We start from the raw sequence: 46885 nt of genomic DNA on the forward strand, positions 1-46885 counted from the left end.
TGGTAGGCCGCCAGCGCATAGGCCTGATCGGCCGGCGCCGGCAGCGCATTCCGATCGAGCTTGCCGTTCACCGTGAGCGGAAGCGCCGCCAGCTGCACGAACGCACTCGGCACCATGTAGTCCGGCAGTCGCGCACTTAAGTGCGCCCGCAAGGTGCCCGCAACCCCGCCTCCATCGCCCTCGTCCGCGCCGGCCTCGGGCGCGCAGACCACATAGGCGATCAGATGCTTGTCGCCGGCGCCGTTCTGGCGCGCCACCACCACCGCCTCGCGCACCCAGGCGTGCTCGCAAAGCCGCGCGACGATCTCGCCCGGCTCGATGCGATAACCGCGGATCTTCACCTGATCGTCGTTGCGGCCCAGGAACTCAAGATTGCCGTCCGGCAGATAACGTGCAAGGTCGCCGGTCCGGTACAGCCGATCGCCCTCGACAAAGGGACTGGCGATGAACCGCTCGGCGGTCAGCTCAGGGCGGTTGAGGTAGCCCCGTGCCACCCCCGCCCCGCCAATGTAAAGCTCGCCGACCGCGCCGAACGGCACGGGCGCGCCATGGCCATCCAGCAAGTACGCCCGCGTGTTGGCGATTGGACGCCCGATCGGGACCACCGACCCATTGAAATCAGCCGGGCAAGTCCAGATCGTCGCGAAGGTCGTCGTCTCGGTGGGCCCGTAGCAGTTAATGAGACGTACGGGGCCCTTTTCCTTCAACAATCTCAAAAACGAGGCAAGATCACCGCGCTCACCCCCACAGAGGAGGTGCTTCAGTTGCGCCAACGTCGGAGCAATCGTTGATGTATATTGGTTGAATAGTGCTGTTGTTAGAAACAGTGACGTCACCCGGTGCTGTTCAAGCGCCCGGGCAAAACTAGGCGTATCCCTGACGGTGGCGGCATGCATGGCAACAATGCAACCACCGTTAAGCAGCGGTGCCCATACTTCGAATGTGCTTGCGTCGAAGGCGGGATTGCCAGCCCATGCCACCCGATCTCCCGCATCGATCTTCACATACCCACTGTTGATCACGAGCCGGTTGACGGCACGATGAGGAACAACAACTCCTTTGGGAAGGCCAGTTGAGCCGGAGGTGTACATGACGTAAGCGGCAGTTTCAGCGCTCAACGCCAGCCCAGGATCGGAACTACATCCCGTTCCAGCTATGAGCGGCTCAATAGCCAGAACAGGTATCGTCGCCTCAACCAGATCATCCCCGGAAAGCACCAAGCGTGCAGCACAATCGGCCATCAGCCATTTTTGTCGCGACGACGGGAGGGCGCGATCGACCGGTACATAAACGCCGCCGGCCTTCACAATCGCCAGCTGCGCCACCACAAGAGCGACGGAGCGGTCCAGCACTGTGGCAATGCGATCCCCAGGCTTGATCCCGAGGGCGATCAGGTGATGCGCCAGGCGGTTGGCCTGCGCATTGAGCTCGGCATAGCTCAGCCGCTCATCTTCGCAGACCACCGCCACCGCATCCGGCGCCTTGTTCACCTGCGCTTCGAACAGCTCGTGGATGCACCGCTCCGCAGGATACGGCGCCGCCGTCCGGTTCAGCTCCTCCAGCAGATACGTGCGCTCGGCAGTCGAGAGCAGCTCGATCCGCCCGACCGCTTGCTGCGCATCGGCAGCCATCGCCCGCAGCAGCGCCAGCAGATAACCACGCTGCCGCTCGATCGTCGCCTGATCAAACAGCGCCGTGGCATAACCCAGCGTTCCGGCGATCGCCTCGCCCTGCTCGCCAAGGCTCAGCTCCAGATCGAACTCGACCTGATCAATCTCCTCCCCGGCAGCTTCGACACTCAGCCCCGGCAGGTCCAATGACCCAACCGCATTGTTCTCCCAGGCCAGCATCACCTGCAACAACGGCGTGTGATCAAGAGCCCGGGGCGGCTGCACGATCTCCACCACCTGCTCGAACGGCAGGTCCTGATGCTCCTGCGCAGCCAGCACCGTGCGCCGCGTCCGCTCCAGAAGCTCCGACACGCGCGGCTTGCCCGACAGGTCCAGCCGAAGCGCCAGGGTGTTGACGAAGAAGCCGATCAGCTCTTCGATCTCGCGGTGCCCCCGATTGGCGCTCGGCACGCCAATCACAAGATCGTCCTGCCCGGACAGACGCGACAGCACCGCCGCCCAGGCCGCCAGCACCGTCATGAACAACGTCGTGCCATGCTGCAGGCTCAGCCGCTTCAGCTCCCGGGTCAAATCCGCATCGATGACGATCGGGACCGTGGCCGCGGCAAACGACTGCTGGGCAGGCCGCGCACGGTCCGTCGGCAAGACAAGACGGGCTGTGCCTGCCAGGGCGCTGCGCCAATACTGCGCCTGCTTCTGCAACCGTTCCCCCGAGAGCCATTGGCGTTGCCAGGCGGCGTAATCCGGATACTGGATCGCAAGCGGCGGCAGAGGATCGTCCTGCCCAGCCTGGAATGCCCGGTAGAGCTGGCTAAGTTCACGCAGCAGCACGCCCATCGACCAACCGTCCGAGACGATGTGATGCTGGGTCAGCAGGAAGACGTGTTCCTCGTCGGCGGTGCGGATCAGCCGACCGCGGATGAGCGGACCGCGCGCAAGATCGAATGGCGTGCGCCCCTCTTCATGGCACAGATCCAAAAATGCCGCTTCCGCATCCGATCTCTCCCGCAGATCATGCTCAACTATCGGCAGACCCGCATCCGGCGGCAAAATCTCAACCCGGGGCTTGCCCTGGGTCGCGACAAACACACTGCGCAGCGCCTCATGACGCGCAAACAGACGGTCAAGGCTGCGCCGCCAGGCGCTGCGGTCGAGCATCCCGCGCAGTCGCAAGGCCAGCGGAATGTGATAGTTGGTGCTGCCTTCGTTCAGCTGCGCCAGAAACCATAGCCGCTGCTGCGCAAACGACAGCACAAGCGGCTCATGCCGCGACACGGCTGCAATCGACGGCAGCTCTTGTGGACCGGAGCTGCTCAACAGCTCGACGATGCTTGCCGCCAGGTCAGCCAGCACTGGCCTTGCGAACAGCGCCGACAGCGGCAGTTCGACCCCGACAGCCTGTGACAGCCGGCTCGACATCTGCACGGCCAAGAGCGAGTGGCCGCCCAGTTCGAAGAAGTGGTCGTTGCGCCCGATGCGCTCGACACCAAGGAGCTCGGCCCAGATCTGCGCCAGCGCCGTCTCGACCGCACCTTGCGGCGACTGGTAGGCCGCCAGCGCATAGGCCTGATCGGTCGGCGCCGGCAGCGCGTTCCGATCGAGCTTGCCGTTCACCGTGAGCGGAAGCGCCGCCAGCTGCACGAACGCACTCGGCACCATGTAGTCCGGCAGCCGCGCACTTAAGTGCGCCCGCAAGGCGCCCGCAAGCCCGCCTCCATCGCCCTCGTCCGCGCCGGCTTCGGGCGCGCAAACCACATAGGCGATCAGATGCTTGTCGCCGGCGCCGTTCTGGCGCGTCACCACCACCGCCTCGCGCACCCAGGCGTGCTCGCAAAGCCGCGCGACGATCTCGCCCGGCTCGATGCGATAGCCGCGGATCTTCACCTGATCGTCGTTGCGGCCCAGGAACTCAAGATTGCCGTCCGGTAGATAACGTGCAAGGTCGCCGGTCCGGTACAGCCGATCGCCCTCGACAAAGGGACTGGCGATGAACCGCTCGGCTGTCAGTTCAGGGCGGTTGAGGTAGCCCCGCGCCACCCCCGCCCCGCCAATGTAAAGCTCGCCGACCGCGCCGAACGGCACGGGCGCGCCATAGCCATCCAGCAAGTACACCCGAGTGTTGGCGATTGGGCGCCCGACGTGAGGCATCTGGGGCCAACATGACGGATCAGCTGCAAGGTGGTGCTCGGAAATGACGCTGATTTCCGTGGACCCATATTGATTGATCAATCTCGCGTTCGGATGTGCTTCGAAGAACGCCCTAAGCAGTGGAGTGGCCTGCAATCGCTCGCCGGCAGTATAAAGCTCTCTTAAGGAGGGCAGCTGCACGCGCTGCGTGCTCCAGACTTCCGCAAAATGATTCAATGCCACGAACGGGAGGAAAAGCCGCTCGATCGCCTCCCGTTCTACAAATTCCAGCAGGTCGGAGAAGCGCCTCCGGGTCTCTTCCCGCACGAGCACAAGCACTCCGCCGTCCTTCCAACAGATGAACAATTCCTGGCAGGACACATCGAAGTTCAGGGTCGCGAATTGAAGTGTGCGCAGTTTTGACGTGCCAATCCCCGCAAGCGAATTTTCAAGCGCGCCGTGGGACATTTCCACGCCCTTTGGGATTCCGGTTGAGCCGGAGGTATAGATGACATAGGCGAGATGGCGTGATGTGAGGCCAAGCGTGCTCGGGTCCGGGTTCGAAGCCGGCCGCTCGGCCCAGGCCGGGGTCGCCGTCTCCAGATCCACCACAGTCACACCGGCCACGGCCTCCGCACCCAATGCCGTCAGACCGCCGGCATCGCAAAGCAGCAGTTTCGGGTCTGCATCGCCAACAATCTGCCGCAGCCGCGCCGACGGATAAGCCGGATCTAGCGGCAGATACGCGCCACCCGCTTTCAGGATCGCCAAGAGACCAACCACCATCGCCAGGCTGCGTTCGAGGCAGATCGCCACCGGCTGGTCCGGCCTGACCCCGAGGGCGATCAGATGATGCGCCAGCCGGTTGGCCCGCGCATTGAGCTCGCCATAGCTCAGTCTCTCTTTCTCATAGACCACCGCCACCGCTTCCGGTGCCTTTTGCACCTGCGCCTCGAACAGCTCATGGATACATCGCTCAAACGGATAAGGCGCCTCCGTCCGATTCAAATCCTCAAGTAGATACGCGCGTTCGTCGGCGGCCAGAATGTCTATTCGGCCGACAGGCTGCCCAGCATCGGCCATCACGCCGCGTAACAACGTTTGCAAATGCTGCGTCATGCGGTCGATCTGCTTGGGCGCTAATCGAGCGGCGTCAAAATGCCAGCGGAAGCTCCCATCCAGAGCGCCAACCTCAAAGGTCAGCAAATCGCCGCATAAGGGTTGGCCAGCCTTGTGGCTCGTCGTCAGATCGTCAGCGACGGGACAGCTCTCTGTCGTGATTGCAATACCAATCGGCCAAGGCTGGCACGCCCGTAGCGCCTCCACTCCTCGCAATGTCGGGCAACGCGCGATAAGATCTCGGGTAAAGCTAGCGTGCGCCCTCAGCTGAGCGACTTCGGCCGCTACGGTTTTGCGCACTTCTTCAAAATCGAGAGCAAGCTCAATGCAAACATCCATCGGCACGACGGAGGCCATTAAGAGTTTGGAGCCAGTTTGCAATCGGTCCCATGCGGGCTTCCATCCCAGTTGAAGCTCTTTTTGCCCCGTGATCCGAGCGAGATAGATCAGCCAAGCCGCTACCAAATATTCCGAGCGATCTTGCGGGGAAAGCTTAGCCAAACCGCCTGGGCTAAACCATGAACTCGACTGCCATCCGGAAGGCGCCGCAGCCACGGACGATGAGACGAAAGGAGGATGCAATCTGCTAAACTGCTCGAGCCGCCGTCGCCAAAACTCCTCCCCACGCGCCAGCCGTTCATGCGCGGCAGATATGCTCTGCACCTGTTCATCGCTCAAGATCGGAAGGCGACTTTCTTGATTCACGCAAATCGCTCACATCGGTTCGGATCTGTTATCGGGCCTTGGCTGGTCCGCATTGATGTGACGAAACCCTTCGCCGAAGCAGATCACTCAATCTTCCTGCCAACCTTCCGCATCACCAAATAATATGGTGTCAGCAGTACGCCGCAGCCACTCAACCGCGTCAGAGTTTCTGGCAAGCGTCCTCATCGAACGATTTCTCCTCTATGGCGCCCTTTAGACGATTACGCATGTATCGTGCCAAAGGTGAAATCGAGTGCAATCAGTGCGATAGCCACAGCACTGCTGTGTCAGCTGTCCAACAGCGTCGCCAGACATCGTACAACTGAGCGCGGTATCAATCGGCACAAGCCCCGCCCGCCGGTATTCCGGACAAGGGAAAATGGACCTGGAATGCCAAAGTACTTTGTCAGCCTAACCGCATCGCGTGCGCCTTTCGTAAAAGGTCCGCGCGTGGGGTACGAGGCAGTGCTGGATCGCTCGAGTAAACGTTTCTCGCAATTAGCGGCAGTTCATATTGGATTGGCGCTTCTTCGCATCGCTCAATATGTGGAGCCTGCCGGGTCGCCCAGCTTGTGGCGCTCGGTCCCGGTGAGGGGCGGGTTGAAGATGCTCACGAGGATCATGTCGTTGTCCCGTCCCCCGCGCAGGAAATGCTTGTCATGCTTGTCAAGCACATACATGTCACCCTTGCGAATGGGAAAGACATTGCCGTCCATGTCCTCGACCTCGCCCTCGCCGCCGATGCAATAGCAGGCTTCGAGATGATTCCGGTATTGCAGAAGCGAAACGGTGTTAGCGCGCACCACGGTGTGGCAGATGCTAAAACCCATGCCGTCCTTATCCGTCAGAAGGCGGTGGCTAGTACCATTGCCCCAATCGACGAAGTGATCGGATGCTTCGACGTCGCGCAGGCTACGCACAATCATATCGATTGCCCGGTGCAGGTTGAAGTGATCGATCTAAAAGCTGGCCATTGTTCTTGCCCGGAACTGCGACCTCCCTGTCGCGCGGCCGACTGCGGTCTGTCGAAACAACCAACCGTCGGTCGCGGAGAGCCCGTGCAGCAGTCGCATGGGATCGGCTACACGCAAAAGGCCTGCCATTTGTCCGACGGCGACGAGTGAAAATATCGGCGCGAGGGTATTTCGCCGCCGAGCCCGATCGGTGCGTACCAACTTGATGCTTCACCTTTCGCGTGGTGCCGCCGCTTACATTTGTATTCCCCAGAATGCTGCTGGAGATATTGCCGGTGACGTAAACTGTCTCCAATCGCAGATTTGGCAAGTCGTTTCCTTCCTTGCTGTGCCTCTCGCCGCGAATAGGGTTCCGCAGCGTCTCAGCCAGCAGAGCAAATCTCATGCCGTGGTCGCAGGCCGATGAAAGATGAAGTTGTGGCTGTCTCAGCTGGCTACGAGTGAGAACGATTTGGCTGGGCGTGTAACCAATCTAACAAACTGCCGAGATATGGCCGAATACAAACAGGTCCAGAGCGAGAATCGGTCGAACAGTGCTGCTTTCTAATCCGCTATGGGCAAATGATTGAGCACCAGATACCCGAGCCGAATGAACTCACGTGCAGGTCAGCAGATCAGGTCCTGGGGCTAGGACGACAGCGGGCGGATATCATCGATTAGTTGCCGGGTCGCGAGCTCATGATGATGCCGCCGGCGAGAAATCGCGTCGTTCCGGATGCGCGCGTCGTTCGCGGCTCCGCACCTAGCTTGCCCACATGTCTACCCCCTTCGGAAGGCTAAACGCGAGCGGGACGGTCTCGGCCGAAACAGACTCGAGGGCGGGTCTGCTCTTCGGTGAGGCGTCTTTCAATGAACTGACGTTCGACATCCGACAGGTTCGACTTCAGCAGGCGAGGATAGCGGTGGATGTTGTTACGGTGAGCCCGATGCGAGCCAAATATCATCGAGCATCCTGGACGCTCCTGAGGTCGTCGCAATCTCTACGAAGAGATATTCAGGCGAGCATGTCGTTGATCAACGCGCCGCCTGCCATCGCATCTCGGATACCGTTCGGCAGGCGGAGACCATACTGGTATCATTCCTTCCCCCAGCCAGCATTTCCATCGCGACGATCCGCAGCGTTTTTGGCTCGCCATACACTGTCTTTCTGCTCGGCTAGTCGCTCAAACAGAGCTGGACGCTTGTAATGCGCAAGGAATAAGCGGTCACGCCCCCGGCGCCGCACGCTTGTCGCTAACAAGCTCGCCCGTCAGTATTCTCTCCCGACGAGCTGAACATCGTTTGGCGATGTGCTATACGCACCTTGCGTTGAAAACAGCTTTGCTTGAGAGTTTCGATGTCTCTTTCGATTGAATTGATTGTCGACGGCTATGTGAAACTAAACAACCGCAGCGCGCTGGAGAACCTTCTGGCGCATCGTCGGGAGCTACTGCAGCAGTTGAACTCCGTTACCGGAGTTGATTCGAAACCAGCGATCGCTCAGGTCAGTCAAGACATCACAGTGATTGAAAGGGCACTTGCGGCGCTCGCAGAGGAGTAAACAGCAATGGCGCACCGGCTCGATGGCGCTCCGGCGTCGAACACTGAGTTCGCCCTTACTTCCGGATAAAGGCTACTAGCGCGACGCCTCACCGGCATCGTGACGCGCGAGGGTGCGTGCGCCAAGGCTTGGATGCGCTGCCTGTTGAGCGAGCTCTCTCGTTTCAACGATCGGCCTCGCAGCGCACAACGCGCCAACCGACTCACATCGGAAAATGCCGCGCCTTTGGAGACGTTAGGCCGCCATCGATTTGCGACCACGATACACCTCTGCGAGCTAGCCGGATCACTATGCCGCAGGCGACGCGACGCGCGCGAACCTGGATAGCAGGCCAGGATCTTCAGTACTGTGACTTGGAAATTCACCTCAATGACAAGCCATGTCCTAGATCTATCGCCACATCGTTGGTGCTCTGGAAAGAGCTTCCTGACCGATCTGTTTAAGCAGATCGGGGCGCGTCTCACCTCTGGTGGCGGCCTCCAGGATTGTGGAGGCAACGTAGGTGCGGACGCCAGCGTCGTCATACGGTGAGACGCTTTCGCAAACCTCATCCAGGATCTTGCGCAGAAGCGCGGTCGTGACACCGTCCAGCATTGGGAGATCTCCCTCATGCCATCGAGGAAGATAGTGAGCATTTGCTAGACCGCAACTCGATCGCTGATCCATTGCGGCAGCTCGCTTGATCGGCCTGCTTTTGTCTTCTCGTCGGCCGCCTCAGCTTAACAGACAAGCTTGCTAGAGCTCAGAGGCCAATGTGAGCGCCCTGCGATCATGCTCTGCGATTATGTACGGCATGCTCGGCGATCTATTGCGCGCCGGACTGACTGGGCGGCTGCGGCAGGCCAATGCTCTGCCCTGCTCCGATGTCGTTTCATGAGACGGCACCTATCGTCTCCAAACCTGAGCGCGTGGCATCCTGGACCGTGGAAGGATTTCGCGATCAATTGTTGCGGTGAAGCATATCTTTTGGCCAAAAAACAGCGCCCGCCCCACGTCCGGCGACGAAATCGGGCTAGGATCCGGCGCCGGCGCTCAGTGCCCCCTTGAGTCGCCTCTGGCCGCTCTTCAGGGAACTTCGGCTTTATGCAGCTTGACGAGATCGTCTGCGCGATCGCGAAGTAATTTCATGGTCATGGGCGTGTGGATTTTGATCCATAATCGCACGTATTGGCAGCACACGATCTTGAGCGACTCTCCTATGACAATTGCCCGCTTGCAGGCGGATGATCTCGGAGCGACTTGCCTTTCGGATATATAAGCCCGGTGTAGCTGAAGGACCCCAGCACGGATACACGAACGTCGCGTGAAAATTCATCGGGGGCGCTGCCGTAATGCAGGATTCGAGCGCGAGAGCGCGGCTCGTTGCATTAATCTTTATTGCCATTTTGTTACAGTCTCCACCCAGAGCAAATCACATGCAGCCGGAGGCGGCATACTCCGCGGCCACATTGTTGGCGGCCATTACTGCAACTGAGCATAGCGGCGAGCGAGATGGCGTCGCTGAAAGGCGCCGTCGCATGCGCGAGCTGGGCGCAAGCCCTTTGCGGGGAGTAAGCCGCAACCAGCCTACGGCGGGCTGCGTGTGAAACGCTCCGATCTGACGCCGAGGTGCCTCGTTTAGGGAAGAGAAGCGACTGGGCTGTTCAGATTATCTGCTGTGTTTGTCGAATCGGAAAGGGAGCTACATGAATCATCTCGGCAACAGCTGTCGTCGCACACCATCTGTGATGGCAGACGAACAGCACGAGCTGGAGCGCTGCAAGCAGGAGATTGCGCGCCTCAAACAGCTGGTTGTACGACTTTCTGAAATTGCCTTGCGCGACGTCGTAATACGCGCGGAAAGCGGTCCGATCGTCCCGGAGTGTCTGAGCGAGCCGCCGAAGTCATAATACAGAAAGCGAACTCGCACTTGGCTGCTCTCGGCAGCGTGGGAGCAGCCCCGCCTCGCTCCACCCGTCAGCGGCAGGGCCAATCTCCAACCGACATCATGAGCTCGAGCGGTGGGGTAGTTGTTCAGCACGCAAAGGGCAGTTGCGGATCGCCTTCGAGAGTTCTTCCAGGATGTTGAGGATTTCAGCGTCGAGGCATCCGGTTCGACTGTTTCTGAGCGAAATCACTTCCGGATCTGGTTGCGATGGCGATCAGGACAGGACTACATTGTCGATCAACCGAGTGGAGCCGACGTACGCTGCGACACAGAGGACCGCCGGATAGCGCAGAGGGCTCTCGGCAATCCTTAGGGTCCCAGTGTCGACAAGCTCTAGGTACTGCAGTCGATCGACTCTTTCCAAATGCCTTCTTGCAAGCGCAATCAGCGTTGCCGCATCGCGCTCCCCTGAGGCAAAGCCATGCGCTGCGGCGAACAATCCACGGCTGATCGCAAGGCTCCGACCACGTTCTTCCGGGCTGAGATAACGGTTGCGACTGCTCATTGCCAGCCCATCTGGCTCCCGCACAGTTGGCACAGTCACAATTTCGATCGGAAGATTCAGATCAACCGTCACGCGGCGTATCACAGCGCATTGCTGAAAATCCTTCTGTCCAAAGTACGCGACGTCCGGCTGCACCATGTTGAATAGCTTGCAGACGACAGTCGCTACACCACGAAAATGTCCGGGCCTGAAAGCTCCGCAGAGCGGCTTTGCGAGTTCGCCCGGCTCGACAAAGCTCTCAAATTGGGCCGGATAGATCTCCTCTGCACTTGGCGCGAAGACGATGGACACCCCGGCGCTGCGGCACAACGCTTCATCACGCGCGAAGTCGCGAGGGTACCTGCTGAGATCCTCATTTGGGCCGAACTGAGTGGGGTTGACGAAGATGCTAACGACAGTGACGTCGCAGTGTCCCCGGCTAGCCGAGATCAGGGCCAGGTGGCCGTCGTGCAAGTATCCCATCGTCGGAACGAATCCGATGCGCTTATCGGCATTGCGAACGTCTGCAAGGGCGCGACGCAGCTCAGCGACCTTCGTAATGACTTGCATTTCTTACCCCGAGGTTGAACTGGAGGGCACCCAGTTCGCGACGGCATCCCGAAGCTGATCAGGAAGCCGATAGCACTCCTCTGAGCCCGGGAATGCACCTTTGCGGATATCTGCAGCCCAGCGCGACAGCGCCTCCTGGAACAGCTGGAATCCATTTGTATAGGCACGAACGAATTTGGGGCGATGGCCTTCGGTTAGCCCCAAGACATCATGGAGCACGAGCACTTGGCCCGAGCAATCGGGTCCTGCTCCGATCCCGATGGTGGGTATCGTGAGAAATTCGGTCGCTCGCGCCGCGAGCTCGGCAGGAATGCCCTCCAGGACCAGCGCGAAGCAGCCGGCTTCCTGCAGACGGTACGCGTCATCGAGCAGCCGCAAGGCGGTATCCGTTGTCCTTCCCTGCACCTTGAATCCACCCATGACGTTGACGCTCTGCGGGGTCAGACCGAGATGTCCCATCACAGGAATCTCGCAATCGACCAAGGCGCGTACCATCTCGATGCGTTTCGCACCACCCTCGAGTTTCACAGCGTCGGCGCCACGCTGCAGAAAACCTCCTGCATTGCGAATCGTATCCTCAGAACCGACATGAAAGCTCAGAAAGGGCATGTCAGCCACAAGCAGGGCATGAGGCCTCGTGCGCGCAACAGCCTCCAGGTGATGATTCATCATGGCCACGCTGACGGGCAGCGTGTTGTCAAATCCCAGGCAGACGTTTCCAACGCTATCGCCGACCAGGATGATATCGACAATGGGATCCGCGATGCGCGCCGCAACCGCATCGTAGGCGGTGGTCATCACGACACGCCGTCCTTTATCCTTCCACTGCTGCAGTGCCGGAATCGTGACACGCTCTAGAGGCTGCTCTGAACTGTGGCTCATATTGAATCCGCTCTCCACACACCGTCGGCGCTTCCTAGAGAACGCGGGAGAAACCTGTCAATGGCATGAAGGATGGAGATCCCAGTTCCCTAGAGCTCGAGAACAGCGCAAAAACGGTCCAATGGGCGCGCAACCATGAGCCAAGACCTTCCTCATCGCGATTTCACCCCCCGATGTCTCGCCTTCCCGTGCAGTTTCAGCGGCTATGCCAGCCGCGGCCTCAATCGAGGAGCGGCGCTCGCGACGAACGACCATCTGCACGCATTTCCGGGCTGATTGCAGTCTCTCCAAACGGTGACGGCTCGACCGGACCGAGCTGCAGATGCACGCAGTGGGGACTTCGTCTTTAGGTCACATCTCCGTGTCTGCCCCCTTAGGGGTACTCGTGAGACTCCTGCTTCGGCGCTGGCGCACCGAGCAAAGCAAACGGATGGCAGGCCAGGAAGGTCCAAAGGTGACAGGCCGCCGTAAGCGCAGCGAGAGTCGCGGTCGAGTAGATGTCCTCGCGAAGGCGCTCAGACCGAGCCAGCCTGCTGGCCCTGTAGGCGCTGAAGTCGATTATTTTTGCCGATGTTTCTGTCACTTGATTTCCACGTGCTCTAGAGGGCCACTCAAATTCTCTGACCAGGGCCATACCGGCACAACTCAGTCCATTCCTAAGCCGCTTGAAGCCCTCGAAGCCATCTCTGATCGGCCTCCCGCCGCGCCTTGAAGCGGTTGACGCATTTCTTGGAGCAAAGAGCCGTTCGCCAGCAGTAATGGCGGATCAGCCCAAACTTTCCGCCGCATATCGCGCAGCATGTGGCTGAATGGTCGAGGGAATTACGGAAGCCAATGTGCATTCTCGCCTCCTTCAAACATTTACTTGGGAAGCCCGCTGCCCTCTGACCCCAGCACCACGCGCACACCAAAGGTGCGGCGCCCGGCGGGCCGTCTCCCTGGTTCTTGCAACCATCAAGAGCCTTGACTCTGATGTGCGGCTGTCTCGCGAAGCAGTGCTTTCCGCAGAAAGCCTCGCCGAGAATTTTCTCAAGATAATGGATTCCTCTGTCGTGATTAACGCAATTCACTCGACATTTTGGTCAAATGCTGCACCTTTCATGGCCAGCCCGCAGAATTGCTGCGGCAGTTGGATCGGAAGCGCTTAAGTGCTTAAGTGCTTAAGTGCTTAAAGCACGATCAGCCTGGGGGCCCTGGGGGCTGCATCCTCGTTGCACTATCAAAGGCCGCAATAGGGACACTTTCGCCTTCCAAGATCCTGTCACTGCAAATGATCGCACAGTCTCGTGCATCTCACATCAGCAAGTCAGCAGCGTCGCGGATGGCAGTATAGATTTCATCAAGGTCGGCCGCCGTAACGCAGTAAGGCGGCATGACGTAGATCGTGTTACCGAGTGGGCGTAACAGCAGATTCCGCGCTTGGAAGAAAGCCAAAAGCCTCGGACCGATGTCCGCCAGATAGCCGACATCGCTCGTGTTGAGTTCAACCGCTGTGACTGTTCCTGTGCGCCGGACGTTTGCGAACCGTGAATCGGCGCGGAACGGCGCGAGAGCCTGTTCTTGCATCCTCGCCAAGGATGCCAGCCGGCAGCGATATTCCTGATCCTGCCATAGGTCCAGATTAGCCTTGGCGGCGGCACAGGCCACTGGATTGGCCGTATACGAGCTCGAATGAAAAAACGTGCGCGTGCGATCTTCAGAATAATGCGCATCGAAAATATCGGCTCGACAGAGTGTGACGGCGAGCGGCAGCGCCCCAGCCGTGAGGCCTTTCGAATAGCAGGCAATATCGGGCGTGACATCGGCCTGCTCACATGCAAACAAGGTACCCGTCCGGCCCCAGCCTGTCATGACCTCGTCCGCAATGAACAGGACGTCGAAGGCTTCGCAAACCCGCTTCATCTCTCTTAGCACCGAGGGAGAATACATTAGCATTCCACCGGCACCCAATATCAGGGGCTCCACGATAAAGGCTGCGGGATGTTCGTTTCGACACGCGTTTTCAAGCGCATCGAGCGCTCTTTGCTCACAATCTCTTGCCGGGAACGGAATCGATGTCACCTCGAACATCAGCGCCCCGTAGGCCGCATTGAAGATGCCTCGGCTACCTACCGACATCGCCCCGATCGTGTCGCCATGGTACGAGTGCTGCATCACCACAATTTTGGTTCGCTCTCTTCCGGTATTGCGCCAGTAGCCGAGCGCCATTTTCAGCGCGACCTCGACGCTGGTTGACCCGCTATCGGAGAAGAACACATGTTCGAGCGCGGGGGAGGTGACCTTCAATAGTTCCGTCGCAACCTGCTCAGCCGGGTCGTGAGTGTATCCGGCGAAGATGACCTGGTTGAGCTTGCCTGCCTGTTCTCGGATCGCGTTCACGATGCATGGATGGCAATGGCCGTGGGTCACGACCCACCAGGAGGAGATTGCATCGATAAGGCGTCGGCCATCTTCGGTGTAGAGATAAGCCCCCTCTCCCCGCAGCACCTTCGTCATGTCCGGCTGTAGAGCATGCTGCGTGAACGGGTGCCAGATCGGCGACCTTTTGGCTGCCTTCATAGGTTCAGGAAATCGCTGACAACAAAGGAGTCTTTGAAAGCGGCCTGCAGCCTATCGTCCGTGAGGGGAACAAGCCACGGGAGCCGTCCCAACCAGCGCACTCTCCCGATCTCGCAAATCGCGCTTTCAGTTTCGGCGTTTCTTTCGCCAATGAACGCAACTCCGAGGATTCGGATCTGACGCTTGCGCAGAGCCTCTATCGAGAGCAGGGAGTGATTGATTGTGCCCAGTCCCGTCCTTGCGCAAAGCACGACGGGAAGCTGCCAGCGCTCGAAGATGTCGATGTAAAGAGTGCGCGCTGTCAGCGGCACCATGAGTCCGCCGGCTCCCTCGATCACGAGTTGCCGCTCGCCGCTATCCGGCAGTCGAAGCGTGTCGGTATCTATGCGAACGCCGTCGATCTCCGCGGAGTAATGGGGCGAGGCAGGCGTCCGAAGTCGATAGAGCTCCGGGACGATCCGATCGGACGAGAGGCCACCGAGGCGGCGGATGCACTCGGAGTCGATCTCTTGTTCGAGTCCAGCCTGGACCGGCTTCCAGTAATTCGCGCCGAGAAGCCCGGCGAGCCCTGCGGAGAATACCGTTTTACCGACCCCGGTGTCCGTACCAGTCACGACGATCCGCTTATTCATCAAAACGAGCCCCTCGTCACCTCAACCAGCGCATCGAGCATTGCGCGCACGTCCGCTTCCCCAACATTGAGTGTCAACGAAATTCGCAAGCGGGCGGTTCCTGCAGGGACGGTTGGCGGCCGAATTCCGCGGACATCGAAGCCGCGCGCCTGCAGAGCAGAGGCAAGTCGCATTGCATGAGCATTGTCACCTACGAGGTACGGTACGATCTGAGAGGTCGATGATGTGCGTAGACCAAGCGAGGTGATCTGCCGATGCGCGAACGCAACGAGTTTGGCCAGCCGTTGCTGCCGCTCCGGCTCTTTCTGCAGGGTGAGGAGTGCCTCTCGAACGGCAACGGCCATCAATGGTGATGGGGCGGTTGCAAAAATAAACGGACGGCAGCGGTTGACCATGAAATCGCGCAAGATGCCGGAGGCCGTAACAAGTGCACCCGCCGCACCGAGCGCTTTGCCGCAGGTATGAACGACGATGAGATTTTCGCGCCTGTCATAAGGGGCCGTGAGCCCTCGTCCCTGATGCCCGTAAACGCCTGTGGCATGAGCCTCATCCACGATCAGAAACGCGTCTTGGCGATCGGCGATTGCCACCAGCTCTTCGAGTGGAGCGAAGTCGCCATCCATACTGTAGAGACTTTCGGCCACAATCCAGACCCGGCCCGCTCCACCTTTGTTTCGCCAGTCGCGAATCGCGTCTTCGACTGACTGGGGGTCATTGTGCGCGTGAATTCGACACTCTGCGCGACCGGCCCGCGCCCCCTCGTGAATACTGGCGTGCACGAGCGCATCGAGAAGGAGCAGATCGCCGCGCTGCGGCAGCGTTGTCAGGAGGGCAAAATTTGCGATGTAGCCGCCTCCAAAGAAAAGCGCAGCCTCCGCGCCAAAGAACTGAGCCGCTTCCGTTTCGAGCCGTTCATGCTCCTCGCAATTGCCGCGCAGAAGCCGCGACCCGCCGGCTCCAACCGGAGTGCCCGCCTCGAGTGCGGCGACCATCGCCTTTTTGATGCACGAGGCGTTCCCGAGCGCCAGATAGTCGTTCGATGCGAAATCGATCCCCACACGTGGCTTGAGGCAGCGCAGCCGTTTATCTTCGTCCAAGGCATTCAACGCTGAGACGTAGGGACTAAGTCTAGCTGTTTGGATCGACCGCATTCATCACTCCGAGGATCGCATCAAATCACGCAGAAGATGCGTTGGCCGTTTAGGAAGGAAGGATGTCCCGTTGGATTCAACTTGCCAGGATGCGATTGTCTCGGTCCACGCGCACAATGCGTGGCTTGAACATCTTTGCTTCGGCCTCGTCGAATGAGGCATATGCAACGATAATGATCTTGTCTCCGGGCATCGCCAGTCGGGCGGCCGCACCGTTCAGGCTTATTGTGCCAGACATCGGCGGCGCCTCGATCACGTAGGTGGCAAAGCGCGCGCCTGTTTCGACATTGTAGATTTCGACGCGCTCGTTGATCACCATTCCTGCTGCCTCCAGGAGCGTACGATCTATCGAGATCGAGCCTTCATAGTGCAGATCAGCTTCGGTCACTGAGGCGCGATGGATTTTGCCCTTCATCAAAGTTATCTGCATTTCTCACCTAGGCTGGATATAGGGGCAATTGCGCGCACTGCTTCCGTCAGGCGAGCCCGGACGTGATGCCGAGCCGGGCCAGCAGATCCGCGTCGCGATCAACTTTAGGGTTTTTGGTGGTCAAGAGCACGTCGCCGACGAAAATTGAATTTGTGCCAGCCAAGAAGCAAAGCGCCTGCAATTCATCGGTCATGTATTGCCGCCCGGCGGACAAGCGAACCACACTCCTCGGCATCATGATCCGCGCGGTCGCCAGCAGCCGGACCAGCGCGATCGGATCGGGAGGCTCCGCGGTGTCTTCCACCGGCACGCCCTCGATCTTGCTCCACAAGTTGATCGGCACGCTTTCGGGATGGTTGGGAAGATTAGCGAGCAGAACGAGCATACCTAGGCGGTCCTCGACGCGCTCGCCCATACCGATAATCCCGCCGCAGCAGATCCTGATGCCGGCATCGCGCACATGCGCCAGCGTATCGATGCGGTCCTGCAGGCTGCGGGTGGTGATGATCTTGCTGTAAAACTCGGGCGATGTGTCGACGTTGTGATTGTAGAAGTCAAGGCCGGCCTCGGCGAGGCGCGCGGCCTGCTTCGGTGTCAGCATGCCGAGCGTGACGCACGTTTCCATGCCGAGTCCCTTGACCGCCTTGACCATGTCGCAGACGGAATCAAGATCGCGATCTTTTGGCGTGCGCCAGGCCGCGGCCATGCAGAAGCGCGTGGCGCCGGCATCCTTCGCGCGCTGCGCGGCCGCAACCACATCGGCGCAACGCATCAGACGGGTCGCTTTCAGGCCGGTCTCGTAATGCGCGCTTTGCGAGCAGTAGCCGCAGTCCTCCGGACAGCCGCCGGTCTTGATGCTGAGCAGGCTCGCAGTTTCGACGTGGTTTGGATCGAAGTTCTTGCGATGAGCGCGCTGCGCCTGAAGCATCAGGTCGGCGAAAGGAAGGTCGTAGAGCGCCTTAGCCTCTTCGACGTTCCAATGATTGCGAACCCGCGCCCCGTTGCTTGCTTCCTTCCGTTGGACTTGCGCAGCAGCATCCATAACCCAATCCCGCTAAATTGTAGATAATCGTGTGAATTATCTATAGTCATCGCTCTCAAAGAGATGCTAATCGAGCTGCCTCGCAAATGCACCGGTTATTGCGGTAGATAATCTATGATCACTGCTGACAACAAGACGACGGTCGCGCGCATCGCGGACTCAATCGCTGAGCGCATTATCAGCGGTGCCTTGGAGCCAGGCGCGCCACTGCGTCAGGATCACGTTGCACGAGAATTCAATTCCAGCCACGTCCCCGTGCGCGAGGCCTTTCGGCAGCTGCAGGCACAACATCTTGTTGTCGCTGTGCCGCGTCGCGGTGTTCGGGTTGCCCCGCTCGATACCCGTTCAGTGAAGGAGATCGCCGAAATGCGCGCCGCGCTCGAGGTGGTGGCATTGCGCCATTCGGGGCCAAGGCTCACAACAGCTCATTTGGCTCAGATCGAGCTGGCCTTGATCGAAGGAGACAATGCAAAGACGATCGAGGAGTTTGAGATGGCCAACCGCGCCTTTCACCACGCCTTGGTCGCGCCGTGCGGAATGCCGCGTCTGCTCGCGAGCCTCGATGGATTGCAGCTTGCCAATTCTCGATTGGTGTTCGCGATGGCGCGATCGGTGGGCTGGCGACCGCGCTCCAATCAAGATCACCGCCTGATTCTGCAAGCCTTGCGAACGCGCAACGTCGATCAAGCCTGTAACCTGCTCACGCGGCACATTCAAACCATTGAGCGCCTTGCCCTTCCGGCGTCCTGAGCAAATCTGGCAAGCTTCACTAGGGATCGCGACGATCGCAAGCGACGGTCATGCGGCAGGCGACTAGCCTCGTTGCAACGGGCTCTATTCCCAGATAGTCATGGCCCCCCTAGCGGCATCTCCACGGACGGCCATGATTCGTCACATCGTCTTCTTCAGCGCCAAGGACGAGGCGCATATCGTCCAGATCATCGAAGGTCTTTCGCTTCTCACCACGATACCACATGCGCGCCGGCTTGAGGTTGCCCGCAACCGCAAGACCGATCAGCTCGGCAACGATATCGACATCGTGGTCTATGGTGAGTTCGACAGCGAGACGGAGCTCGCAGCGTACAAAGCGCACGATCTCTACCAGGAGTCGATTAAACGGGTCCGACCGCTCCGCGAGCTGAGGTTCGCGGCCGACTACGATGTATCAACAGATACCCCTTTCGCCTCCAGGACAGGATGATCCAGGTGCTGTCGCAGCAAAACGTCCACCGCCAGGTAAACTCGGCAAAGGGTCTCATGTTTCGGCCCATCGCAGACAAGCGTTATTCTCGTCGGGTGAGGCAACAGATGGAACGGCACTTTCACGACGTCAGCCGCCTGTGACCGATAGCCCGATGTACGTTCGCGAGTTGCAGTGGGTTGAACCTGTCACAGCGATGCGACGTCTCGGGCATCGATCGCATCTCACGTTTCTCGATAGCTCAGCAAGGCACGAGCTGCTTGGGCGCTACTCATATCTAACGTGCGACCCGTTCAGCACCTACAGGGTCGCGAACGGCCAAGCCAGTTGGAACGGACTGACTCTCGAGGCCGATCCATGGAAGGTCCTTCGCACGCTACTCGCGAAGTACCCGCAAGAGCATCGCCCCGATCTCCCGCCATTCCAGGGAGGAGCGGCAGGCTACCTTGGCTACGACATGAACAGGACATTGGAGCGCTTGTCTGCGCCGGCAACTGCCGGTCTGGCTTTGCCCCAATCCATCCTGCATTTCTATGACGTGGTCATCAGCTTCGACCACCGGGATAACAAATGCTGGATCGTCTCGACCGGATGGCCGGAGCAGGATCGCGCGCGACGCAGCGAACGAGCGCGTCGTCGAGCCGACGAGTTTGCAGCATTGCTTGCCGGTCCAAAGGCGCCACAGAAGGGTTGTCCCAGCAAAGCGGGCGCATGGCGCTCGAACTTCAGCCGCGACGGCTACATTGCGGCCGTACAACGTGTGATCGACTTGATTCTGGCGGGTGACGTGTTCCAGACCAATATTGCGCAGCGTTTCAGCACCCGCCTGTCGACCTCTTTTGATCCGCTCGCCTTCTATTGCCAGCTACGATCATTCAATCCGGCGCCCTTTGCGGCCCTGCTGCGATGGGGAAAGCTGACCGTCGCATCAAGTTCGCCGGAACGATTCCTAAAGCTTGACGGGCGACAAGTCGAGACACGTCCCATCAAGGGCACGATCGCCCGTTCGCCTGATCCCAAGGAAGACCACCGCCGTGCGGCTGCTCTCCTCGCTTCCGAAAAGGATCATGCCGAGAACACGATGATTGTCGACCTTTTGCGTAACGATCTGTCACGCGTTTGCACTGCGCATTCGGTCCAGGTTCCGGCCCTATGCAATCTCGAGTCCTATGCCTCGGTGCACCATCTCGTGTCGATCGTTAGGGGGACACTTGCCGGAGACGAAGACGCCGTTAGCGTGCTCCGTGCTTGCTTTCCCGGCGGCTCCATTACGGGAGCGCCAAAGCTGCGGTCGATGGAAATTATTACAGAAATCGAGCGCATAGCGCGAGAGGTCTATTGTGGGGCGATCGGCTTCATCGGCTTCAACGGGCACATGGACACGAGTATTGCGATCCGCACTGTCACGATCGACGGCGACCTGGCTGTTTTTCATGCGGGCAGCGGCATAACGGCCTTGTCGGAGCCCGAGGCCGAATACGAGGAAACGCTCGCCAAGGCAGAGCGAATCTTTGATGCATTTGGTTCTGAACCAGCTGGTGCATTTTGATTGTCATCATCGATAATTACGATTCCTTCGTGTTCAACATTGCCCGCTATTTTCACATGCTCAGTGAAGCAACGGAAGTGATCCGAAACGACGCTATCAGCATCAGCGAGCTCGTTAGTCTCAACCCGCGCGCGGTGGTCATATCGCCCGGCCCCTGCACCCCAACTGAGGCAGGAATATCGACAGCAGTGGTTCGCGAACTTTCAGGACGCGTACCAATTCTCGGTATCTGCCTTGGACATCAGTGTATTGCGAGCGCTTTCGGAGGACGGGTGGCGCGTGCGCGTCGGCCCATGCACGGTCGGCGCTCATACGTTGCGCATGACGGCCGAGGGTTATTCAAGGGGCTGCCAACCCCGCTTGACGTCGGACGCTACCATTCTCTTATCGTCGAGCTTGATGAGTCATGTGCGCAGAACCTCATAGTGACAGCGCGTTCGGAGGAAGGCGAGATCATGGCCCTCACGCACGGCTATTATCCCACCTATGGGGTCCAGTTCCATCCCGAGTCGATACTTACCTCACAGGGGCACGTCCTGCTTATGAACTTCTTGCGACTCACAGAGGATTTCCGAAACCACGCGGCGCAATGAGAGGCTCGGCCCGCCGATCAAGATGGTGGACCGTTGGTTTCCGACGGGGTTGGAAGGCGCGGCCCAATTCGGCAGGCATTTGCGGTAATCAGCGCTGTTCCGTGCTCGGCTCCGCAGTCAGCGGCGCGCCTCCGACAGAAACCGGACCTTGCGGTTTCGAGGGCCGGACGTCTCTCTTGGCCGGCTTGGATGTGGTGCGCACGGCCGGCGAAGAAGCAGCAGGAGCAGGAGAAGCAACAGGCGCCGGACGATTCTTTGGGTCAGGCTGCGATCTGATCCGAGATCCGCTTTAGCTCGGTTTGCTGCGCATCGACGTTGCGATTGAGCTCGGCAATTTCATCGGCTGTCTTCTGATGCCCTGATTGGATCCATAAAAGAGCGTCCCTATCCTCAGGTGACAAGCCAAGCGAGGGAGGCACGACTTCGTGCGCCGGCGGCGCCTCGGCAAACGTTTCGATATTCGTCAAAAATAGGCTCCTCCGGCGCAAAGAACGAGCAATACGACTCAGAAGAGCAAAGATCCGCCGAAAGCCTTTCGACGGTCTCTGCAGGACCGGCGGCAACTCCGATGCTTGGAATTGATCCGTCAAAGCCACACCCCGCTCCCATCATCTCAATCTGCTTTGGTTGTTCTCGTTGCGGCGATAGCTGAAGATGGTCAAGAGCAGCCGCGAGCCGCCCCCCCCCGCTGCATCGTTCTCAGCAATGTTGTCCCCAAAGCCTCTTCTTGATCGGATCAGGGCTTTTACGAGCTACGCATTGCGCTGCAGATGGCGAGGTAAATAATGAAGGCCGGTAGAGGGCTTACCCGTGAAGCACATTCATACTTGCTTGCTCTTGAGAGGGCCGCCTCACCAAAGGCTGTGCGGTAGGGGATTTGCTGGGTGACGCTTCCAGCGCTCCTGCGCCTGCTCGTTCGGCGATCGACAGTTGTAGCGCCGAAGTTGACTTGGCGCAAAAGCTGCGCAACCCACGCAAAAAACGCGTGATGGGACCATAAGACTAACTATATCGTTCATGGAGGGGGACCGACGTTGTTAGTGGCAACTGCACGAAGGCCAACCAGGAGATCAGGTCGGCCGTTCAGAACGACGGGCACTACATGCGGAAGCGATCGAGGAAGCGGATCCCTACGGATGCCTGAGCAGATCATCTGCAACCGCCGGGCCTCCATACGTGGAAAACCATACCAGCGCCCCCCTGTCCGGGCTGCGTACCGTCTTGCGTGAGATCTCGCAGGATCCTAGCGCGCCAAAGGTCAACCGCGGGATCCAAATGAAGGAAAATGCGAGCAGGCTGGAGCAAAGCGGTGCAAGCCCAGCGGCGGTCAGCGCCAACAGGCTGCCGGACACAATGTCATGATTGCGCACCAAACTACCAGCTAGTCTATCGAATTGATTGCGCGCCTATTTTTGCGAAGAGGCCCGCAACTGTGGACGTGGATGGGGGACTGTAAGCCGTGATTGTTTGTGATCATCATGTTCAGTCACGTAGAGGTATTCCAACTCCAAACGCGGCACACGTGGTCACGCCTGCTCGCGCCTGACGAAACTCTCTGGATCCATGAGTTCTCATGCAGCACCAGTTCGCCGCGCTTGTCACAAAGCGGTGCCAACCGAACGCTGGGCACTTGAGAACGTATGTCGCTTTGTCGCGTTGACGTTTACGGCGGGAAACGGCACGCCTTGATCATCCGTATGGAGCGATACCGGATACGGTTGATGACGAAGACTAAAGGCATGTCTAAAGCATGGACGTGTACGCGTCGTACGATGCTGTTAGGCAGTAGCTTCTTGGGTAGCGCGTTTTTCGGGGGCGTTACGGTGCCTACACCCAGTCGGCCGCAGCGCAAGGTTGCCATGGTGTTGAAGGCGGCCGACTCTCCCTTCGTCGTTGGGTGCACACAAGACGGCATTACCTCCTTGCGTTATCGTAACGATGCGTATGACACGGATTATGTTCTGCCTGGAGCCGCGCTGGGGACGGCTCACGCTAGAGTTCGGCGTGCCGGATCCGAGTGGCATACGCTTCGAACCGGCGTTGATGCAACGAAGCCTATGCATAGCGCGGCCCTTGAACTAGCAGCCCGCGATGCCGGCGTCCTTCTCACGACCCGCCTCGCAGTCGACGAGGCTGGATTGACTTGGGAGATCATGCTGCGGAACGACGGCATGGCGAGCGTGGAGGTTGGCGACCTCTATTTGCCCATGCCGATGAACACCGAATTTCCGGCAGGGCAACCGGTATCGGTGGCTGTTTTGAAGCACAGCTTCGTCTCGGGGCATGGATCGCACATCTTCTGGATTCGCGGCAACAGCACCGGCCCCTTCCTCATGCTCTTACCGGAAGCGGACACGTCACTGGAATATTGGGATGTCCACAAGGATTCGGCCGAAGCCAGTGGGACGTGGTGCGCCTACATCTTGAGCGGGGCGGCCGCCGGCGAGGCAGTGGCGGGCGGGACTCGCTGGCGACAGCCGACCCATTCCCTGTCCCTGTCGCCGGCCGAGCAACGGCGTTACCGTCTCCGCTTCCAGTGGGTTGCCGATTACGAGGCGGCGCGCAGGGCTATCGCGGACGCCGGTCTGGTGGACGTGGAAGTAATGCCGGGCATGACGGTTCCCAATGATCTGCATGTCGACATCGCGCTCGCGTCCTCCATTCCGGTGGAGCGAATCGAAGCTGAATTTACCGGCGACACGGTGGTGCAACGGTTGCCGGATCGGGCTGGCAGGCGCCTGTGGCGGGTTCGCTTTTCGCGATTGGGCGAGAACCGGCTGACCCTACACCAGCCGGGTGCGCGCCAGACCTTTCTTGAATTCTTCGCTACCGAGCCCGTCGAGACGATGATGAAGAAGCGCGCAACCTTCATCGTGAAGCGGCAGCATCGTGACCCGTCCAAATGGTACGACGGTTTGTTTGGCGAGTGGAATATGGAGACCCAGGTCCTGCTTGGCCCGGACAATTACGACCGGATCAAGGGCTGGCGCATCTACGAGGTGACGTGCGACGATCCCGGGCTGAGCAAGCCCGCTTACCTCGCGACCAAGAATGCCGAGCATCCTGATGTGGCGGAAGTGGCGGCGCTGGATCGGTATATAGATACGTTCGTCTGGGGCGGGCTGCAACGTACCACACAGGAGGCATACGCCTACGGCCTCTACGGCATACCCGATTGGAAGCAGAACAGGGAAAGCAGCGATCCCGGCCCAAAGGGCCGCCTGCATATCTGGCGGCCTTATGACTATCCGCACATCTTCGCGATGTATTTGGCCATGCACCGCATCGCGCGTGACCATCCCGCGATACCCACCCGCCAGAGCGCACGAGATTATTTGGTACGCGCCTACGGTACGGCGCTGGCCATGTTCACGGTGCCGATGCGCGTGGTAATGTGGTCTGCCTACCGCACCGGCTTCTACAACGAATGTGTGATCCCCGAACTGGTCTCGGCGCTCACGACGGCGGGCTTGACGCGCGAGGCGGCGACGTTGGAGGCGCATTGGGCGCATAAGGTGCGCGCCTTCGTCGATCCGAAGGTGGACCTGTTCGAGTCTGAATATCCGTTCGATTCCACCGCCTTCGAATCAACGCAGGCACTGGCGCGTTCGGCCCTTGACGACCCTGTCGCCATGGGGGTTTCGAAGGCGGCAGCGCGTGCCTTCGCGGAGCGTCAGATCGCTGCAAATCTGTTCTGCCGTGGCTGGCTGGAACCTGCTTATTACTACCTGGGCAGCGATTATCGCCGCACTGCGGGCGACGCCTATACGCTGACTTACATGGCGCAGATGGGTGGCTGGGCGCTGCTTGATCATGCGCTGAACGATGCAGATAACCCGCATCCGCTCCTTCGTCTCGGCTATGCGTCACAACTCAGCGCGTGGGCTTTGCTGAACAGCGGCCCTGCGTCGGCGGGTCATGGCTATTGGTATCCGGGCGAGGAGAATGACGGCGCGGCCGGTGGCGGCTTCGAGCCGGCGCCGAGCGGGATCACATGGCTCGGTCAGCCGCATCACCGTGGAACGTGGTATTACTCGTGCGAGATCGACCTGGGATTTTGTGGGGCGGTCCGCGCTGCTGCGACGATCGTTGCCGACGATCCCCTCTTTGGGCGGGTTTGTCACGGTGGCATCATGGAGACGTTCGCTCACATCCTGCGTATCTGGCCACGTGATGGCGTGCGGCGACGGCTCAACGTGCGGCTCCAGTCTCTCCGATTGGATTTGGTGCTGCTCGACGCCCGATTCCGGGCCGATCAACCGATCATTCTGAATTTGGGGGAGGGGTGGATCAGCCTTACGCCTGAGCCCTTTGCCCCATCTGCATCGGGAGTGTCGTTCGAATTGCGGTACGATGACGGGAGAAAGCGCAAGGAAGTCGTCGACATCACGGACGGCCAGCTCGTCGTCCGCTTGCCTGGGGCGCGCTTACCGCGGGTTCAGGTTCGCTAGACTCTAGTGTTGCCGATTGTGGGGTGCGATCGGGCACTTATGGCCTGCTGTTCCACGCCTATCACGGCGATCCGCGCCGCACGGGCATAGTGCGCTAACTCCGCGTTGTTGTCGATCATTTCGTCGAGCAGCGCCTTCATGTCGCTTTGGTCTGACGCCGATTTAAGCGGCCCCGGCAGCCGCTCGATCGCCAACACGGCAATGGCGAGCGCCTGCCGATGCTGCAGGCTACGACGCACGGCTCCCGCCAGCGGGCGCCACCCCGCGTCTATCAGCGCTGATCCTTGGTCGGACCGAGAGCCTGACGCCATCAATCCGCAGGGGGGGCGGCTTACGCGTGCGCGTGCCGCCGCCCCGTCTTCGTCTGCGCGGTGATTGCGGCCCTCAGCCCGACACGTCGGGCGCCTGTCGCGCGGGGATGGTCCCCGCCTCAACACAGGAGCCGGATCAATGTCTCAAGTCCTCGCATTTGCCAACGGCTAGAACCTCGCCACTACCCTCATGGTCTGCGTCGTCGTCTTTCATTCGGGCACAGCCGCCTACGGCGTCATGCCGTCCGGTGAGTACGATGGCGATCCGCCGCCAACATTCACGAATTCGCCCCCTTTCAACCATGAAGGGTACATCGCTCCGCGAGTTGGACTGCGGAAAGCCAGCGGGATTTTCATTCGCGCTGGCGCCTGCGTACAGCTGCAGTTATACTCATTCCCGCGCCGTGGTGGTGGAAGGCGCGACCGTCAGACCTTTATCTCACGGAGACCACCACCATGATCATCTTTGGACCACTGCTCGTCCTCGTTGGCATCAGTTTCGTCTGCTGGCTATTATTCACACTCGCTGTCTTCGCACTGCCCTTCTTCGTTGCCCTGACGATCGGCACCGGACCTTCCACACTGGCGCCGGAGTGCTCGGTGGCGCAGCAGCAGGGCTCGTGGCGGGCGGTGCCACCATTTGCATTGGCCAACTCGCGCTCGCCTTCCTCCCATGGACTTGGCTTAGACTCCTGATCATCCTCCTCTATGTCGCGCCCGCCACCGTCGCCGGTTACAGCGCCACGCATGGAATCGCCCAGATGGCGATGCCTTCGCCCGTGTGGCAGACGCTTTCTCGGCCGGTACCACGCCTTGGTTCGCTTCGCCGAAATGGCCGCAGACGGACCAGCAAGACAGCGCTTGGCGCGGGGCTGACATCAGTACCGGGGGCGGGCTCGGCAGGACCTAGTCAGGCCGGATATCACGACGGCTTCTAAGCACTACCTGCGATCGATGCGGACGCAGACACAATCAGCATCATGGGACGCTCCAGTTCTTCGGCCAATTGCGGCACCTGCTAGATCTGCTCGCTTGTCGGGGCAAACTCCTCGACTCGCCGAATTTGAAAGCCCGCGCGGGTCAGCGTATTCAGGGTATTGCCAAGCGTCCTGTGGTAGTTCAGACCGCCCTTAGCGAACCAGTCCGTCCGACGTTCACCCTCGACGAATATCGATTGACCGGCCAAGTTTTGCCGCCCTCCTCATTGGAAATCCAGTGCGCATGCGCCGCATGCCTTGAGGATCGGATGCTCAATCGTAAAGACAAAATGGCCGTCAGGAACCGGTGCTTTGCGGATCACATGCACGAGGCGGCCAAATTCCTGAATATAGTGAAAGGTCAGCGCGCTATAGGCGAGGTCGAAAGCCGTCTCAGGTAGGTCCAGCGTGTCGAGATCGGCGAAGCGATACTCGATGGCCGTATCCGCTGTGTCTCTCCTGGCACGCTCGATCATGCTTTGCGACAGACCCAGAACCGAGGCCGCGCCCTGCTCGCGCATCCAGCGCGAGGCCCGGCCGAAGCCACATCCCAGATCGACGACACGTTTCCCGCCCAGATCGGGCAGCATAGCCCGGATCGCGGGCCGTTCAGGGGCGCCGTCCAGCCCATGCACCTGTCGGGGCAACTGGCTCTAGCCAGCGAAGAAATCGGGATCGTCGTAAATATTCTGCGCCATGTCTGCCTGCTACTCGGCTTTCGCTCTGCCCCGGACGGTTCCTGCAGATCAAACAGAATTGTCGCGGTGGGCTGCGAGGCGTCATGATCCTACTCAAATCAAGCTACACAAAAGACATCTTGAATCGGCCGGACTTCTCGCGCCGAAAACGAAAAACCCCGGCATGAAAGCCGGGGCTCCCGTGGTGCCGCGGCGTACATCCGGCCGCGACAACCAAGCGACAGTTAGCACGCGGTTTTCGAACAAAATGTGACCTTCGCGTCGCCGTTCTTGAATATCGGCCGATTTCAAGGTGCTTGTACTTCGCACGACGATAACGCCGGGCATTGTATTTCTGTCCAAGACCCACGACCAGGCGAGACAACGTTCCTTGCCACTTCGCGCAGAGACTTGCCGAAGGGTTCGTTGATTGATTTGGACCGATACTTTGTGGAGTGACCCAGAACGTGTAATCGCCGGAGTGACCTGTGAGAGCCTCGTCCCCAACCCGCAGGAGCAAGGATATCGTCTGAAGACTAGAGCGGCGTCAAATGAAGAGTGCTCTCGATGAGACCGCTCGGGAGCACAGATCGATCTCAAATATCTTCGAAGCGACACAGCCCGTTCCAGCACTGTCTTTCCATCTGTTGAGGCAGCAAGGCTTCTGGTAGCCAAAGTGAGACCGGCGCATCGTGCGCTTCGGCCCATGACACCGCGTTAGCCAAGTATTGCTGGGCAGTGGCCGCGCGGCTGTCGGTATTGAGACAATGTCAGAAACTTGGCGATACACGCCGAGACGAAGTGCCTGCAAAGCCTGCGAATTCAATTCGGCACGCGACTTGCTCTCTTTGCGGCATCATCACCAACCACAGTGCGATGGTCTTCGGGACGGATTCGGCGCGTGTCGCTGTTAGCGTCTGCTCCGACCCGACGGTTTGCTGCGGCGATAGCTTATGGATGCTCGGTTATGGACCGAGAAAATGCAGGGGACGTGTTGAATGCGATCTGGAGCTCTTCTTTTGGGGGCCACGACAATTGCGCTCGTCGCAAGTGGTGCCGGCAATGCGGCAGACTTTGAGCCGGAGGTGAAACTGCCCGCGGCGGTGTGGAATTGGTCCGGAGGCTATATTGGTGGACACGTCGGCGGCGGGTACGGCCGAACCTCCTTCAGCAATCCCTACGGTCCGTCAATCTATGGCGGCATCGTCGATACGCCGACGTTCCTCGCAGGTGGCCAGATCGGCTACAATTGGCAGAAGAACGGCTGGGTGTTTGGCGTCGAACTCGATGCCAGCGGTGCTGTCTCAGACGGCACAAATACCTGCCTCGCGTCGTCCGGCTTTGTCGTGAGTGCAAACTGCAAGGCAGGTACGAACGTCTTTGCCACCGCGACCGGTCGTGTCGGTTACACGTTTGGCGCGTCGGGTGGCACGCTGGCCTATCTCAAGGGAGGTGCAGCTTGGCAAAACAATCAGGGCGACGTCATCAATAACTATGAAGGCGGACTCGTGCCACAGGAGAAAACCCATTTCGACTACGGTCGCATCGGTAGCATCATCGGGTTGGGCGTCGAGCAGGCGCTTACGCCCGCATGGTCGGTCACAGCTGAGTATGACTATCTGAATTTCCGCGGCCCGAGTGTCGCGACACCTCCGACGGTGCAGGGTCCGCCGTTCGCAATTGTTCCGGCGAACACAACGAGCCCGTCCAGCAACTATCACATCGGAAAGATTGGATTGAATTACCATTTTGGCGCCGACCCGTGGACGGCGCATTGGTCCTATGTGCCGCAGTACGCGAAGGCTCCAGTCGGCGCGCCGCCGATTGCTTATTCGGATGGTTGGTCGTTCGAAGGCGGATCGCGGCTCTGGCTCAGCCGCGGACGATTCCAATGGGACCACAGTGTAGCGCCCTACTTGCCTCTAGACCCCAGCGTCCTTGTATCGAGGCTCACCTATCATGGCCTTGACGGACTTTCGGGAGAGCTATTTGGCCGTGTCGACAGCCCATGGGGAGTGTTCCTGAAGGGCAACATTGGCCTTGGGCGCTTCGATAGAGGAAACATAAACAATGAAGATTGGCTCGCCGATCGGAAACTCTCCTATATCAACAACGCATCACGGCAACGAAACGGACGGTTCACCTATTTTACCGCAGACTCAGGTTACGATTTCCTGCGCGGCGCCAACTACAAGGTCGGCGGATTTATCGGCTGGACCTACTACGAACAGAGTTCCGACTCCATCGGTTGCACGCAGATTGCCCACCCCCGCTACACTTGTCCGGCGAACCCGGACACTATCATCGGCAGCCAGAATACTCAGTGGAACGCACCTCGTGTCGGCCTAAGCGCCGAAACCATGTTCACTCAGCGCTGGCGCTTAAACACCGATGTCGCCTACCTGCCCTGGACCGATTTCAAAGGGCGTGACCACCATCTCTTGCGCGACAAGACCACCTTCGATGAACAGCGGGGCAATGGTGGCGGCGGCGTCCAGGTTGAAGGCGTGCTGTCCTACTTCTTCACCAAGAACTTCAGCGTCGGCGTCGGCGGGCGCTACTGGGCCATGTGGACCAAAAGGCTGGGCGACTCTTTGTGCAGCAGCAGCGGCTGCATCGGTGATCCGGCCATATTCGCGAAGTACAGCATGGAGCGCTGGGGTACGTTCTTTCAGGCCTCCTATAAGTTTGATTGAAAAGATGACACCTCAAGCCAAGCGCCAGGCGTCTTCAACGCTAAGAAATGGCGCGCATCGAGCTAGGATCATTAGCCATGTCCTTGCCGGTCGCGGGCCTTATGCAGTCCGAGCATTTCGATCTTGAGCGCATGGTTTCGGTAAAACGAGACCATGCACGCTGTGCGGTTCGGTCCATGACATCGCACCCGCAACGTAGCGCTGCGACATGGCGATAGTACGCGCGCCACTGTGTCAGGTAGACGTTTCGACGGCGTCCGGCTGCATACAGAGCCGGCTTCGGATTTGGACAGGGCGATAAGAGGAGTTTCTGCCTGACGGCCGGCAAGATTGTCCCGCGAATCAGGAGGGACGATGAGCAGACGAACCCGCCAGTACCACCGCGCCGGCATTCAAAGCCAAGGTAGTGCTGGCCGCGATCAAGGGCGAGATGACGCTGGCCAAGCTGGTTGAGCATTTCGAGCTGCACCCAGATCACGCAGTGGAAACCCAGCTTCAGGAAGCGGCGGCCGAGGTATTTGGTCCTGGCGGCGGCAACAGACCGAGCGAGCCCGAGGTGGATGTGAAACCGCTGCACGCCAAGATCGTGGAGCTCAGGCTGGAGAGCAGTTTTTTGGAAGGCGCGCTCCGCAAAGCCGGCCTGCTGGGCGCAAAGCGATGATCGACCGGGAGCACGACCTGCCGATCATGAAACACGCGAAGCGTTTTGAAGATCAGCCGTGCCAGTGTCTATTATCTGCCACGTCCTGTACTTTCCGCCGACCTCACGATCATGCGACGGTTCGACCGGCTGAACCTGAGTTTCCTTTCGCCGGTTCTCGAATGTTGCGAGACCTGTTGGCTGCCGAGGGGTGCAAGATCGACCGCCGGCATGTCAAAACGCTAATCCGGCGAATGAGGATAGAGGCGCTCTACCGCCGGCCGCGTACGACCGAGCCCGAACATGGACAGAAGATCTCCTTCAGCAATCCCTACGGTCCGTCAATCTATGGCGGCATCGTCGATACGCCGACGTTCCTCGCAGGTGGCCAGATCGGCTACCATTGGCAGAAGAACGGCTGGTTCTCTGGCGTCGAACTCGATGCCAGCGGTTCTGTCTCCGACGGCACAAACACCTGCCTCGCGTCGTCCGGCTCTGTCGTGAGTGCAAGCCATCGTCTGGTCGCGCTGCCCCCATTTGATGCTGCGCCTCGCGTCCTGCGTGGCTCCGCGGCTCGGCTACAGCGTCGCGCATCACCGGCCTCTTCGGCTCGTCCTCTGAGCATAATAGACTTTGCCTTCGTCTCGAAGAAGCCGAGCAATGGAAGTGGTATGTTCGTTGCTAGAACTACCTAGCATCGCAAACGGAGCAATCGCGGTTGCTGCATAGAGCAGATAACAGCAGACCTCCTCAGCGTTCCCAAGGTCCTCACTTAACGTAACGAGTAACGCACATCTGCTCTGTATGAAGTCCAACATCAGCGGCACAGACCGCCGCAGTAGCCCCGCCGGGGCAACGGCCAGAAGAATGATCTTCAGAACTGTCGAAGAGCTCAAGCTAAATGATCTCGAAGTATCTCCGACGTTCAAAGTCGGTGACCCGATGTTGAACGGCTTCCCATTCCCAACGGCGCGAGCAAGAAAACGCTTCAACAAACCTTTCTCCGAAGACATCACTGGCCGCTGCAGACTGTGCAAAACGAGATGTTGCCTCTGATAGGCTTTGAGGCAGTCTCGCCGACTGACGACACATTTCCGCGCTTGCATCACCAATGATCGAAGCCGGTAGTGGCGGACCTGTCTCGACGCCCAATATTCCCGAACCAAGCGCACATGCGAGCGCGAGATATGGGTTCACGTCTGCGCCAGGCAGCCTATACTCCAGGCGATGGGCAGATGGCTCTCCCGGAATGGCGCGAACCGCGCAGGAGCGGTTGTCAACTCCCCAGCTTGGAGAGATTGGTGCCCAGCAGCCAGGTGCCAGTCTCTTGTAGCTGTTGAAGTTCGGCGCAGCGAGCACACAGAACTCATTCATGTATTCTAGTTGGCCGGCGATGAATTGCCTCATAAGATCGGAGACGTTGCCGAACGCATCACCGTCGTAAAACGCATTTTGACTATCCGAGGACATCGAGATGTGAATATGGCCGGACTGGCCGGGCCATTTCTCGGAAACCTTGGCCATGAATGTAGCCATCATGCCTCGCGTTTGCGCCCAGGCTTTTATCATCGACTTGAATATGGTTGCTCGATCGGCAGCTTCCAGCGCATCACAATGACGAAGTGACGCTTCGACCACGCCAGGTCCCGTTTCAAAGTGTAGTCCGCTGAGAGGTATTCTAGCCTTCTCACAAAGCGACAAGATCTCATCGAACAGCTCATGTTGCGCGATAGAGCGCGCAATCGAGTAGCCGAACGGGCCGCGGGTAAAAGGAGCCCATTCGCCGAACGGCTTTTCTTCGATCGTGTCTGCGCTCTCCTTAAAAAGCATAAATTCAAACTCGAACCCGGCAGTGCAGTCGTATCCGTGGTCAGCAGCCCTTCTTAGGACCTTGCGCAGAACACCGCGGGGGCAGATGTTCTCATGTGCGCCCGTGAACTCCGCGAGGTAGAGATATTGATCGCCGAGATGAGACACCGAACGGCCGGTGCCTGACAGCATACGCAGGTCAGCATCACCGAACGCTGATAGCGGCTTTTGCGTGAAACTGGCCGGAATGACCCGGTCCGTACAATCCCACGCCAGCACCGCTTCAGAGAACTTGATAACTTTATCTCCATCCGAGAGATCTTCCCCTAAGACGTGTTTGCCTCGCAGAACGCCATCGAAGTCGCTTACGCCGACCATCGCCGCGCGGGCTGGATTCGCTCCGGTCGACCTGGGATCAGTTGGCATTAGTCGCGATCCTGCATCACTAAATCGAACACCTGGTCCATCCGCATTGCTCGCAACTTGCGATAGTCATTCTCAAGCTGAGTCAAGTCGCTATTCACGAGATAAACGATGCCTGGTGTCGACGCCAAGTCGATCGTGGGAACTAGCTCTTGACCAATCGGAACGAATGCAATGGCATCCGCGAAGCTCGGGAGCTCGCGAATTGCCTCGAGTCCCGGGTAACCGGCAACGACACCGCCCATATCTGAGATCAGCGAGACGCAAAGTGCGTGAGCCTGTCGCTTGTAAGGCCCGCGCGACCTCATATATTCACCAAAGCCCTTGGGATCTGCGTAGCGCCAGGCCGTCAGGCTCATATGGTTGTGCCCCAACGCCATCGTTCGTGCTTTTGCCGACATGGTCCCTTGAAGCCTCGCTCCGAAGTCCACCAGAACCGGTCCCCGATGATCGACGATGATCTCAGCATGAGCCGGTCCGTCGACGATCTGTAGTGCCTGCAGCGCACGCACCAAGTAGTCGGACAGTTCCTGAACGATTGGTTCGCTGCCTCCCAATAATCTCTCAAGTGAGCAGACCGAAGATGCCCTCTCGACAGGAACCGTGTCATAGGTCCAGGCCTCCGTAACGAAGGCTTCCCCGTCGATCGAGACGGCATTTACGGTATATTGCTGGCCGTTTATTTTCTCTTGCCCAAGGGCAAAACGATTCAACGCTCCGACGCGGTTCGTCTTCCCGACAATTGCGCTCATAGCCCGCTGAATATCAGCATCTGTCGAGCAAAAGAATACATCCTCGGTACCCGTACTGTTCAGAGGCTTGATCACGATCTGATCGAACTTCGCTTCACGCTTCCAGCTCGCGATCTCTACAGGACTGTCGGACACGACTTGTCTGATCGATCGCACGCCTGCAGAGGTCAGCGCGCAAGACAATCGCGCTTTGTCACGCCGAGCAGCGGATAGCGCGGTCCCATTTGATGGTAAACCAAGCCGCTCCGACAAAGAATCGGCGAGTTCAACTCCGGTCTCGCAACCCGCGATAACGAACTCCAATTCCCGGCCATGGAGCGCCTGAAGATGATAATCAACGATGTCGTCATATCCCATGTGCTCGCTGGGGCGAATGAGTTCATCATACAGATCCGCATTGAAATGCGATTGGAATATGGGCGGTATCTGTGCAGCCGACATCACATGCACTGTTCCAATTCCATAGCGCTTGAACTCTTCCGGTAGGTATCGGCCGGTAGAGTATGCGTCTACGATTACACAATTCCGTTCTTTCATGCGGATCTCCGATACTGCAAGTAGATGTTGCCGACAGCGAAAGCCGTAATGAGAGCATTTCCAATGAACGTATGTAGTGAAGGCACGATACGAGAATCGAAGTACTGGAACAGAAAGGTGATGATAGGGGCGGTGGACAGGACCATGTTGACTGTGAAGGGCTCTACGCGACGAATGCCCTGCTGGATCAAGAGCAAAGGAACAATGATCGTCGACAGCCCAATTGCTGCGATCGCAAACCAATGCTGCGAGATCTCAGGCGCGATAGATGAATGATCGACCAGTCCCAGCAGCAAGAGAATCGTTCCATAAAAGCGATGCGCCAGGACTTGTCGGCCAGAAAACCCATGGTCGAACAGAAGTTTGACAAGTATATTTGTAAGGGCCAGCGATAGGCCGGCCACGATTGCCAGGACGATGCCAAAGGACGATCGAGTTCCCCACTCCACGCCTGCGTTGCCGCTGGCCGAGATCCAAATCATGTAGCTCCCGATCGTTGCGATCGTAACGCTCACGACAATATCGGATGCTGGAGGGGCACCCTGGCGCCTGATCAGTACGTTTAGCCACACTGTTGCGGTGGGCCCCAGCGCCACCATGAAGGCGACGACGATCGCAGGTTCAGCGTATTTCAGTCCGATAAATAGGCCGATCCAGCTGATTGCCGTCACGATATTGAGCGCGACGAAGACCAGGAGCGACCATTTCGCCACCGTTGCCTCGCCTCCCTCGTGGCAAGCCAGGAGATTGAACATCAGACAAACCACAGCGAAGGACAGCAGGAGCGCGACGAACACATCCGCTTGCTGAAAATACGACGCCGCATAAACCTCGCCTGCCGCGCTCACGACGACATAGAGCACCACAAATAGAACTCCCAGAGCGAAGCGATTCGTCAATCGCGCAGTATTCCTGAGCCCGCGAGGCGGCGCACGGCCCTCGCAGGACTGGAGGCGTGCATCGGCTCCGAGGGAGTGTCCTTTCGACGTGCACGGACCACGCTTGGTTTGAAATGTCACAGCCCGCCTCTAGTTTTTCTTAGTTCGGTAGTATCGAACACACGCCTCTCCAAATGCCTTGAATAGTTGCTTGCTGAGGAGATCGGTTGAGGCGTGCCATTCGGGGTGCCATTGCACACCGATTTGGAGGGTCGGGGCGCCAATGACTGAAGCCGCCTCGACCAAACCGTCAGGCGCCCACGCCTCCCGGCTCAGCGCCGGGGCAAGCGCCTCGATGCCTTGATTGTGCAGCGAGTTGACTTGCGCTTCGATCGTCCGCGCGATTGGAAAGAGCGCGCCATCGGAACATATCGTGACGCTGTGCGCGGCGTCGTACTGACGGTCTCTTGGACGATCTGGCTTCTCGGCATGCATCGCGCCACTTTCCGGCCTCCACTCCGCAAGCGATGAGCGGAGCGTGCCGCCGAAATAGACGTTGAGTTCCTGAAGCCCACGGCAGATGCCCAGAATAGGCATTCCGAGCGCGATGGCGCTCGCTATAGTTACGGCAGAGAGCCTGTCCCGCGGACGGTCAAGGATCCCAATCTCAACGTCCTGCCGATCAGCCTGCGTCAGGGACGCAGGCGCTCTCAGGACGGCGGGGTCGATGTTGGATTCATCACCTGTCAACACCAAGCCATCGAGCCGGCGCATGATCGCCGGGGCGACCTCCTCCCCCGCATCCTCGGCGTCGACCGTCGGCAATATGACGCAAGCCACTCCCGCATGACGATTGAGTGCCTGCAAGTACTTGCGCCGCAACCAGTCGCGATGCACACCATCGACCAGAAGACGGTTCGAAGTGACGCCGACCACGGCTCGGGTGCTCTCTGGCCGTAGCAACGTCACGCGACCTGCCCTCGCGCGCGAACCTCGGCAACGGACTGCTCATACAAGCGTCGATTTCGCTCTTTTAACTGAGCTATGACGCTAGGTTGACCTTGAGGTCCCTTGACAAAGAGCCCCCCCCAGGTCGCGGCAACCTTCGCATAGTTCGGATCCTGCATTCGGATTTTCTGAGCTTTACGCAACAGCCAAAACGGGATCCCCGGCGAAAGGTGATGCTCAAGGTGGTACTCATCCAGATTCTGTCCGAGGATGGCCCGCTCGAGGAAATTTCCTTTCCGATTCCTGGTGAGATAGACGTTCTGCGTCTCGGTTTCGCACATAGGTGAGTGCTCGGCTAGCTCGATAAACCATCCGAGGACCTGAAACGTGGTGAGATAGGGCACGATCCAAAACAGGACGACGATATGGAGCAGCCCAACAGCATATGACCCGGCCAGGATGCTGATCCAGAAGAGATAGAAGCCATACTTGTCGATAAGTATGCCTGAGCGGCTCTGATCCTCGACTTCTGTGATCGAAAATCGATTGACCCAAAGATACTTCAGATACGCCACTGTCGCGCCGCCAAAGATCGGCCTCCAGATCATGTTGAAAGCGTACCGCTCCGGAGGCTGCACGTTGTAAACCCCGCTGGCCAGGAAGAACTTCAGGTCGGGATCCTTGTCCGGATCTCCGAGATACGGATGATGCAAATAGACGTGCGAGATCCGGTAGGCCCAGTGGCGCTGGAACAAGGGATAGGAAGCGAACAGAATGCCCAGGACGTAGTTCCAGGTCGTGTTCTTCGCGAGCGTGCGGTGAGCCGCATCATGAGCGATGGTTGTCAATCCGCGCTGATAGGCGCCAATCAGAAGGACGGCGAGCGGGTAGAGCCACCATGAGACTGACACAGTCGCGAGCGTACACGCTGTGATGACAGCGTAATCTTTGGCAATATAAGCCGCTCCCGTTATGTTGTCGGGCCTCAGCTCGGATAGCTGCCTATTGATTTCTCGGCTGAATTGAACGGCCTCGTAGCGTGATGACCTCAATTTCCAAGCGTCTGCCTGATTCATGAGAACCTCCTCCTGATCGCCTTGCAGGTTGTCAGATTGCGGAAAGCGCCTTGTCCAGATCGCGCAGGATGTCGTTGACATCTTCGATGCCGACGCAAAGCCGGATCGAGCCGCCAAATATGCCGGCGGCTTCGCGCTTTTCCCGCGGGACGGTGGTGTGGGTCGTCGAGACAGGATGGGTCACGAGCGTGCGGGCGTCGCCTACATTCGAAACGTGATACATCAAGTCAACGTTCTGGATGAACTTGCGCCCGGCCAGTTCATCTTCCACTTCGAACATGACCATCGCCCCGTGTCCGTATGCGGTGTCGAGTGTCTGCTCGACGATTTCCCGATCGGCGCCTTCGAAGAGCCCCGGGTAAAAGACGCGACGCACTTTAGGATGCTCCTTGAGAGCGCCGGCGACGATCCTGGCATTTGCGCAGTGCTGCTTCATGCGGAGCGGCAGCGTTTCAAGCCCTTGGATCAGTTGAAAGCTCGCAAACGGGGCGATGGCTGCGCCGGTATCGCGCAACCAGGTCATGCGAGCCTTGAGAAGAAACTCGCTCTTTCCAAGATCGTCGACATCGCACACCGCGTTATGCCAAACAATTCCGCCATGCGCATCGTCGGGACGGTTGAACAAGGGAAAGCGAGAGGCTCCCCGGTAGCTAAACTCGCCGTTGTCAACGATCAGTCCACCAAGCGTCGTGCCGTGGCCGCATATATATTTCGTTGCGGAGTACGTCGTAATGGCAGCGCCAAGATCTGACGGCCGGCATACCAGTGGCGTCGTCGTATTGTCCACGACCAGAGGCACGCCGTACTTTCGGCCGATCTCGGCCAGCTGTTTGACGGGGAGCGGAATCAGACAAGGATTCGAGATCACCTCTCCGAACAGGCATATCGTGCGATCATCAATGGCACGTTCAAACGTCTCGGGCCTTCGAGGATCAGCCGTCCTCACGCTGATCCCAAGACGCTTTAATGTGTTGTGGAGCAGGTTCCAGGTATTGCCATATAGATACGGAGAGGCGACGACATTGTCCCCCACTTCGCCACTTGACAGGTTGACGATAGCAAGGAACGTCGCTGCTTGACCTGACGCAACGGCGAGCGAATCGCTTCCCATATCGACGGCGGCGTAGCGCTTCTCCAGCGCGCGGGTCGTTGGATTGATGATCCTTGTGTAGGTGAACCCATCGGCCTTGACGTTGTAGACGTCAGCGATGTGGTTTAGATCGCCATCGAGTTCATAAGCTGTATTCTGGTAAATCGGCACTGCGACGGCTTTCGTCACCGGGTCTCGCCGATAGCCCGCATGCAGAGCAGCAGTCTCGGCCGAAAACGGCAGCCGCGGGTCCGCAGCCGCTCGAGCCGGCATCTTTACGCGAGCCCCGCATGCCTCATGGCCCGACATGGGCCTTGCTAACCGAGCCTGACCGGACCGGAAATATGTACGAAAGGCGCATCCCAACTGCTCGATCCAGCTGGATTGGATTTCCCCAATGCAACCGACCCGAAAGCTACGCGTCGCAAGATGCAGCTTTGAGTAGATGTATAGGTTGTGGGCCGCCAAATGGCGATAAAGCCCATCGAATCCTGCCTGGTCCACAATTCCCGACGGCGCACTGAACGCGACGCAAACCGGCGACTGCAAGTCCGCGGAAAGGAGCGGAGACACCAGTCCTTCGAGTTCTTTTACGAGATCGCCCCTGACCTTCTCGTACCTGCAGCGCCTGGCATCGATACCCTCCTCGTGCAGAATCTTCAGGGCCTTTGTCGTTGCCTGAACGATGTGGGTGGGAGGGGTCGAGCGCCACTCACCGGTGCGCTCGAGCGAGAGCCACTGATCTCTCACGTCGAGCACAAACGACCTCGGTTCTTGAACGGCATTCTCCAGCAGCTCGCGGGCCGCGATGACAAACGCCACTCCCGGCGGCCCTTCTATGCACTTGTTGCTCGACGTGACCAGGACGTCAGCTCCACGCTGGCTCAGGTCGATATTAAGGGCGCCGAAGGAACTCATCCCATCGACGATGGTCTTTACGCCACGTCGCCTCGCCTCCTCCACGATCTCGTGCAGCGGATTGACGATCCCGGTTGTCGTCTCACAATGCACGAAGCATAGGTGCGTAACGCCAGGATTTCGGTTCAAATACTCGCCGATTTCTTGCGGGTCCAAAGGATCGGTCGCGCGCTTGACAAACTTCAGTGCTTCGATACCCCACAGCCGCAAAATTTGTAGAATGCGCTCGCCATAGATGCCGTTTACGCAGACGAGCGGCCTGTGGGCCCGGGACACGAACGAAGAGAGGGCAGCCTCCATTGCAAAGGAGCCACCCCCTTGAATAGGCACCACCGAATAGTCCTCAGCATTTCCCAGCAAGTTGAGCATCAGCCGCCTCATGCAGGCGGTCACCTCCTTGAACTCGTCATCGCGAGATGCGAGATCAAGCTGCATCTGGCTCCTCACCGCCAGCGATAACGACAATGGACCAGGCGTCAGCAGAGAGCGCTGTCTTGTCAAACCATTACTCCTACATTGTATTCGTTGATGACCTGGAGCACGCCCACCGGGCAGCCCCCGTGGCGCACGCGTCCCCTTCCTCGTCAACAGCTTCGAATGAAGCGCCATTGAGTGCGCTTGGCATCGGCCGCTCGAAAAGGCTGGCGGATGACAAACCTCCAATATTCCATCGCGGATGGAGAGCGATTCCTCACAAAGCTCCCGTCGATGCCCTTCAGATCTTCCAAATAGCCTTTGGCACCGAGCGCTCGGACGCAAACTGGCGCCGAACACGCTATCATCCAACTGCCACGCCATGTGCAGGCTTGGGCGCGGTCGCCTTCTTGCGCTACGCAGCGCCAGTTGGCCGACGATTTACGTGTGAGCCTGCCCAGCCAGGCGCTTTACGCCAGAAAGGAGATGCAGCCGGGATCGTCGCGCCCGGATGATTAGGCATGGCACACTCGATCATCGTCGTTCGCGGCGGAGGTCCAATGCGTTTGTTTGGGACTTGATACATTTGCACTCTGTCGCTCGTTGGAGGATTTGTGACGCTAATGACCGTGTTGGCGATTTCTGAGATCGTACAACTTGACGTTACGGGCGTTTCAACCCTCTCCGGCGTTTTTCTCGCGCGAATTTTTCGTCACGTGCTCCCATTTGGCAGCGACAAGCCGACGCAGGCAGCGGAGTACGGGAGGATCCACAGCGAGGGTTCGCTACTTTGAGAGTTCAATTTGGATCTATCGTAAGCATTCCGCCTGCAAGCGAGATTCCTGCAGCGAAGTGAGGGCTGATCGTTTCGTTTACGGACGATCCTGGCGAAAGCGCCATATGGAAGTACGGAGTTTCTCCTCGGTTCCGGCGAGATCCTCCTGGATGCGGCGCCCGAAAGCTTGCACCTTCTGGCTTAGCTGTTGTGTTACGTCATTGCGCTCGAATGGAGCAGCCTTCGCAGCCTGCGGCCGAGTCCGACCAGAAGCGGTTGAGCGATCTTGGATCGCTGCCCGGTCAGCAAGGATCAGTCGAGACCTTTCGGCGAGCGGCGTGACACAGAACATCTCGTCCTGAATTGCTAGGAGTACGTCAAGCCGAGTCCGGCGCATCTTGAAAGCGATCACTAGGTTGGCAGCATCTCTCGGTACTACACGCAGCTTCGCCGCGAGACGTCTCATCAAGAGATCATGGCGGCAGCCAGCATGCCGTGGTTTACTGCGGCTCCAAACCGTGAGCCGGCGGGCAGGAGTTCCGCGCATCGCCAGCACCCGGTCCGCGCCAGTACCTCGCGGATGAGACACTCTGGTTTGACGCAAGCCGCACTTCCGAGTCGTTCTGCTCTCTTCTCGTCTCCAGGGGCCGCTCGTTGATGCGAGCTCGCGTCCGACGCCGTCTACAGCGCGGTCGAGCACGTTGACGGTTGACCAGAGCGGATTATCAAGAGATCAGTCTTAGTCGCTTGCCAAGGGTTCGGCCGTGCCATGGCCGCCTTCATGGCGACACGATGGAAGGCGGAATGAAGCATGCCCCAAACACGCGGCGGGAGCTCCGTAGCTCAGGATGGCTGATGTTCGCGGCAGCGTTGCCTCGCGACACGAAGGTGCGGAGCGTACGCCGATGGTGTTCGCCCACGAGCGGCGGCCAATAGGAAGTAAGCTTCTCGGACGTTACCATCACCGCGACAGGATGGATCGTGACCGATTGCTCGGTTTAGATTGATCAATATGCCGGGAGTAAGCGCAGGCTCGCCGAATAGCCAGCCCCCCGGAACTCGCGGTACGAGCTTCGTACTGCGCGGAGGTTAAAGCTGGCCGAGTCGCGGCCCCCGGCTCGGCTTTGAACGGAGCTCTGCGTGGCCGCACGCGCAGCAAAAAGTGTCAAGCGAAAATTCAACCTGGCGGAAGACGGACTTCCTCTCTGGCCTTTCTCACCGCGTCGTAAATTTCGACCTGCAGCATGGGACGGCGTCTCTTGAGCTCCTCGGCTTTTGACCATGCTCCATCTTTGCTCGCGTACTCGGTTTTGAATTGACCATCCACCTCGAGCACAAAACCGGAAGCTGGCAGCACACGAGTTGGTGCGACCATTTTGTTCCTTTAGAGCGAAAAGTTCGGTCGCAGGCCCCGCCTCAGAGCCGTATCAGCAGCGTATCCTGCGAATCGATGACGCGGTGCGAGGAACATCTAACCATCAAGAATTGAGCGCGCCATCAAGAAATCCACCACCGCCTTCGCTGAATGCTCTAGGGTCTGCTCCATGGTCCTGACATGAATGTCCGGTGTTGCTGGTGCTTCGTAGCACGCGTCGATTCCCGTGAAGTTCTTGATCTTGCCTGATTTCACCTTTGAGTACAGCCCTTTCGGGTCTCGCCGCGCGCATTCCTCGATCGGCGTATCGACAAAGACTTCTATGAACTCTTCCTTGCCAACCAGGGTGCGTACCCTGTCCCGTTCGGCTCTGGTGGGCGAGATAAGCGAACAGATCACGATCAAGCCGCTGTCTGCCATCAATTTGGCAACTTCACCGACACGACGAATGTTCTCCACGCGATCCGCCTCCGAGAAGCCCAGATCCACACTCAATCCGTGCCGGAGGTTGTCGCCATCCAGCAGCATTGTATGCCGCGACATCGCAAACAGCTTTTGATCAACGAGATTGGCAATCGCCGACTTTCCCGCACCAGACAGGCCGGTAAACCAGATGACGCAGGGCTTCTGATTCTTGAGCGCGGCGCGCTCCCTCCGATCCACAGATAGGCCTTGCCTAGCAATATTGGCAGCCCGCCGTAGCGGAAAGGCAATCATGCCGGCCCCGGCCGTACGATTGGTATAACGATCGATGAAGATAAATGATCCGGTCTTCCGATTGACATCGTAAGGATCGAATACTGCGGGCATTGTGGTCGCAACATTACAGAAAGCGATCTCGTTCAGGGAAACCATCCCGGCGGCCAGATGCTCACAAGTGTTGACGTCGATCCGATGCCTAATTTCGGTAATGCTGCCGGCAATCGTCTGCGATCCGATCCGCAGGACGTAATTGCGTCCCGGAGCGAGCGGCTCCTCGTCCATCCAGATGACATAAGCAGCGAACTGGTCGGCAACCTCCGGTTGATTGTCCGGCCGCGACAGAACGTCGCCACGGCCGATATCGATTTCGTCTTCGAGTGTAATGGTCACCGCATCCCCGGCTTCGGCACCGACAAGGTTGCCACCGTGGGTCACGATCCGTTTGACGCGCGTAGTCCGTCCCGACGCGGCGACGATGATCTCATCCCCCGCCGAGATCTCCCCGGAAGCCACCGTCCCGGCATAGCCCCGAAACTCCGGGTTCGGCCGGTTCACCCATTGTACCGGAAAGCGGAAAGCCTGGCTTGCGGTCCCGGACTGGATGTCAATGCTCTCCAGATATTCAAGCAGGCAGGGGCCATGATACCAGTTGGCGCGCGCAGAGCGGTCTACGACATTGTCGCCGTCGCGGGCCGAGATCGGGATTGGAACGATCGAGGTGAAGCCGAGACCGGCAGCAAAGGCCAGATAGTCACGGGCGATCCGGTCGAAGCACTCCTTGTCGTAGGCGACAAGATCGATCTTGTTAACTGCCAGCACGATATGACGAATACCGAGCAGCGCACAGATAAAAGAGTGGCGGCGCGTCTGAACCATCACGCCTTTGCGTGCATCGATCAGGATAATGGCGAGCTGGGCTTGCGAGGCACCGGTAGCCATATTGCGGGTATACTGCTCGTGGCCAGGAGTGTCGGCCACCATGAAGGAGCGCCGCGGCGTAGAGAAGAAGCGGTAGGCAACATCGATCGTGATGCCCTGCTCCCGTTCGGCCTCGAGCCCGTCCACAAGCAGAGCGAAGTCGATGTTATTCCCGGTGCTACCGTATTTGATGCTGTCGCGTTCCAACGCCGTGATCTGATCGTGGTAGATCATCTTGCTGTCGTGCAGCAATCGGCCGATCAGCGTCGATTTGCCGTCGTCCACCGAGCCACATGTGATGAATCGCAACTGATCCTTCGTCCGGGCCGGGACCGGCTCCATTGTCGGATTTGTTAACATCAAAAGTAGCCTTCCCGCTTCTTCTTCTCCATTGAAGCGGCTTCATCTGTATCAATGAGGCGCCCCTGGCGCTCCGACACAGTCGCAGTTTGCATTTCTGCGACGATACCTTCGATCGTCGTCGCATCGGATTCAATTGCCCCGCTCAAGGGATAACATCCAAGGGTGCGAAAGCGGATCATCCGCATTTCCGGCGTCTCGTCGCAGTTAAGCGGCAATCGCTCGTCGTCAACCATGATCATCGCACCATTTCGATGCACTATCGGTCTCTGTTTTGCGAAGTAGAGCGGAACGACCGGAATTTTCTCGATCATGATGTATTCCCACACCTCAAGCTCGGTCCAGTTTGACATCGCAAACACGCGCATGGTTTCGCCCTGGCGAATCCGTGTGTTGAACAGGCTCCAGAGCTCCGGCCGTTGGTTACGGGGGTCCCATACGTGTCCGGCCGAACGGAAGGAGAGTATCCGTTCTTTTGCGCGACTCCTTTCCTCATCGCGCCGGGCTCCGCCAAAGGCGGCATCAAATCCGTGGAAGTCGAGCGCCTGCTTCAGGGCGTCGGTCTTCATCACCTGGGTATGGAGGGCGGAGCCGGAATCGATCGGATTGATCCCGCGGGCGATGCCGTCCTTGTTGACATGGACGATCAAGTCGAGGCCGAGTCGCCTGGCTGTTGCGTCTCGGAAGCTGATCATCTCGCGGAACTTCCATGTCGTATCGACGTGAAGCAGGGGGAAAGGTATTTTTGCCGGATAGAACGCCTTGATCGCGATGTGCAGCATCACGCTTGAATCTTTTCCGATGGAGTAAAGCATGACGGGCCTTTCGAACTCGGCGACCACATCACGCATGATTTCAATCGATTCCGCCTCGAGACGGCGCAGATGCTTCGGCAGCATATATCTTGTTTTGTACGCATACGACGAAGGCCGCCTGATTGACGCATGCGCGCGGGCGTGGCGAGCTGTATGATAGCGTTGGGTGAAGGTCAGGCGGCTTGCTGATCGTCGGGCTTGCCGGCTTGGCGCAGAAGCTTCCATTCCCAGGGCAGCAGTTCGTGCAGACGCGATGCGGGAAGATCGGCGATGCGGGCGAGGACGTCGGCGAGCCAGGCCTTGGGATCGACGTCGTTGAGACGACAGGTCGTGATCATCGTCAGCATGATGGCGGCACGGTCGGCACCACGCTGGCTGCCGGCGAAGGTCCAGTTGCGCCTTCCCAAGGCGATGCCTCTCAATGCGCGCTCGGCGCAATTGTTGGTCAAGCAGATTCTGCCATCGTCAAGGAAGTGGGCGAAGTCGTCCCAGCGCCTGAGCATGTAATTCATGGGCTTCAGAACCTCGGCAGAGCGCGAGAGGGTTTCTCGCTCGCGCAGCAGCCAGGCGTGCATGTCGTCGAGAAGCGGCTTGCTCTTTTCCTGGCGCACGGCACGCCGCTCGTCGGCGCTGCGACCGTTGATGGCGCGTTCGACCTCGAACAGCCCGTCGAGGCGCCTGACCGCCTCCAGCGCGATCGGGGAGATGGGTTTGCCTTTCTGGCCTTCCCTGGCATTCTTCTCGATATCGGCCAGTTCGAAGAACCCCCGCCGCGCATGAGCGAAGCAAAATGCCGGCGTGATCGGCACCGCTTTCCTTTGCGGATCGAACATCGGCTCGAAGCCGCTGTAGCAATCGGCTTGCAGGATGCCGGCAAAGGCCGCCAGATGCCTCTGCGGGTGTTCGCCTCGTCGGTCGCTCGAGGCGTAATAGACCGCCGCCGGCGGCGCAGAGCCGGCAAAGGGCCGGTCATCCCGTACATAAGTCCAGATCCGCCCGGTCGTACACTTGCCCTTCGCCAGGATCCGGATGGTGGTGTCGTCGCCATGAAGGCGCTCGGCAGCAAGCGCATGACGTTCGATCAAGTGGAAGAGCGGCATGACGGCGAAGGTCCCGTGGCCGACCTGATCCGCCAGCGTCGACAGCGGCAGGTCGATCCTCTCGGCCTTAAAGCGCGCACTCTGGCGATTGAGCGGGATGTGCATACCGAACTTGTCGAACAGGATCGTCGCCAGCAATTGCGGGCCGATGAAGCCGCGTGGCGTGGCATGGAACGGCGCCGGCGGCTGGCTGATCTTCTCGCAATCGCGGCAGGTGAACTTCTCGCGCACTGTCTCGATGACCTTGAAGCGACGCGGGATCTCCTCCAGCGTCTCGGTCACATCCTCGCCGATCTTCGCCAGTCGCGATCCGCCGCAGCAGGCGCAGCTCGTCGGAGCGTCAATGACGACGCGCTCGTGTTCGATGTCGTCCGGCCAGGGCTTGCGCACTGGTCGCTTGCGCGTGAAGGGGCGGACGTTCTGCGTCTTCGCCGCCGCGGCCTGCGCGGCAAGCTCATCCTCGCTCGCCGTGGTGGCAAGTTCTTCGAGCTCCAATTCCAACTGCTCGATTAGACGCGCCGTGCGCTCGGAGCGCTGCCCGTACAGTTCGCGTTTGAGCTTCTCGATCCGCAGCTCGAGATGCGCGATCAGCGCCTCGTTATCCGACAGCTCCGCTCGCGCACTGGCAGCCATCGCCTCAGCTCGCAGCCGCGCCTCACGCTCGGCCTGCAGCGCTGCCAGGGCACTGACAAGGTCCGATGGAAGGTCGTCCGGCTTCGATATCATGAAGCTATTGAATCAGATCAAGCAGCAGATTCAAACCGTAAAACGACTATCCGACCCGCGTCGGACGCTGGGTTTCTTGAGGGTTGCGCCAATCGATTCCGGACAACAGGTAGCTCATCTGCGCCGGTGAGATCGTTACTGCTTCGCCGGCAACCGATGGCCAGATGAACCTTCCTCTCTCGAGTCTCTTGGTGAACAGGCATGCTCCCTGGCCATCGTGCCAGATCACCTTCACAAGATCGCTTCGGCGACCGCGGAAGACGAACAGATGACCGCTGAACGGTTATGTTGCACGCAGCATAACCGCTCTTATGTGTCGGACGAGATTATGTGGCGGAGGCGCCCTAACGCCAGCCAGGGCCGGCCACCCAGGGTCTCTCCGCCACATAATAATCAGATGT

General features: G+C 59.0%; 32 protein-coding genes and 3 pseudogenes. 11 read left to right on the forward strand and 24 right to left on the reverse strand.

Translation table 11 applies throughout. The annotated features are described in order from the left end of the window. A partial coding sequence (locus XH84_RS06860) for a non-ribosomal peptide synthetase (protein ID WP_245471636.1) occupies positions 1-5234 on the reverse strand: 5234 nt, incomplete at its 3' end. 219 nt (positions 5235-5453) lie between these two features. On the opposite strand from XH84_RS06860, the gene XH84_RS40580 reads away from it, so the two are divergent. Beyond that, positions 5454-5705 (forward strand): hypothetical protein, encoded by a 252-nt coding sequence (locus XH84_RS40580; RefSeq protein ID WP_245471637.1) that lies wholly within the window; start codon positions 5454-5456, stop codon positions 5703-5705. Positions 5706-6121: 416 nt separating this feature from the next. Here XH84_RS40580 and XH84_RS06870 read toward each other — a convergent pair whose 3' ends face one another. Next, positions 6122-6508 (reverse strand): ectoine synthase, encoded by a 387-nt coding sequence (locus tag XH84_RS06870; RefSeq protein ID WP_128948100.1) that lies wholly within the window; start codon positions 6506-6508, stop codon positions 6122-6124. A gap of 1384 nt (positions 6509-7892) precedes the next feature. Here XH84_RS06870 and XH84_RS06880 point away from each other — a divergent pair. Further along, a complete protein-coding gene (locus XH84_RS06880; protein ID WP_128948101.1) occupies positions 7893-8096 on the forward strand; it encodes a hypothetical protein in 204 nt (67 codons plus the stop codon). A gap of 390 nt (positions 8097-8486) precedes the next feature. On the opposite strand, the gene XH84_RS39540 is transcribed toward XH84_RS06880, so the two are convergent. Further along, entirely contained in the window at positions 8487-8690 is a 204-nt protein-coding gene (locus XH84_RS39540; protein WP_164937337.1) for a hypothetical protein, read from the reverse strand. Between the two features lie 1091 nt (positions 8691-9781). Here XH84_RS39540 and XH84_RS06890 point away from each other — a divergent pair. Next, positions 9782-9985, forward strand: coding sequence for a hypothetical protein (locus XH84_RS06890; RefSeq protein WP_128948102.1), 204 nt, complete (start codon positions 9782-9784; stop codon positions 9983-9985). Positions 9986-10237: 252 nt separating this feature from the next. On the opposite strand, the gene panC is transcribed toward XH84_RS06890, so the two are convergent. The 7 genes from panC to bioB all read right to left on the reverse strand — a co-directional run bounded on the left by panC (position 10238) and on the right by bioB (position 17773). Next, positions 10238-11077: a pantoate--beta-alanine ligase gene (gene panC / locus XH84_RS06900; protein WP_128948103.1), complete on the reverse strand. Its 840-nt coding sequence runs from the start codon at positions 11075-11077 to the stop codon at positions 10238-10240. Positions 11078-11080: 3 nt separating this feature from the next. After that, positions 11081-11959, reverse strand: coding sequence for a 3-methyl-2-oxobutanoate hydroxymethyltransferase (gene panB, locus XH84_RS06905; protein WP_164937338.1), 879 nt, complete (start codon positions 11957-11959; stop codon positions 11081-11083). 1293 nt (positions 11960-13252) lie between these two features. Further along, entirely contained in the window at positions 13253-14518 is a 1266-nt protein-coding gene (locus XH84_RS06920; RefSeq protein WP_128948106.1) for an adenosylmethionine--8-amino-7-oxononanoate transaminase, read from the reverse strand. Next, positions 14515-15150 carry a dethiobiotin synthase gene (gene bioD, locus XH84_RS06925; RefSeq protein WP_128948107.1) on the reverse strand — a complete coding sequence of 212 codons (636 nt, stop codon included), beginning with the start codon at positions 15148-15150 and terminating at the stop codon, positions 14515-14517. The genes XH84_RS06920 and bioD overlap by 4 nt, the downstream gene beginning before the upstream one ends. Continuing rightward, entirely contained in the window at positions 15150-16301 is a 1152-nt protein-coding gene (locus XH84_RS06930; protein ID WP_128948108.1) for an 8-amino-7-oxononanoate synthase, read from the reverse strand. The genes bioD and XH84_RS06930 overlap by 1 nt, the downstream gene beginning before the upstream one ends. A gap of 76 nt (positions 16302-16377) precedes the next feature. Then, entirely contained in the window at positions 16378-16731 is a 354-nt protein-coding gene (gene panD / locus XH84_RS06935; RefSeq protein ID WP_128948109.1) for an aspartate 1-decarboxylase, read from the reverse strand. A gap of 46 nt (positions 16732-16777) precedes the next feature. After that, a complete protein-coding gene (gene bioB / locus XH84_RS06940) occupies positions 16778-17773 on the reverse strand; it encodes a biotin synthase BioB (RefSeq protein WP_128948110.1) in 996 nt (331 codons plus the stop codon). A 114-nt stretch (positions 17774-17887) separates the two neighbouring features. On the opposite strand from bioB, the gene XH84_RS06945 reads away from it, so the two are divergent. The 4 genes from XH84_RS06945 to XH84_RS06960 all read left to right on the forward strand — a co-directional run bounded on the left by XH84_RS06945 (position 17888) and on the right by XH84_RS06960 (position 21116). Continuing rightward, complete coding sequence (locus tag XH84_RS06945) at positions 17888-18523, forward strand: GntR family transcriptional regulator (protein WP_128948111.1); 636 nt, start codon at positions 17888-17890, stop codon at positions 18521-18523. 133 nt (positions 18524-18656) lie between these two features. Further along, entirely contained in the window at positions 18657-18974 is a 318-nt protein-coding gene (locus tag XH84_RS06950) for a Dabb family protein (protein WP_128948112.1), read from the forward strand. A gap of 139 nt (positions 18975-19113) precedes the next feature. Continuing rightward, the gene (gene pabB, locus XH84_RS06955) at positions 19114-20523 is read left to right on the forward strand and encodes an aminodeoxychorismate synthase component I (protein WP_128948113.1); all 1410 of its coding nucleotides are present in this window, start codon (positions 19114-19116) and stop codon (positions 20521-20523) included. Further along, complete coding sequence (locus XH84_RS06960) at positions 20520-21116, forward strand: anthranilate synthase component II (protein ID WP_164937340.1); 597 nt, start codon at positions 20520-20522, stop codon at positions 21114-21116. The genes pabB and XH84_RS06960 overlap by 4 nt, the downstream gene beginning before the upstream one ends. Here XH84_RS06960 and XH84_RS41795 read toward each other — a convergent pair. Then, positions 21045-21233, reverse strand: coding sequence for an EspF repeat-containing protein (locus tag XH84_RS41795; RefSeq protein ID WP_128948126.1), 189 nt, complete (start codon positions 21231-21233; stop codon positions 21045-21047). The genes XH84_RS06960 and XH84_RS41795 overlap by 72 nt on opposite strands. A 143-nt stretch (positions 21234-21376) precedes the next feature. Next, entirely contained in the window at positions 21377-21583 is a 207-nt protein-coding gene (locus tag XH84_RS40585) for a hypothetical protein (protein ID WP_245471638.1), read from the reverse strand. A gap of 1305 nt (positions 21584-22888) precedes the next feature. On the opposite strand from XH84_RS40585, the gene XH84_RS06980 reads away from it, so the two are divergent. After that, complete coding sequence (locus tag XH84_RS06980) at positions 22889-25567, forward strand: DUF5695 domain-containing protein (protein ID WP_245471642.1); 2679 nt, start codon at positions 22889-22891, stop codon at positions 25565-25567. Here XH84_RS06980 and XH84_RS06985 read toward each other — a convergent pair. Continuing rightward, positions 25564-25806 (reverse strand): hypothetical protein, encoded by a 243-nt coding sequence (locus tag XH84_RS06985; RefSeq protein ID WP_245471639.1) that lies wholly within the window; start codon positions 25804-25806, stop codon positions 25564-25566. The genes XH84_RS06980 and XH84_RS06985 overlap by 4 nt on opposite strands. Before the next feature lie 528 nt (positions 25807-26334). Here XH84_RS06985 and XH84_RS41800 point away from each other — a divergent pair. Beyond that, on the forward strand, positions 26335-26574 hold the full coding sequence (locus tag XH84_RS41800; RefSeq protein WP_430641873.1) for a hypothetical protein: 240 nt from the start codon (positions 26335-26337) through the stop codon (positions 26572-26574). 238 nt (positions 26575-26812) lie between these two features. Here the strand turns inward: XH84_RS41800 and XH84_RS06995 are convergent. Then, positions 26813-27502: pseudogene (locus XH84_RS06995) on the reverse strand (class I SAM-dependent methyltransferase). Positions 27503-28530: 1028 nt separating this feature from the next. Here XH84_RS06995 and XH84_RS07005 point away from each other — a divergent pair. Together XH84_RS07005 and XH84_RS40325 are read left to right on the forward strand one after the other, a co-directional pair. Continuing rightward, entirely contained in the window at positions 28531-30228 is a 1698-nt protein-coding gene (locus tag XH84_RS07005) for an outer membrane beta-barrel protein (RefSeq protein WP_245471640.1), read from the forward strand. Positions 30229-30582: 354 nt separating this feature from the next. Then, a pseudogene (locus XH84_RS40325) lies at positions 30583-31185 on the forward strand (IS3 family transposase); the annotation flags it as partial. 580 nt (positions 31186-31765) lie between these two features. Here the strand turns inward: XH84_RS40325 and XH84_RS07015 are convergent. The 10 genes and pseudogenes from XH84_RS07015 to tnpB form a co-directional block, all read right to left on the reverse strand. Beyond that, on the reverse strand, positions 31766-33103 hold the full coding sequence (locus tag XH84_RS07015) for a glutamine synthetase family protein (RefSeq protein WP_128948116.1): 1338 nt from the start codon (positions 33101-33103) through the stop codon (positions 31766-31768). Then, entirely contained in the window at positions 33103-34389 is a 1287-nt protein-coding gene (locus XH84_RS07020) for an ATP-grasp domain-containing protein (protein WP_128948117.1), read from the reverse strand. The genes XH84_RS07015 and XH84_RS07020 overlap by 1 nt, the downstream gene beginning before the upstream one ends. After that, positions 34386-35288 carry a DMT family transporter gene (locus XH84_RS07025; RefSeq protein ID WP_128948118.1) on the reverse strand — a complete coding sequence of 301 codons (903 nt, stop codon included), beginning with the start codon at positions 35286-35288 and terminating at the stop codon, positions 34386-34388. The genes XH84_RS07020 and XH84_RS07025 overlap by 4 nt, the downstream gene beginning before the upstream one ends. A 129-nt stretch (positions 35289-35417) precedes the next feature. Beyond that, entirely contained in the window at positions 35418-36203 is a 786-nt protein-coding gene (locus XH84_RS07030; protein ID WP_245471641.1) for a gamma-glutamyl-gamma-aminobutyrate hydrolase family protein, read from the reverse strand. Positions 36204-36232: 29 nt separating this feature from the next. Next, positions 36233-37291 (reverse strand): dhydrorhizobitoxine desaturase, encoded by a 1059-nt coding sequence (rtxC, locus tag XH84_RS07035; protein ID WP_128948120.1) that lies wholly within the window; start codon positions 37289-37291, stop codon positions 36233-36235. A gap of 31 nt (positions 37292-37322) precedes the next feature. Then, positions 37323-39734: a 2-aminoethylphosphonate--pyruvate transaminase gene (locus tag XH84_RS41595; RefSeq protein WP_430641874.1), complete on the reverse strand. Its 2412-nt coding sequence runs from the start codon at positions 39732-39734 to the stop codon at positions 37323-37325. Between the two features lie 2225 nt (positions 39735-41959). Then, positions 41960-43843: a sulfate adenylyltransferase subunit CysN gene (cysN, locus tag XH84_RS07055; protein ID WP_128948122.1), complete on the reverse strand. Its 1884-nt coding sequence runs from the start codon at positions 43841-43843 to the stop codon at positions 41960-41962. Continuing rightward, a complete protein-coding gene (cysD, locus tag XH84_RS07060; protein WP_128948123.1) occupies positions 43843-44742 on the reverse strand; it encodes a sulfate adenylyltransferase subunit CysD in 900 nt (299 codons plus the stop codon). The genes cysN and cysD overlap by 1 nt, the downstream gene beginning before the upstream one ends. A gap of 89 nt (positions 44743-44831) precedes the next feature. Further along, positions 44832-46484 (reverse strand): IS66 family transposase, encoded by a 1653-nt coding sequence (gene tnpC, locus XH84_RS07065; RefSeq protein WP_128948124.1) that lies wholly within the window; start codon positions 46482-46484, stop codon positions 44832-44834. A gap of 46 nt (positions 46485-46530) precedes the next feature. After that, positions 46531-46755 (reverse strand): annotated as a pseudogene (gene tnpB, locus XH84_RS39555) (IS66 family insertion sequence element accessory protein TnpB); the annotation flags it as partial. Between the last annotated feature and the right edge of the window lie 130 nt (positions 46756-46885).

Source organism: Bradyrhizobium nanningense (assembly GCF_004114535.1).
In the GTDB taxonomy this organism is placed as follows: domain Bacteria; phylum Pseudomonadota; class Alphaproteobacteria; order Rhizobiales; family Xanthobacteraceae; genus Bradyrhizobium; species Bradyrhizobium nanningense.

Bases quoted from the DNA above. Each gene is read 5' to 3' on its own strand.
- XH84_RS40580 (WP_245471637.1), top strand. From the start codon at position 5,454: ATGCAATCTGCTAAACTGCTCGAGCCGCCGTCGCCAAAACTCCTCCCC.
- XH84_RS06870 (WP_128948100.1), bottom strand. From the start codon at position 6,508: ATGATTGTGCGTAGCCTGCGCGACGTCGAAGCATCCGATCACTTCGTC.
- XH84_RS06880 (WP_128948101.1), top strand. From the start codon at position 7,893: ATGTCTCTTTCGATTGAATTGATTGTCGACGGCTATGTGAAACTAAAC.
- XH84_RS39540 (WP_164937337.1), bottom strand. From the start codon at position 8,690: ATGCTGGACGGTGTCACGACCGCGCTTCTGCGCAAGATCCTGGATGAG.
- XH84_RS06890 (WP_128948102.1), top strand. From the start codon at position 9,782: ATGAATCATCTCGGCAACAGCTGTCGTCGCACACCATCTGTGATGGCA.
- panC (WP_128948103.1), bottom strand. From the start codon at position 11,077: ATGCAAGTCATTACGAAGGTCGCTGAGCTGCGTCGCGCCCTTGCAGAC.
- panB (WP_164937338.1), bottom strand. From the start codon at position 11,959: ATGAGCCACAGTTCAGAGCAGCCTCTAGAGCGTGTCACGATTCCGGCA.
- XH84_RS06920 (WP_128948106.1), bottom strand. From the start codon at position 14,518: ATGAAGGCAGCCAAAAGGTCGCCGATCTGGCACCCGTTCACGCAGCAT.
- bioD (WP_128948107.1), bottom strand. From the start codon at position 15,150: ATGAATAAGCGGATCGTCGTGACTGGTACGGACACCGGGGTCGGTAAA.
- XH84_RS06930 (WP_128948108.1), bottom strand. From the start codon at position 16,301: ATGCGGTCGATCCAAACAGCTAGACTTAGTCCCTACGTCTCAGCGTTG.
- panD (WP_128948109.1), bottom strand. From the start codon at position 16,731: ATGCAGATAACTTTGATGAAGGGCAAAATCCATCGCGCCTCAGTGACC.
- bioB (WP_128948110.1), bottom strand. From the start codon at position 17,773: ATGGATGCTGCTGCGCAAGTCCAACGGAAGGAAGCAAGCAACGGGGCG.
- XH84_RS06945 (WP_128948111.1), top strand. From the start codon at position 17,888: ATGATCACTGCTGACAACAAGACGACGGTCGCGCGCATCGCGGACTCA.
- XH84_RS06950 (WP_128948112.1), top strand. From the start codon at position 18,657: ATGATTCGTCACATCGTCTTCTTCAGCGCCAAGGACGAGGCGCATATC.
- XH84_RS06980 (WP_245471642.1), top strand. From the start codon at position 22,889: ATGCTGTTAGGCAGTAGCTTCTTGGGTAGCGCGTTTTTCGGGGGCGTT.
- XH84_RS41800 (WP_430641873.1), top strand. From the start codon at position 26,335: ATGATCATCTTTGGACCACTGCTCGTCCTCGTTGGCATCAGTTTCGTC.
- XH84_RS07005 (WP_245471640.1), top strand. From the start codon at position 28,531: ATGCGATCTGGAGCTCTTCTTTTGGGGGCCACGACAATTGCGCTCGTC.
- XH84_RS07015 (WP_128948116.1), bottom strand. From the start codon at position 33,103: ATGCCAACTGATCCCAGGTCGACCGGAGCGAATCCAGCCCGCGCGGCG.
- XH84_RS07020 (WP_128948117.1), bottom strand. From the start codon at position 34,389: ATGAAAGAACGGAATTGTGTAATCGTAGACGCATACTCTACCGGCCGA.
- rtxC (WP_128948120.1), bottom strand. From the start codon at position 37,291: ATGAATCAGGCAGACGCTTGGAAATTGAGGTCATCACGCTACGAGGCC.
- XH84_RS41595 (WP_430641874.1), bottom strand. From the start codon at position 39,734: ATGCAGCTTGATCTCGCATCTCGCGATGACGAGTTCAAGGAGGTGACC.
- cysN (WP_128948122.1), bottom strand. From the start codon at position 43,843: ATGTTAACAAATCCGACAATGGAGCCGGTCCCGGCCCGGACGAAGGAT.
- cysD (WP_128948123.1), bottom strand. From the start codon at position 44,742: ATGCTGCCGAAGCATCTGCGCCGTCTCGAGGCGGAATCGATTGAAATC.
- tnpC (WP_128948124.1), bottom strand. From the start codon at position 46,484: ATGATATCGAAGCCGGACGACCTTCCATCGGACCTTGTCAGTGCCCTG.